The sequence below is a fragment of the Flavobacterium zubiriense genome, assembly GCF_041729725.1.
Classification (GTDB): domain Bacteria; phylum Bacteroidota; class Bacteroidia; order Flavobacteriales; family Flavobacteriaceae; genus Flavobacterium; species Flavobacterium zubiriense.
Genome location: NZ_JBCFQL010000017.1, coordinates 1 through 57,671, shown reverse-complemented (window position 1 = coordinate 57,671; position 57,671 = coordinate 1). Strand labels below are relative to the sequence as shown.

Here is a 57,671-nt window from a genome sequence, read left to right as displayed (position 1 = left end):
TCAATTTCGGCCATTTCTAAACCTTCATTCTCTCCGTAGAATTCATCTATTTCATAGATGTGTTTGCCCACTTTTACCTCAAAACGCGTTTTGTCTATTACGCCTTTTTCGCAAAGCAATAATAAATTTTGGGCTTCTTCAACTGAGATTTCTTTTTCCCATTCAAAACGAGACATACCTGAAGCATTTGAAATGCCTTTTACAGTCAAATACGCTTTGTTTTCTTTTATTCGAATACGAACAGTACGTTCGGGATTTGAACTCAGATAACCTTGAAGAATGCGTTTTTTAGAAAAAGCTTCTTTTTTATAGGCAGCTGAGGTAACTAAAAATTTTCGTTCTATTTCTAACATTTTCTATCGACTTTCTGGTTTTGTTTAAATCAGGCCTATTTTGGATAAAGGTATTATTTTTTTCTATTTTCCAAATTCAATAATAAAAGGAATCTTTTTTCAATGAATTAGCTTACAATAAATAAATTTTATAAAAGTTGTTAGCGTCAAAATATTTTTGTTTTAAAGTTATTTTTTTTATGATTAAGTTGATTGTATTTCATTGCTGGATTTGTATTTTTACACCAATAGAATAGATTCATTATGCCATTTTTCAAAGTAAAAACTAAGCCATCCATAACGGAACTATTAAAAAATTTTTTTAAAGGTAGTTCGTCTTGGCGTGATGAAGAAAATAATTTAGAACCACTTGTCGAGCTAATCCAACTGATTAGACCTTTAAAAATTAAAAATTTACAAACCGTAAATTTGCACGAACTGATTACTTTTTTGAAAGAAAATCAGTCTTGTAGAAAAGATCTTTCGATTTATTTAAAAGAAATTTTAAAAAACAGAAAATTCAATAAAATCTTTTCGGATGCTGCCATTTTGCGTGATGTGGATTTTTTCTTTGAAGTTAAAAAAAGAATTTTAGCAAAAATTTTACCTTATCAACCACAAAAAGAAACTTTAGAATATGTTTTAAATCAGGTTTTTTATTTAGCTACAGACAGTGTTTGGGTTAATAAAATCCCAATGAATCAGTTAGAAGAATTATACGATCTTTTAGAGTTTGAATCAATTTATGAAAGCGTCGAACCTAATTCGAGTTTATCCGAACTATTAATTGCAATGCACTTAATTACACAGCGTATTAGTGGTCGTGCCATGGAAACCGATGTAATCAAGATGGTTCCAGAATTTGATGATTTAGAAAGCCCATTTTCTGCATTTGAGAAGGAATTGTTCTTGATTGAAGATGAGATTAGAAATTCGGAAAAGCATTATATTCTGTCAGATGATTTGTCTTTTTCTCAACTGTTAGTATTACTTAAACATTGTGAAGACTTTGTAGAAAAAGCTTTTCGAAATAGCTCTAAATACGGGATTTCGCTTCGCGTAAATCAGAATTTATTAAAAATTAAGCAGCAATTAGAAAGACTTAGATTTCTTATTTCATTGTTAAAAGTAGAAAATGAAATGGATGAAAAGAATAACGGAATCGTGATGGCTTTACAATTGATACAATTTAACTGTTATAAAAACAATGTTCGACAGTTTATTGCTCAAAGCATTCAGTTGATTTCTTATGAAATTACCCAACATACAGCAAAAACGGGTGAAAAATACATTACTGAAGGGCGAAACGAATATTTTAAAATGTTTTGGAATGCGTTAGGTGGTGGATTTATAGTGGGTATTTTGTGTATCATTAAAATTTTTCTTTCAAAGATTGATACCAGTATTTTTGGACATGCTTTTCTTTACAGCATGAATTATGCTTTTGGATTTATTGCCATATATATTTTGGGTTTTACTTTGGCAACAAAACAACCTGCTATGACTGCTTCGGCTTTGATAAAAGCCATTGAGGAAGGGATTTCAAAACAAGGAAATAATACTCAAAAGTACAATGCATTTGCTATACTTTTTGCAAGAGTTTTTCGTTCTCAGTTTATAGCATTTGTGGGAAATGTAATTATGGCTTTTCCAGTATCCTTATTTGGAATTTGGCTCATCGATTATGTTTTTGATTATAATATTGCGGCTAGTAAATGGGAAAAATTAATTACCGATATCAGTCCTATTCATTCATTAGCGATTTTTCATGCTGCTATTGCGGGCTTTTTTTTGTTTTTGTCGGGAATTATTTCAGGAAGTGTTGCTAATAGAGACAAACACAATCAGGTTTATTATCGTATTGCCGAACATCCTTTGTTAAAGAAGAGTTTTGGAAAAGCAAGAACGTTGAAATTTTCTGCTTTGTATGAAAAGAAATGGGCAGGAATTATTTCTAATTTTTGGTTTGGGGTTTTTATGGGAAGTACAGCTTCTATTGGATTGTTTCTTGGATTGAATCTGGATATACGCCATATTACTTTTGTGAGCGGAAATTTAGCCTTAGGACTATACGGAGCAAATTATCAGGTTAGTGATTCTATGTTGTTTTGGGGTATTTTTGGAATAGGCGTTATAGGATTGGTTAACTTCATGGTTAGTTTTAGTCTTTCTTTGGGACTGGCTTTTCGTTCTCGAGCCATTTCTTTGTTTGAATTGCGTTTTGTAACAGCTGCTATCTGGAATCATTTCAAAGGAAATCCTTTTAGTTTCTTTTTTCCAACAGAAAGAAAATCAAAATCAGAAGTGGTTGAAAATTACCTACACACCGAAAAAGATAAATAAGGTATCAGATACACTTGTTTAAGATGCTAGAATTAAATCCAAATAGAAAAATTATACACGTAGACATGGATGCTTTCTATGCTTCAGTTGAGCAAATGGATAATCCTGAACTTCGCGGAAAACCCATAGCTGTAGGAGGTTCAGAGAGCCGTGGTGTTGTGGCCGCTGCCAGTTATGAGGCTAGAAAATTTGGAGTTCGTTCGGCGATTAGTGGTGTTTTAGCAAAGAAAAATTGTCCCGAATTGATTTTTGTTCGTCCAAGATTCGAGCGTTACAAGGAGATTTCGAGTCAAATTCATAAAATTTTCCGTGATTACACGGATTTGATTGAACCTCTTTCTTTAGACGAAGCTTATCTTGATGTGACTCAAAATAAAAAGGGAAATCCGAGTGCTAGTCTTTTGGCACAAGAAATTAGGAATCGCATTTTTAATGAAGTGGGATTGACGGCTTCGGCGGGAATTTCGATCAATAAATTTGTAGCTAAAATTGCCAGTGATTACAATAAACCCAATGGACAAAAAACAGTTACTCCAGAAGAAGTTATTCCCTTTTTAGAAGTTTTACCCATCCGAAAGTTTTATGGCGTGGGAAAAGTTACCACCGAGAAAATGTATCAATTGGGTATTTTTACCGGATTAGAACTAAAAAGTAAATCTCTGGAATTTTTGGAGAATCATTTTGGTAAATCTGGAAGTTATTATTATTATGTAGTTCGCGGAATTCACAATAGTGAAGTAAAATCGAGTCGTATTGCTAAATCAGTTGCGGCCGAACATACTTTTGAAGTCAATCTTTCTTCGGAAATTTTTATGCTGGAACAACTAGAAATTATTGCTAATAGTTTAGATAGAAGACTCAAAAAGCATAATATTTCAGGCAAAACAATAACTTTGAAAATAAAATACAGCGATTTTACACAGCAAACGCGAAGCAAGACTTTGCCATATTTTATTGCCGATAAAGGATTAATTCTGGAAGCAGTAAAAGAATTATTGTATCAGGAACGAATGAAAGATTCGGTACGTTTACTCGGTATTTCGATGAGTAATTTGAATACCGAAGTGAAGAAAGCGGTTGTTGCAGTTCAGTTAAAATTTGATTTTTAGAAAAAGAAAACCCTTCTTTTTGGGAAGGGTTTATATTTAGTTTTAAACTAGTCTTTACTTGAAAGTTTAGAAAGTAATCGTAAGAATTCGATGTACAACCATACTAAGGTAATCATCAATCCCATGGCGCCAAACCATTCCATGTATTTAGGCATTCTTTGTTGAACTCCTTGTTCTATTCGATCAAAATCTAAGAATAAATTTAATGCTGCAATTACAATTACAAAAACACTAATTCCAATACTCCACATCGAATTTCCATAATGTACTGGCTGGTAACCAGAAAACATAGAAAATAACCAAGAGATAATATAATAAGTAGCAATAGCTAATGTTGCTGCTATAACAACTGATTTGAATTGCTCTGTAACTTTTACGATTTTAAATTTATATAACCCTAAACAAACGGCAAATGTTACAAAAGTAGCACCCACAGCCTGAATAACAATTCCTGGATATCGAACTTCAAAAATGGCTGAAATTCCGCCAATAAACAAACCTTCAAATACTGCATAACCAGGAGCTAAATAGCCTGAATATTGTGGTTTGAAAGCAGAAATCACTACTAATATCAATCCAATTATTGCACCGGCAATAGCAGGAGCTATAGGGTTCATTCCGTTAAAAGCCATCCACCAAGTCACCATAGATGATGCGGTAAGTAGTAGAAACAGTAAGACGGTTTTATTAATTGTGCCCGAAAGCGTCATGTTTTGTTCGAAGCCAATAACAGTTGCTTCATGTATTTGCTCTGCTCTTGAGGTAGGCGAGAAGCTTTTATTGTTTAAAAAAGGGTTTTTAGAACTGAAATTCATAATAAATACATTTTATGTTAGCCAAATATAAAAGATATTTTTTTACAATGCTGTTTAATTCTTCTTAATTTTTCCGACCTCTATTCTATATTAACGCGATGTAAAATTGTAGAAAATCTTTTGTCTAAGTTTAGTGGTTGAAATGGCCTAAAATGATATTTTTTAAAACAAAAAATCCGTCTTGTTATCTTCAAACAAGACGGATTTTTTTAATTTATTGTAACCGCTATTAGCTAATTTCAGAAACTCTCATGGTGTTTACCATTCCTTTTTCTGTTATAGGCATAGAAGCTAAATTAATGATGTAATCACCTGATGCAACATGTCCTTTTTCCTTAGCGATTCTATTGATGTCAGTTACTGTAGTATCAGTACTTTCTTCTTTGTCATAGAAATAAGTTCTAACTCCCCATAGTAAACTTAATTGAGTAAGGATTCTTTTATTTGAAGTAAAAACTAAAATTTCTGCGGTATTTGGTCTCCAAGCTGATAATTGGAATGCAGTATATCCGCTATTAGTCATAGTAGAAATAGCTTTTGCTTCAATAGAATTAGCCATAACTGCTGCTTGACGACAAATAGTTTTAGTGATAAAACGTTTTGTTTTAATTTGTGGTGTGTTTTGTGGTACTTGAATTAATGCAGAATTTTCAACTGCCTCACAAATTTGAGTCATTTTTTGGATTACTTGTACTGGATAATTTCCAGCAGCAGTTTCTCCAGAAAGCATTACCGCATCAGCACCATCCATTACTGAATTTGCTACGTCATTTACTTCAGCACGTGTAGGTGTTAAGCTAGTAATCATCGTTTCCATCATTTGCGTTGCAACAATAACTGGAATACGAGCTATTTTAGCTCTACGGATTAGGTCTTTTTGTACCAATGGTACTTCGTGAGCAGGAAGTTCAACTCCTAAATCTCCACGTGCTACCATTAAAGCATCGCAATAAGCTACAATTTTATCCATGTTCTCTAATGCTTCTGGCATTTCGATTTTGGCAATAATTGGAATTTTATTTTCAGCGTGCTCGGCAATTAAGTCTTGAAGATCTTTTAAATCTTGAGGTGTTTTTACAAAAGAAAGTGCAATCCAGTCTACTTTTTGTCCAATAGCAAAAATAGCATCAGCAATATCTTTTTCAGTCAAAGCTGGAAGCGATATTTTAGTATTTGGTAAGTTAACTCCTTTTTTAGACTTTAACTCTCCACCTTGAATTACTCTTGCAACAACTTCAGTTTTTTTGTCTGTTGAAACGATTTCGAAAATTAATTTTCCGTCATCTAATAAGATTCTTTCACCAGGATTTACATCGTTAGGAAAGTTTTTATATTTCATGAAAACTTTTTCAGCAGTTCCTACAATGTCTTCAGCTGTAGTAAATGTGATGATATCGCCGTCATTTACAACAACGCCTTCATTCATCATTCCAACACGAAGTTTAGGTCCTTGTAAGTCGGCAAGTATTGCAGTTGTGTAACCGAATTCCTCATTAAGTTCTCTGATGATTTTAATTCTGTTTTCTACATCGGCATAATCAGCATGAGAGAAGTTAATTCTAAATACGTTTACACCAGCTTCAACCATGTCCTTTATTATTTCTCTTGTGCTGCAAGCAGGCCCAAGGGTAGCCACAATTTTAGTTTTCTTTTTTGTAGTAATCATTTGTATTAAAAAATTAGATTGTTTTTAGATTTTATTTGTTTTGTTTCAACAGTATATACGGTTGTTATGTTTTCTATAGTATTTAATATCATTTTTATTTGATGGGCATCAATGCTGTCATCGGTATTGTCTATTTTTAAAAAATAATCAGCTTTTTTAAATTCAGGCAATAAATACACTTTTGTAGAAATACCTTCAGTTAAATTTGAAAATAAGTCCTGAACTTGGTTGTTTTTTTTTTGAATAACTTCGTTTTTATTCTGAACTAAGTTCCACGCTACCGTATTTTCTTCGTCATAAAAATAAAACCTCGAAAATTTTGTTTCTCCTTCTTTGATGTTTATTTGAACTTCATCAGCACTCTTTGCTAGATTTATAGGAAGTTTTTGATTGATAAAATATGCCAATCGGTAATCTTCTAAAGAAGTATGAATTGCGATTAGATTGTAATCAATCTCATCAAATTCGTCAAGACTTAATTTATGAATAGCCATCTTCATTAAAAATAAAGATGTAAATATACTATTTCTATCGAAGTTTAAGTGTTGAAAATATAATGATTTAGTTAAATTTAGAACGAAAACGTTGTAGTTTTGAGGAATTTAGTATTATTTTTTGTTCATTTTTTCCTGAAATGCAAAATAGGCACGTTGCGATGCTTTTTCTTCAGCTTTCTTTTTTGAAGTTGCTCGTGCTTTTGCAATTACTTTTTCATCGATGCTTAATTTAACCCCAAACAAGCGTTGTCCGTCTATAGCATTGTCTTCAAAGATGTTATAATGAAAATTCCTTTTCTCTTTTTGACACCATTCGATAATTAAACTTTTGTAGCTTATTACCTTTCCTTCGAGTCTGGAAATATCAACATAAGGAATGATTACTTTTTGCTGAATGAATTTTTCGCAAAAAAGATACCCTTTGTCCAGATAAATTGCTCCAATCAAGGATTCGAAAATATTGCCATGTATGTTTTCGCCAAAATGCTGAACTGGTACTTTGCTTTCTACAAACCGGATTAAATCCAAATCTTTCCCTAACTCATTCAAGTGCTCTCTACTTACAATTTTAGAACGCATTTTAGTAAGATAGCCTTCATCTCCGTATGGCGCTTCGTTAAATAAATGCGCAGCAATAACCGAACTTAACATAGCATCACCTAAAAACTCTAAACGTTCATAACTAATAGGATTTCCAGTAGCATCCATTTTACTTGAGGAGCGATGAGTGAAGGCTTTTTTATAGTGATTCAAGTCGCCAGGAGGAAATCCAAGTATTTTTTGGATAGTATCAAAAAAAATCCCGTCTTCTTGAGAACGACGGGATTTTGTAAATATTTTCGTGAATATACTCATAGTATAAAATTAGAATCCTAATTTTTTTACTAATACACAAGCATTGTGGCCTCCAAAACCAAAAGTATTACTCATAACAACGTTCATCTCTCTTTTTTGAGCTACGTTGAAAGTAAAGTTTAACTTAGGGTCAATTTTTTCATCATCTGTAAAATGATTAATCGTAGGAGGAACGATTCCGTGTTTTATAGAAAGAATAGCAGAAATGGTCTCAATTGCTCCTGCAGCTCCTAATAAGTGACCTGTCATAGATTTTGTTGAATTCAAGTTCATGGTATAAGCGTGTTCCCCAAAAACTTGTTCAATTGCTTTACTCTCAGCCATGTCCCCAAGAGGAGTTGAGGTTCCGTGCATGTTTACACCATCAACATCAGTTGGTTTTAAACCAGCATCTCTTAAACAGTTTAACATCACATTCTTTGCGCCTAATCCTTCAGGGTGTGGAGCTGTAATATGGTGTGCATCTGCGGACATACCTCCCCCGCCAATTTCGCAATAAATAGTTGCTCCACGGGCTATGGCATGTTCGTATTCTTCTAATATTAAAGCACCAGCTCCTTCGCCTAAAACAAAACCGTCACGGTCTTTGTCCATAGGTCTCGAAGCAGTTTTTGGATCGTCATTTCGTGTCGAAAGAGCGTGCATCGCATTAAATCCACCCATTCCAGCAATTGTTACTGCGGCTTCTGAACCTCCAGTTACCATAACATCGGCATGACCTAATCTAATATAATTGAATGCGTCGATAATAGCATTTGTTGATGAAGCACAAGCGGAAACGGTTGTGAAATTTGGTCCTCTAAAACCGTATTTAATAGAAATGTGACCACCAGCTATATCAGCAATCATTTTGGGTATAAAGAAAGGATTGAATTTTGGAGTACCATCGCCAGCTGCATAGTTAAGAACTTCTATTTGAAAAGTTTCTAAACCTCCAATTCCTGAACCCCAGATAACACCAGCTCTATCTTTGTCTAATTTTTCAAAATTAAAACCAGCGTCTTGTACGGCTTCATCTGCTGCAACCAATGCATATTGTGCATAACGGTCCATTTTTCGAGCTTCTTTTCGGTCTATAAAGTCTTCAACATTGAAGTTTTTTATTTCGCAGGCAAAATGGGTTCTAAACTTTGAAGGGTCATAATATGTTATTGGAGCAGCTCCGCTAACTCCATTAATAAGCCCGTTCCAATACTCCTCAATATTGTTTCCAATAGGAGTAAGAGCACCTAGACCTGTTACAACAACTCGTCTTAATACCATATATTCTGTATTTTATTATCTTTTAACAAACAAAACCCACGCTTTCTTTTGTGTTTTAGTACCTAAGAGCCATGGGTGTTCTATTATGTATAATGGATTGAAATTCAATCGTAGTTTTAATTTTAAAAAAATAATAACACCCGATTTTTGGAAATTCCAATTTTCAAAAAACAAACTCCAAAGAATGGAATTTGGAATTTTTAGTTTGTTTTTTTCTAAAATTCGGGTGTGAGTTTATTACTTTTTAGCTTCTTCGATGTAAGAGATAGCTTGACCAACAGTAGCAATGTTTTCAGCTTGATCGTCTGGAATTTGAATGTCAAATTCTTTTTCGAACTCCATAATAAGCTCAACAGTGTCTAGTGAGTCAGCTCCTAAATCATTAGTGAAGCTTGCTTCTGTTACAACTTCGTTTTCGTCAACGCCTAATTTGTCCACGATAATCGCTTTTACTCTTGATGCAATGTCTGACATAATCTTTAATTTTAGAATTTAATTGGTGGCAAAAATAAAAAACTTTATTTTAAAATAACCATTTAGTTAATAAATGTGACATCTAAAATATAAAATAATTTTGAACAAAGACTTCTGAAAGCTATTTAATTTCGTTTTTTATTCTTTTTTTTGTGTGACTTAAACGAGATGAATTATGAAAAAAATTGTTGTTTTTGCCTCTGGATCGGGTACAAATGCTGAGAATATTATAAAATATTTTAAAGGAAGTGCCATTGGAGAGGTTGTTGGTGTTTACACTAATAATGCAAACGCTGGGGTAATTGATAGAGCAAAAAATAATGCCGTACCTGTAACGATTTTTACAAAATTAGAACTTTATGAAAGCGAATTATTACAAAACATAAATGCCATTCAGCCCGATTTAATTGTCTTGGCGGGATTTTTGTTGAAGTTTCCTGATGCTATTATCACTGCGTATCCTGATAAAATTATAAATATACATCCTGCCTTGTTGCCAAAATATGGTGGAAAAGGAATGTACGGTATGCACGTTCACAAAGCTGTTGTTGAAAATAAAGAGAAAGAAACAGGAATAACGATTCATTATGTAAATGAAAATTATGATGAAGGCGCAACTATTTTTCAGAAACAAGTAACGGTATTAGGAACGGATACGCCGGAGGTAGTTGCTGAAAAAATTCACGAGTTGGAACAAAAATATTTTCCTGGAGTTGTTGAGGATTTGTTAAAATCGAAATCATAGATTTGGAATATCAAGTACATATATACACTGATGGAGCTGCAAAGGGAAATCCAGGGCCTGGAGGTTATGGCGTGGTGATGGAACTGGTAGGAACTCCGCATAAAAAAGAATTTTACGAGGGTTTTCGGTATACTACTAATAATAGAATGGAATTGTTGGCGGTAATTGTTGGATTGGAGAAGTTGAAAAATCCAAATATGAAAGTCCTTGTGGTTTCAGATTCTAAATATGTGGTGGATTCAGTAGTTAAGAAATGGGTTTTGGGTTGGGAAAAAAAAGCTTTTGCAGCGAGAAAAAACGCCGATTTATGGAAACGTTTTTTGTTAGTTTATAGAAAACATCAGGTTGAATTTAAATGGATAAAAGGACATAATAATCATCCTCAAAACGAGCGTTGTGATGCTTTAGCGGTTTTTGCGTCGAATCAAAAATCCTTGTCAATTGATGTTTTTTATGAAAAAGAAGAGGGCAGAATTTTGTGATAATTTTGCTTCTTCTAACTTTTGCAACTATGGAACTTATGAACTATCTTTGCACTTTAATTCGAAATTCATCAAATGAATAAATTATTGATTGTTGGAACAGTCGCTTTCGACGCAATTGAAACTCCATTCGGAAAAACCGATAAAATTTTAGGTGGAGCTGGAACTTATATAGGACTTTCAGCCGCTTTTTTTAACTTACAATCGGCTATTGTCTCTGTTGTGGGTGACGATTTTCCTCAAGAATATTTAGATTTATTGACTGAAAGAAATATTGATATTTCTGGACTTGAAATAGTAAAAGGAGGGAAAACCTTCTTTTGGAGTGGTCGTTACCACAACGACTTGAATTCAAGAGATACATTGGATACTCAATTAAATGTTTTGGCAGATTTTCAGCCAAAAGTCCCTGAGAATTATAAAAATGCCGATGTGGTGATGTTAGGAAACTTGCATCCATTAGTACAAAGTGGTGTTTTAGATCAATTAGAAAGCAAACCAAAATTAATAGTTTTAGATACTATGAATTTTTGGATGGATTGTGCTTTACCTGAATTATTGGATGTAATTAAACGTGTAGATGTTATTACGATTAATGATGAAGAAGCCAGACAACTTTCGGGAGAATATTCGCTAGTAAAAGCTGCGGCAAAAATTCAGGAAATGGGCCCTGAATTTGTGGTGATTAAAAAAGGAGAACACGGAGCGTTATTGTTTCACGGTAGTAATGTGTTTTTTGCACCAGCATTGCCATTAGAAGAAGTCTTTGATCCAACAGGTGCTGGAGATACTTTTGCAGGAGGTTTTGCAGGATTTATTACTCAGAGCGAGAATGTTTCTTTTGAAAATATGAAAAACGCCATTATTTATGGTTCTAATTTAGCTTCCTTTTGTGTGGAGAAATTTGGAACTGAGCGAATGGTTAGCTTAGATAAAAAGGAGGTTGTGTCTCGATTAAAACAATTTAAGTCATTGACACAATTTGATATAGAATTATAATGCCTTGAAGCCTCGGAAACGGGGCTTTTTTAATTAGTATTATTCTTATTAGTATAAAAAAACTCACACAACACAAATACTATTACAATGAGCGACGCTTTAAAACATGAATGTGGTATAGCCTTAGTTAGACTACTTAAACCGCTTGAATTTTACAAAGAAAAGTATGGTTCTGCTTTTTACGGGATACAAAAAATGTATCTGATGATGGAGAAACAGCATAACCGCGGTCAAGATGGTGCTGGTTTTGCTAGTATCAAACTAGATGTAGAACCAGGAGAAAGATACATTAGTAGAGTACGTTCTAATCAGTCGCAACCCATTCAAGATGTATTTGCTCAAATTAATGAAAGGATTAATGAAGAGTTGACTGCACATCCTGAATATGCTGATGATGTTGCGGCACAAAAAGCTAATATTCCTTATATAGGAGAATTGTTTTTAGGACACGTGCGTTATGGAACTTTTGGAAAAAATAGTATCGAAAGTGTTCATCCTTTTTTGAGACAAAGTAACTGGATGCATCGTAATCTTATTTTGGCAGGAAACTTTAATATGACAAATGTTAAAGAACTTTTTCAAAACTTGGTGGAGTTAGGACAACATCCAAAAGAAATGGCCGATACGGTTACGGTAATGGAAAAAATAGGTCACTTTTTAGATAAAGAAGTGATGCAATTGTATCAAGATTGTAAAGCAGAAGGCTATTCTAAACAAGAAGCTTCGCCAGTAATTGCCGAAAGATTAGATGTGGCTAAGATTTTAGCTCGTTCGGCAAAAAATCTTGATGGAGGATATGCTATGGCAGGTCTTTTAGGGCATGGTGATGCTTTTGTTTTTAGAGATCCAGCAGGAATTCGTCCAGCATATTATTATCAGGATGACGAAGTTGTGGTTGTGGCTTCTGAAAGACCGGTTATTCAAACGGTTTTTAATGTACCATTTGAAAAAGTTCAAGAAATAGATCCAGGAAATGCTTTGATTATTAAAAAGAATGGAAACGTTTCTATGAAAGAGATTTTGACTCCAACAGTTAAAAAATCATGTTCCTTTGAGCGAATTTATTTCTCTAGAGGTAGTGATGCCGAAATTTATCAAGAAAGAAAAAAACTAGGAAAATTAATTTTGCCAGCAGTTTTAGATTCGATTGATCAAGATACTGATAATACGGTGTTTTCATACATCCCAAACACAGCAGAAACTTCTTTTTATGGATTAGTAGAAGCGGCTCAGGATTTCTTAAATCAAAGAAAGAATAATTATATTCTAGCGAATAGGAATACCTTAACAGCCGAAACTTTACAGGAATTATTAGCTGTAAAAATTAGAACTGAAAAAGTAGCTATTAAGGATGCTAAATTAAGAACATTTATTACTGCCGATGATACTCGTGATGATTTAGTGGCTCACGTTTATGATGTGACTTATGGAGTAATTAAGCCTACTGATAATTTAGTAATTATTGACGATAGTATCGTTAGAGGTACTACTCTTAAAAAGAGTATCATTAAAATGATGGATCGTTTAAATCCAAAACGAATTGTTATTGTTTCTTCGGCGCCACAAATACGTTTTCCTGATTGTTACGGAATTGATATGGCGAAATTAGAAGGTCTGGTTGCTTTTAGAGCAGCATTGGAACTTTTGAAAGAAAGAAACTTATACCATATTGTTGATGAAGTGTATGCTAAATGTAAAGCACAGGAAAGTTTTAAAGATACGGATGTAGTAAATTATGTAACGGCTATTTATGAGCCATTTCAACCACAAGAAGTATCTAATAAAATTGCTGAAATGTTAAGTTCACCTGGAATTAAGGCAGAAGTAAAGATTATTTTTCAAACAGTAGAAGATTTACATATAGCCTGTCCTAAAAACCTTGGGGATTGGTATTTTACTGGCGATTATCCTACTCCAGGAGGTAATAGAGTGGTAAATCGTGCCTTTATGAACTTTTACGAAGGTAAAGACGCAAGAGCTTACTAATTTGATGTTTTAAGTTATTTGTCGTTTTTTTAGGTTGTTTGTCTTGAATATTTGCACATAAGATACAACTACAATAGATTTGTCTCACCATAATATTAGTAGGTTAAGTTTATGGTAGATTTGGGGCAAAAAAGGTGGAAGCAATTCCACCTTTTTTATTGGAATAAACTTAAGAAAGAAAATAGATTATAGAATAAAGAGGAAAGACGGGCGAAGTATATATTTGGCTCGTCTTTTTTTATTAGAATAAAATTTAAAATTAACTTTGATATAAGAACAAAAAAAAATAGACAAACCAACTTTTCAGTCAATTTGTCTATTTTCTGTATTCTTTTATCTAAATAAATACTATTTTTCTAAAGCATATCTTCTAGCTACTTCAGTCCAGTTAATTACACTGAAAAAAGCTTCGATATAATCTGGTCTTCTGTTTTGGTAGTTTAAGTAGTAAGCATGCTCCCAAACATCCATTCCTAAAATTGGAGTTCCGCCACATCCTACACCTGGCATCAATGGATTGTCTTGGTTTGGAGTACCACAAACGTCTAATTTACCTCCTTTTTGAACGCATAACCAAGCCCATCCTGAACCAAATTGAGTCGCTCCAGCTTTAGCAAATTTAGCTTTGAATTCTTCAAATGATCCAAAAGCAGTTTCGATAGCAGTTAATAAATCACCTGTAGGTAATCCGCCAGCGTTTGGTGCCATTACTGTCCAGAAAAGATTGTGGTTGTAAAAACCACCACCATTGTTACGTACAGCTCCATTAGACATATCAAGATTAATCAAGATGTTTTCAATAGTTTTACCTTCCATATCAGTGCCAGCAATAGCAGCATTTAGATTAGTTGTATAGGCATTATGATGTTTTGTGTGGTGAATTTCCATTGTACGAGCATCAATATGTGGTTCTAGTGCGTCATACGCATAAGGTAATTGTGGTAATTCAAAAGCCATGATATTTTTGTTTTAAGATTTATAAATAATTTATCCAAAATTAAACATTTATGTTTGGAATTGGAAATTATGCTTCGTTAAATAAATTTAATAATCTGTTTTTTTGTGATTTTAATCTGTAAATAATTATTTTTTTTGTAAATGTTTAGAAGGTTTGCTTTTTAACAATTGTTTGTTTTTAGTAATTAGTCGGTATTAAGATTGCGCCATTGCCATACAAATAACACTGATTTTAGCCCCAGGAATCTTCAATAGGGCATGACTACAAGCTTCCAGAGTTGCGCCAGTAGTAATAACGTCATCAATAAGAATAAAGTGTTTGTTATGATCTTTTTCTGTATAATGAACATCAAATATAGTTTCAATACCTTCCATTCTGCCCAAAAGATTCTTTTTAGATTGGGTTTTCGAATAGACTTTTCGAAACAAAATCGTCTCGTTATAATCCAGATTCAAATTTTTTGAAAGAGATTGACCAAAAGTGGTTACTTGGTTGTAACCTCTCTCTTTATGCTTTTTGGGATGTAAAGGCACTGGAATTATTTCATCTGCTTTTATAGTCGATATGATTTCTTTTAGATCTTCGGAATACCATTCTCCTAAAAGGGTTCCAATGTTTTCATGCCCTTTGTATTTCAAGTTGTGGATTAGTTTTTGAACAATTCCCTTTTTATGAAAATAGAGAAATCCTGAGGCGTATTCAACAGGAATTCGGCCATAAAATTTCTTATAAGCTTCGTTCTCTTTCAATAAATGATGATTGGTTAGCGGAATATTATGTCGGCAAATGGTACAAATTACCTTTTCATTTATTAATAACATAGTATCGCAACCCGGGCAGCTTTTAGGAAAAAATAGGTCAATAATGCTTTTAAACATAAAATGGAGTTTATTATTTCTAAAATTATAAAAATCAATGCTTCAAACTTTAATTATTTTCTTTTTTTTACATTCACTTTTTATATTTTTGCACCACTATGGCAAAACAAGAAGATATATTTAAGAATGTGGTTTCGCACGCAAAAGAGTACGGATTTATTTTTCCGTCAAGCGAAGTATACGATGGATTAAGTGCAGTGTATGATTATGCGCAAAATGGCGTCGAGTTAAAAAAGAATATCCGAGAGTATTGGTGGAAATCAATGGTTCAGATGAATGAAAATATTGTGGGACTTGATGCTGCAATATTAATGCATCCCACCACTTGGAAAGCTTCAGGACACGTTGATGCTTTTAATGATCCATTAATTGATAATAAAGATTCTAAAAAAAGATATAGAGCTGACGTTTTGATTGAAGATTATGCTGAAAAGCTAAATCAAAAAGCAGTTAAAGAAATCGAAAAAGCAAGAACTCGTTTTGGTGATGCTTTCAACGAAGAGGAATTTGTTACTACAAATGCTCGTGTGATGGAGTATAAGGCGAGAGAAAGAGAAATTCTTGAAAGAATGGCTCGTTCTCTTGGAAACGAAGATCTGGCTGATGTAAAAGCTTTAATCGAAGAATTAGAGATTGCTTGTCCGGATTCTGGTTCACGAAATTGGACCGAAGTAAAACAATTCAATTTAATGTTTGGTACCAAATTAGGTGCTTCTGCTGATTCGGCTATGGATTTGTATTTGCGACCGGAAACGGCTCAAGGTATTTTTGTAAATTTCTTGAATGTTCAAAAATCGGGAAGAATGAAAGTTCCTTTTGGAATTGCACAAACTGGAAAAGCCTTTAGAAATGAAATTGTTGCGAGACAATTCATCTTCCGTATGCGTGAGTTTGAACAAATGGAAATGCAGTTTTTTGTACGTCCAGGCGAAGAAATGAAACACTATGAGTTCTGGAAAGAAGCCCGTTTGAAATGGCATTTGTCTTTAGGATTGGGAAGAGAAAATTACCGTTTTCATGATCATGAAAAATTAGCGCATTATGCAAATGCTGCGGCTGATATCGAATTCAATTTCCCATTTGGATTTAAAGAATTAGAAGGAATTCACTCTAGGACAGATTTCGATTTAAAAGCACACGAACAATTTTCAGGTAGAAAATTACAATATTTTGATGCCGAATTGAATCAAAATTATGTGCCTTATGTGGTAGAAACATCTGTAGGTTTAGACAGAATGTTCTTGGCCGTTTTTGCAACTTCATTACAAGAAGAAACTTTAGAAGATGGATCTTCAAGAACGGTTTTAAAATTACCATCCGTTTTAGCACCAACAAAAGCAGCGGTTTTGCCATTAGTTAAAAAGGACGGATTGCCGGAAATTTCAAAAAAAATCATCGAAGATTTAAAATGGGATTTCAATGTGGCTTATGATGAAAAAGATGCTGTAGGTCGTCGTTATAGAAGGCAAGATGCTTTAGGGACTCCATTTTGTATTACAGTAGACCATCAAACTATCGAAGATGAGACAGTAACTATTCGTCATAGAGATACAATGAAACAAGATCGCGTAAAAATTTCAGAACTGAAAAACATTATTGAAAATGAAGTTTCGATGAAAAACTGGTTAATGAAAATGTAAATTTTTTACAACAAATAGAAAAAGGCTCTCCAAAAAGGAGGGCCTTTTTTTGTTTTTTATAGCACTGTGTAAGAATTAATTGTAAAATAATTAGGCTGAAAAAGACTCTATTTCGCCCTTGGTCGGATTTATTTACTCTTTATCAATTAGTATTAACACTTCATCGATTTCTGGTGTGATCCAACCATAAAAATAAGTTAAATGTTTATTTTTAGAATGTTAAAATGCTGTGTTTTTAGTTAAAAAACAGCATATAATATAGTTTCCCCAAAACTACTATTATCTAATACTTAAATTTTAGCTGAAGTGATTTTCAGCTAACGCTAATGTTGTGCTATCTGATTTAATTAGGGAGTGCCTCAAATGAAATATTCGTACGTTATTATTGATGACAATCAAGAAAATCTCTTGGAGACCAAAGCTATTGCTGATGGTTTTTCAGAACTTTCCTTTTTGGGGTCAGCTAATAATTATGAAGAAGGGTTGAACTTAATATTAGAATACAATCCAAAATTGGTTTTTCTTGAAATTGATCCAGCTAATAAAAAGAGTAATCTGTCTCTATTACTTATCAATGAGTTGTATCGTTATCTTAAAGTAGTTCCAAAAATTATTGTTACAACGAGCAAAAAAGAATTGGCTTTTGATGCTATTCAATATGGAGTAGCCGATTACATACTTAAGCCAGCTTCTCGAATTAACTTGGTCAAATCGATACTCAAGTTAGAAAAGTCAAATAGTATTGAAGGATCCGTTCCATTACTACCGCAAACTAAAACAGAGCCAGCTGTTGTTGCAGTGTCTAAGCAAGATGTTTCAGTTAAAAACGAGCCGCTTATATTATGTATCAAATCGTATGGCGATTATAGGTATATAGACGCAAGAGATATTTGCTACTTGCAAGCTGATAATAATTCGACCGATATTCATCTAAATACAGGAGAAACGGTTACTGCTTTTAAAACCTTAAAACACTTTGAAAGTGTTTTGTCTTTTCCTTTTGTTCGAATTCATAATAGTTATATTGTAAATAGTCAGTCCATTTCCAGGATTCATACAGGAAATGCCGTTTGCTATATCAAGAATTCTACAACCAAAATTCCTTTCTCTAAATCCTATAAGGTCAATATTGACCTTATAATTTCTGAAATTTCCAACGGAAATTACCTAGAAATTTAAAAAAATAGTCATCTACCATGATTTGGGTATCGTTCACTCATAAACGACTGCATTCTACCATAAACACTTAAAAACACGATAGAAATAGGGTTAAGCTGTATAATTTTACTAAAGGAAAAGCAACAAAAGCGATTTCAAAAACAAGTAAAAAAATATTTAAACATAAAAACCCAAATCATGAAAAAATCTATTGTAACTATCGGACTGTTCTCTTTAATGATGATTTTAACTTCTTTCACAAGTTCTGAATCTTCAACTAATAATGGAGGAGGAAAAAGAGATATTAAAACTGACTTTACATCCAATAATGGAGGAGGAAAAAGAGATATTAAAACTGACTTTACATCTAATAATGGAGGAGGAAAAAGAGATATTAAAACTGATTTTACATCTAATTACGGAGGAGGAAAGAGAGATATTAAAACTGATTAATTATTATAATGATAATAAAAAAAAGGCTGTCAATTTTGACAGCCTTTTTTTATTTTGTAAACTTAAATTAGTATTTTTGGAAAAATTGATAAATCCTATTGGAAAAAAAATACTTGAAATGTTTCTTTTGGGTGTCATTATTTCTTTTTTTTGGGTGTCTCCAAAAAAAAGAAAATAATGAAGCTACTAATATAGCTAACGATAGTCTTGCTATCTATTTTACTTTAGCTAATAATTTTGAACTTCCAATAAAAAAAAGACAAGAATATATTGATAAAGCTAATGATATTGTGATTAACCAAGAGGATGATTCTTTAAATCGAGTAAATCTCTTTAAAATATCCAATAGATATTTTAATATTAATAATTGGAAAGATTATAAAAGTACAGTTGATTTAGTTTTAGAAAATTCTATAAAAGCAACAGATACTATTGGTATTGCTAAGGCTTATGGATACTTGGGTGATTATTACAGAGTAAAATTAGTTTCTGATTCTTCTTTTTTATTTTATTATAAGGCAGAAAAAATGTATGGAAGCCTTAATAATGAGTTTGAGTTAGCTAAAACACTTCTTAATAAAGCTGATTTATTATTTAGAATTGGGGATTTAATAGGTAGTGAGAAGGAAATATTTAGAATATTAAGACTTGTAAAAAATGATGATAATAAGATTGTAAATGAAATTTACTATGATGCTTATAATACATTGGGTTTAGTTTATAATGCAATGGATGAATATGAAAATGCTATTTTGTATCATAAAAAAGCATTAAGAATTTTAGATGAAATTCCAATAATAGGAAAAAGTCAAACCATGGCTATTTCTTATTTGAATCTAGGGATGGTATACTCGAAATTAAAAGATCATAAACTGGCAAATGATTATTTTTTAAAAGGCATTGAGCAGCAAAAAATAGACAATCAAGATCCAAAAATTTATGCTTTATTATTAGATAATTTAGGATATTCAAAATTTAAATTACAGGATGATAGTGGACTACCTGATTTATTTTATACATCCTTAAGAATTAGAGATAGTTTAAAGCTGTATTCGGAAATACCTTCAAATAAAATCCATCTTTCGGAATATTATCATTCTAAAAATGAAAAGGTTAAATCACTACAGTTTGCTAAAGAGGCGCTTGATTTGGCTCGAAGGATGAACATAGCTAGAGAAACCCTACTGGCTTTAAAACAAATTACCGTTGTTGACCCTCAAAACGCATCCAGTTATACTAAAGAATACATTCGTATTAATGAGGAGTTGCAGCAATATGAGCGAAAAATTGGAGAGAAATTCTCTCGTATTCAATATGAAACCGATAAAATTAAGGGCGAGAATACTGATTTAGAAACCAAGAATCGTAAACTGGTTTACTTTTTTAGTGGTTTGACTATTTTAGGACTCTTTTTATATATTATCAAATCACAAAAAGCTAAAAACAGAGAATTGTTATACAAACAGCAACAACAAAAAGCGAATGAGGATATTTACAACCTGATGATTTCTCAGCAAAATACAATTGAAGCCAACAGAGTTCAAGAAAAAAAGCGTGTTGCGCAAGAATTGCACGACGGTGTTTTGGGCAGAATGTTTGGCGTGAGAATGAATTTAGAAGGTCTGAATCAGTTTAATGATGATTTGGCAGTTGCTCAACGAAATGATTATTTAGCCGAATTAAAAAATATTGAACAAGATATTCGTGAAATTTCACATGATTTGAATAGGGAAAAATCAGAATTAATTAATAACTTCGTTGCAATTGTAGATAACCTTTTTGAAGAACAAAGAAAAACATTTCCGTCTAAATTGATTTCTAGTATAGATTCAACTATAAAATGGGATTTGGCTGTCAATTCAGTTAAGATTAATCTGTACCGAATTATTCAAGAATCTTTACAGAATATTAATAAATATGCCAATGCAACGACAATAAAAGTAGAACTAAAAAAACAAGAAAATAATATTATATTAACAATTACAGACGATGGTGTTGGTTTTAATGTAAATCTTAAAAAGAAAGGAATTGGTTTGCAAAATATGATTTCACGTACAAAAGAATGTAAAGGAGAATTTAATGTGCAATCTAAGAAAGACAAAGGAACCAAAATCACTGTTAGTATTCCAATAGGATAACCCTAAATACCTATATACTAAATGACAATTGAACCAGCTACAACAAAGCTAAAAAAAAACATCTTAATTGTTGACGATCACCCTTTTATCATTCAAGGATATAAAAACGCTATCACTAGATACAATCCAGAAAAATATGATTTTGTGATTTCAGAAGCCAAAGATTGTGAATCTGCTTATAGTTTAATTACTAATACCAATGATTTAGTTTTTGATATTGCTTTTTTAGACATCAGCATGCCTTCTTTTGAAGAAAAAGAATTGTATTCCGGAGAAGATTTAGCGAAGTTAGTTTTGCAATACATGCCTAATTGTAAAATTATTATGCTAACCATGTTTACTGAGTTTTTGAAGTTAAAAACGCTCATTAATAATGTAAATCCCAGAGGATTAGTTATTAAAAACGATTTAACTTTTGATGAGTTATTGAATACCTTTGATAAGGTAATTAATGATCAAACGTATTACAGTAAATCTATTTTAGAAATGCTTAATTCTCATGATAATTCAATTGAAATCGATTTATTCGACAAACAAATATTATTTCATTTGTCTAAAGGAACAAAAATTCAGGACATACCTCAATTTGTGCCCATATCCTTAAATGCCATTGAATCAAGAAAAAAAAATCTTAAAGAATTACTACAAGTTGTAAACGGCAATGATGTTGATCTTGTCAAAGCAGCTAAAAATAAAGGATTAATTTTTTAAAAAAAATCCGTCTCATTTTAGAACGAGACGGATTTTTGTTTTAATCACTTAAAGCATTCCAGCCACGCGCTTTTAATGGAATTTTAGTGTTGGCACGAGTAACTAGATGAATTCCTTCACTTTCTTCGGTCATGTGTCCAATGATTGAAAAGTTAGGATTTCCTTTTATTTTATCGAAATCATCAATTGGGATAGTGAATAATAATTCATAATCTTCACCGCCGTTGATGGCAACTGTTGTGCTGTCAATATCAAATTCTTCACATACATTGATGAATTGTGGATCAAGAGGCAATTTGTCTTCGTATAAATTACAACCCACTTTAGATTGTTTACACAAATGAATAATTTCTGAGGATAATCCATCTGAAATATCAATCATCGATGTTGGTTTTATCTCTAAGGCGTGCAACAAAGTACGCACGTCTTTTCGAGCTTCCGGTTTTAATTGGCGTTCAATTAAATACGTATATAATTCTAAATCAGGCTGCGAATTTGGATTGACTTGGAAAACCTGTTTTTCTCTTTCTAAAACCTGCAATCCCATATAAGCCGCCCCAATATCGCCGGTAACCACTAATAAATCGGTTGATTTTGCTCCATTTCGATACACAATTTCTTCTTCATCTGCTTCCCCTAAAACGGTAATGCTGATAATTAATCCTTTTTGAGATGAAGTGGTATCACCACCTATAACATCTACTTTATATTCATTGGCAGCTAATGTAATTCCGTGAAATAATTCTTCCATGGCTTCTAATGGAAAACGGTTTGAAACCGCAACCGAAACGGTAATCTGAGTCGCTTTGGCATTCATCGCACAAATGTCTGAAACATTGGAAACAACAGCTTTGTAACCCAAATGTTTTAACGGCATATAGGCTAAATCAAAATGAACACCTTCAACCATAATATCGGTAGAAACAACTACTTTTTTGTCTTTGAAATCCAAAACGGCAGCATCATCTCCAATTCCTTTTAAGGTAGAAGCTTGGCTGATTTCAAAATTTTTAGTCAAATGGTCAATCAAACCAAATTCGCCCAGTTGAGCAATACTTGTACGTTGTGGGTTTTTATCTTCAATCATAGTTTGTAAGTTTCAAAGTAGCAAAGATACAATCCCGAAGCTTCGGGAGCAAAGGTTTTGGTTAATTAAAAAATCTAGAAAATGAATTGTTTAAAATAGTGAATGTTATTCGGTTTTTTTGCATCTTTAGTTTCAATTAAATTTAAAAAAATGAAATCATTTGATATAGTTACCCTAACAGTCAATCCAGCAATTGATAAAAGTACGCATTTGAAAGGCTTGATCCCAGAACAGAAAATTAGATGTGAAGCAGCAAGATATGACGCTGGCGGAGGCGGAATTAATGTCTCCAAAGCTATTTCAAGGTTGGGTGGCACTTCACAAGCGCTATTTACAACTGGGGGTTTTACAGGTAAATTACTTGAAGAATTAATCAATAAAGAAGGAATTGCGTCTAAAACGATTGCAGTTGAGTCTTGGACCAGAGAAAATTTTATTGCAGTGGATGATAATACGAATTCTCAATACCGCTTTGGTTTTCCTGGAGGTACAATTTCGCCTGAAGAAGTACAAAAAATAATGGATTCAGTTTCTTGTTTAGACACCCAGTTTTTAGTCCTAAGCGGAAGTGTAAACGAAGGATTATCGGATGATTTTTATTCAGAAATTGCCAAGAAAACCAATGCTAAAGTAATAGTTGATACCTCTGGCGAAGCCTTAAAAAAAGTTTTAAAAACCGGGGTTTATTTAATCAAACCCAATGTGGGCGAACTAGCCAAATTGATTGGAAGAGAACAATTAGAATTGAATGAAATTGACGATGCCGCAAAACAAATCATTGCCGATGGCGGTGCTGAAATTGTAGTCGTTTCATTAGGGCCACAAGGAGCTGCATTAGTTACAAAAGACGCTTACGAATATGTTCCTGCACCTAATGTTGTCAAAAAAAGCACCGTAGGAGCAGGAGATAGTATGGTAGGCGGAATGGTTTGGGCTTTGTCTCAAAACAAAAGTTTAAAAGAAGTCATCCGTTGGGGCGTAGCCTGTGGTTCGGCAGCGACCATGAATGAAGGGACACAGCTTTTTAAAAAGGAAGATGCTTTGCGTTTGTTTGAGTGGTTGGAGAATAAATGATATTTGATTTTAAGTGAATAATATCATCAATTGCCGTTGACTTTAGTCAACGGTTTTGGATTCAATTGCTAATTGGCTTTAGCCAAATAGATTGTACTATTTGGGCTAAAGCCAGCAAAAACTTTCTCTTTTACCTTTGGCTAAAGCCAAAGGCAATTGATCTCAATACAGTGAAACAGACTTTTATCTTCCATTGACTCCAAATTTTCTAAAGCCTTGAATCATTTCATAAAGACCAAAAGCAACAGCAATCTTGCCAATTAAAAATGGAAATAAACTAATAAAACAATTGAATTTTAAAATACTTTCTCCAGCTTCATAGTATTCATTTTTGAAATCAGTGATTAAAAAGAATCTAAAATAACCATAAACAAAATCTTCCCAGTTACTTAAGGTAAATGATTTATCTAGGTTTTCTAAAATGAAATATGAAGTAAAAAACGCAAAACAAATAATTAAAGTAAACCAAAATGCCCGTGTCCAACTATCAAAGTTTGAAGATAACTTTGTAGTGCCTAAAATAAGTTTATCTGCGATTTGGTTATACTTAAAAAGCTTCATTCTTTATAATGTGCAGCAAGTTCATAAGCTCTAAAACGATTATAATCAATTCGGTTTTCTGCTTTTTGAAGTTCTTGTTTTATAGTTCGAATTGTTCTTCTATCACATTCATTCATTTTATTTATCAATATATCATCGAATAAAGCTCATTTGCTGCAAAAATTTCTCGCCCAGAAATAAACAAAAAAACCTGACAATTTTCATCGTCAGGTTTTCTCTTTATTTTTTGCTCTTGTTTCTTTTCTCTGAAAAAAACTAGTCGTTCAGTTTCAAAACAGCCATAAACGCTTCTTGCGGAATTTCAACATTTCCAACCAGTCTCATACGTTTTTTACCTTTTTTCTGTTTTTCCAATAATTTACGTTTACGGGAAATATCCCCACCATAACATTTGGCGGTAACGTCTTTACGTAAAGCTTTTATGGTTTCACGCGAAATTACTTTCACACCAATAGCTGCTTGAACAGGTATGTCAAATTGCTGACGCGGAATCAATTCTTTCAACTTTTCACACATCTTTTTTCCAATAGAATACGCATTATCTACGTGCATCAATGACGACAAAGCATCCACAATTGTTGCATTCAATAATATATCAACTTTTACCAAGTTGGAAGTTCGCATTCCAATAGGCGTATAATCAAACGAAGCATATCCTTTAGAAACCGTTTTCAATCGGTCATAAAAATCAAACACAATCTCGGCCAAAGGCATATCAAAATTCAGCTCTACACGTTCGGTAGTCAAATAGGTCTGATTGGTTATTTGTCCGCGTTTTTCAATACACAAACTCATAACGTTTCCTACGTAATCCGACTTGGTAATAATCGTTGCTTTAATAAAAGGCTCTTCCACACGGTCTAAACGAGAAGGCTCTGGCAAGTCTGATGGATTGTTTACAATCAAAATAGTGTCAGGTTCTTTTTTAGTAAACGCATGGTACGAAACGTTAGGAACCGTAGTAATTACAGTCATGTTGAACTCACGTTCTAAACGCTCCTGAATAATTTCCATGTGCAGCATTCCTAAGAATCCACAACGGAAACCAAAACCTAAAGCTGCCGAACTTTCTGGCAAAAACACTAAAGAAGCATCGTTCAACTGTAGTTTTTCCATCGAATTTCTCAACTCTTCATAATCTTCAGTATCTACAGGGTAAATTCCTGCAAAAACCATTGGTTTCACATCTTCAAAACCAGTAATAATATTAGTTGTTGGCGTTTTGGCATCCGTCAGCGTGTCGCCCACTTTTACTTCTTTCGCTTCCTTAATTCCCGAAATTAAGTATCCAACATCTCCTGATGAAATTACTTGTTTTGGAACTTGATTCAGTTTTAATGTACCAATTTCATCAGCAAAATATTCATTGCCTGTAGCCATGAATTTGATCTTCTGTCCTTTTTTAATCTCCCCATTTACCACTCTAAAAATAACCTCAATTCCGCGAAATGGATTGTAATGAGAGTCAAAAATCAAAGCCTGCAATGGTTCGTCTTTATTTCCTTTTGGTGGAGGAATTTTTTCAATAATGGCAGCCAAGATATTTTCGACACCAAAACCTGTTTTTCCCGAAGCATGAATTATATCTTCTAATTTACAACCTAGTAGATCAATGATATCATCGCTAACCTCCTCAGGATTTGCACTTGGTAAATCTACTTTATTTAAAACCGGAATAATTTCCAAGTCGTTTTCTAAAGCCAAATATAAGTTGGAAATAGTCTGCGCTTGAATACTTTGTGCAGCATCTACAATTAACAATGCGCCTTCACAAGCGGCGATAGAACGAGAAACTTCATACGAAAAATCTACGTGGCCAGGAGTGTCTATTAAGTTCAGGATGTATTCCTCGCCTTTGTATTTGTATTCCATCTGAATGGCGTGACTTTTTATGGTAATCCCACGTTCGCGTTCCAGATCCATGTTGTCCAGCAGTTGCGCTTTTTCCTCACGAGCCGTAACGGTTTGGGTAGCACCAAGAAGTCTGTCGGCAAGTGTACTTTTTCCGTGGTCAATATGAGCAATAATGCAAAAATTTCTTATGTGTTTCATCTTCGTAAATCCATCAAATTATAGCCAAAATAGATCAGCATTTCAATGTGCAAATATAGTTCAAAGTTTTTAACATTTTTAATTAATATTTAAGTCGTAAATAGAATGATTAAACAAATCATAAATGTTATCAAGTGTGAAAGAGGATGTGTTTTTATTGCTAAATTTGTTACCCCTTAAATCTCAAATATGTGAATTACGACAAACTAAAAGACAAACTAGAAATCCTTGCAGACGCCGCTAAATATGATGTGTCTTGTTCGTCTAGTGGAGGAAATCGTAAAAACAATAATAAAGGTCTTGGAGATTCGTCGGCTTCTGGAATTTGTCATACTTATACTGAAGATGGAGGATGTGTATCTTTGTTAAAAATTTTGCTGACTAATTTCTGTATTTATGATTGTGCGTATTGTGTTACCAGAAAAAGTAATGACATTGAGCGCGCCGCTTTTACTGTCGAAGAAGTGGTAGATTTGACCATCAATTTTTACAGAAGAAATTACATTGAAGGATTGTTTTTAAGTTCCGGAATTTTTAAAAATGCCGATTATACCATGGAACGTTTGGTTCGTGTTGCCAAAAAATTGCGTTTGGAACATAAATTTAATGGATACATTCATCTAAAAAGTATTCCTGGAGCTTCCGATGATTTAATGCGCGAAGCTGGATTATATGCCGATAGATTGAGTATGAATTTAGAAATCCCAACAGAATCAGGTTTGAAATTATTGGCGCCAGACAAAAATCATCAAGATATGATCAAACCAATGCGTTTTGTAAAAAACGAATTGATTCAATACAAAGAAGAAAAGAAAAAATTTAAAAGCACGCCAAAATTTGCTCCAGCGGGTCAAAGTACGCAAGTGATTGTGGGTGCAACACAGGAAAATGATTTCCAAATCATTCAGGTTGCCGATCATTTCTACAATAATTTCAATATGAAACGGGTGTATTATTCGGGTTATGTGCCTATTTCTAATGATACACGATTGCCTGCTATTGGCACTCAGGTTCCGTTGATTCGTGAAAACAGGTTGTATCAAGCCGATTGGTTGATGCGTTTTTATGGCTTTAAAGCCAATGAGATTCTGGAAAAAGCCAATCCGTTTCTGGATTTAGAAGTCGATCCAAAGATGGGATGGGCTCTACGAAACATCACTCAATTTCCGGTAATTATTCAAAATGCACCTTTAGAAATGATTCTTCGGGTTCCGGGAATTGGAGTAAAATCAGCACATAAAATTGTTCATGCAAGACGATTTCAAAATTTGACGATGGAACATCTTAAGAAAATTGGAGTTTCTGTAAATCGAGCCAAATATTTTATTTCGGTTAGTAATGAAAACGCGCATTTGAAATTCCTGAATGCGTTGAATCTAAAGGAAATTATTCTGACGGATATGAAATCCAAATTCGAAAAACCCTTTGATAACCAATTATCGCTACTCAATGACGCTACTTTCTTACGATAGTACTTTTGAAGGTTTTTTGACGGCGGTTTTTGAAATCTATGAATTCAAATATCTGAATCCGAAAATTATCAAGCAAGACGATTTACAGCAAAATCTCTTTGCCGATGCTATTGAAATTATTACCGATAATTCAAAATCAGATCGAGTCATAAAAAAACTCAATACACAATTAGAAAGTGATGGTGTGAGATGTTTGATTTATGCATTTTTGTCTGAAAAACCAGGAATTGAAGATGTGCTTTTTAATGTGATTAATTATTCGGTAGAAAAACCTAAACTCAATATTCTGAAAGATTTTGCTAACGATAATGTGTTGCAAATTGTTCAGCTTACCAAAAGTGTTGGTCGCGAAAAACACCGAATGGAAGCGTTTGTTCGATTCGAACAGTTGAAAGATGGTATTTATTTTGCCAAAATTGATCCGGATTTTGATGTTCTGACCCTGATAATCCGACATTTTAAAAACCGTTATCAGGATCAAAAATGGCTCATTTATGATTTGCGAAGAAAATATGGAGTTTATTATGATTTGAAAGATATCGAAATTGTTTCGATGGATTTGGATATAAAATCATTAGAAGATAAAAACAATCCCGTGTTTTCAGAAACAGAACTTAATTACCAAAAACTTTGGTGGGAATATTTTGATCATACTAATATTAAGGAACGAAAAAACACCAAGCTTCACGTGCAACACGTTCCAAAACGTTATTGGAAATACCTTACCGAAAAGAAAATGTTTTAGACTTGAGAACATTTCCGTAATTTTGCAGCAAATTTCAGAAGATGATCAAGATAGGCAACATAGAATTACCCGATTTCCCATTATTACTCGCTCCTATGGAGGACGTAAGTGATCCGCCATTTCGTCGTTTGTGTAAAATGCATGGAGCGGATATGATGTATTCGGAATTTATTTCTTCTGAAGGATTAATTCGTGACGCTATTAAAAGCAGAATGAAATTGGATATTTTTGATTACGAAAGACCTGTGGGAATTCAGATTTTTGGCGGAGATGAAGAAGCTATGGCACTTTCGTCAAAAATTGTGACTACTGTAAATCCGGATTTAATTGATATCAACTTTGGTTGTCCGGTTAAAAAAGTAGTTTGCAAAGGTGCTGGCGCTGGAGTTTTGAAAGATGTTGATTTGATGATTCGCCTAACCAAGGCAGTGATTGATAGTACTAATCTTCCGGTAACGGTAAAAACTCGTTTGGGTTGGGATGATAATTCTATCAATATTGATGAGGTTGCCGAAAGGTTGCAGGATATTGGCGTACAAGCGTTGAGTATTCATGCACGCACTCGCGCTCAAATGTACAAAGGGCATTCGGACTGGTCGCACATTGCTCGAGTGAAAAACAATCCAAGAATTACGATGCCAATTTTCGGAAACGGAGATATTGATTCTCCAGAAAAAGCATTACAGTATAAAAATGAGTACGGCATTGACGGAATCATGATTGGTCGTGCTGCCATTGGTTATCCTTGGATTTTTAACGAAATCAAGCATTATTTCAACACAGGAGAACACTTGGCAAAGCCTACCGTGTCCGATAGAGTAGAAGCGGTACGCAATCACCTAACCTGGGCTATGGACTGGAAAGGAGAACGATTAGGAATTGTTGAAACCAGACCACATTACACCAATTATTTTAAAGGAATTCATTCTTTTAAAGCCTACAAACAAAAATTAGTCACTTTAGATCGTCCCGAAGAATTATTTGCAGTTTTGAATGAAATTCAGGATGCATATTCGGGTTATGAGGTGGTGTAAGGATTTTAGAATCTAAATTAGTGTTTTCTAAATTTTCGTTATATTTGTTATAAATAGGATTCATTATGAGTGTTCAAACAGAAAAATCTCTTTTAATTGATTTACTTCAAAATATCAATGACGCTTCTATTATTCAGAAAGTGAAGAATTTTGTTTTGCACGAAATTGAACCTGCACCTTTATCAGATAATCAAAAAAAAGAACTGGATAGAAGGATAACAGAGCATCGAGAAAATCCTAAATCTGGAGTAGATGCATTTGAGTTTTTAGATTCTTTAAAATCTAAATATGAGTTGTAATAAACTCATATTAAAAACAAATGCAGCAGTTGAAATTGAAGATGTAATTTCTTTTTATGCTTCGAAAAATAGTATTCTAGCCAAACGAATAGAAAAAGAAATACGATTAGCTTTTAAAACTATTGTCAAAAATCCCGAAAGTTTTCAGTGTTGCTATTCAGAAATCAGAATATTTTGGTTGAATAAATTCCCGTATGGTTTGTATTATATTTGGGAAAAATGGCGAAGTGTTTATTTTAGCATTTTGGCATTCTAAAGGAGATATTCCTAATAAGCTTCCAAAGATTTTATAAATTATTCCAACAATTTTTTACTCACACGACTACTTGCAATAAGAGAAGCGATAAATCCAAGAGAAACAATTGTTACCATTACAATTAGTACATTTTCTATCGAAAAAACAACAGGATAAGCTAAGGTTGGAGTAATCATTATAAGTTGGAAATGCTGTTGTACAAGTACAATGATAATCCCTAAAACAAGTCCAATAATTCCACCTATAAGACTTAATAAAGTACCTTGTAGTAAAAATATTTTTCGCAAGTTTTTAATTTCAACTCCTAGGTTAAAAAGGGTTTTTAAGTTTCCTTTTTTGTCCAGAATCATCATAATTAATGCGCCAATAAGATTGAATAATGCTACTACTATTACAAGAGTAAAAATGAGATAAACAGCAATATTCTCAGTATTCAACATCTTGTAAAGCGATTCGTTGAGTTGTGCTCTGTTTTTAATAGTTGCTTTTCCTTTAAATATGTCGTTTAGCTTTTGGATAATTGCATTTTCATCAGCATCGGGTTTTTCTTTGAGCTCAATTGCCGAGATTTGATTGCTTTTGTATTCCAATAATTCCTGAGCTAGACCTAAGTCGGCAAAAACATATTTGGAATCTAAATCTTCGTTGATGGCATAAATCCCAATCGGGAAAATCTCCGATTTATTAAAAGCTTGTTCGGCATTTTCAATAGTTCCTTTCCCTGCTTTGGGAACTAAAACTTCTAAATGTTTGTTGAAATCCAGTAAACCTAAGGAGAGTTTTTGAACAAAACCAAAACCCACAACCACTTGAAGCGTATTTTCTTCAAGCCATTGCCCGTTGTAAATAATCTTATCTACATTATTGACTTTGCTGTAGTTTTTATCAACGCCTTTTAAATAAGTTACTTCTTGTTTGTTATCAAAAGTAAATAAAACGCGTTCTTCAATAATTTTAGAATAAGAAACTAAACCATCAATTTTCTTGATTTCGGACTCTTGTGCTGGAGTAATAAAAAAAGATTTACCTAGAGTGCTTGATATTTTTAAATCGGGATCAATATCATTACTAAACGAAAGGCTAAAAACTTTCAGTCCGCTAAAAACCGATAACACCACAAACAAAGCCATGGCACCAACAATGATTCCCATGCTCGCGATGCGATTAATAATGTTAATGGCATTGTTTTTACTATTGCTACGAATGTAACGTTTGGCTATGTATAGCGGAAAATTCAAACTTTATTGAAATTTACGTTTCTCTAATAAATCCCTGTTTTCAATTGGATTTTCTTGATTTTTCAAAGCGTTGTCAATTTTTTCAATATAATCTAAAGAGTCATCAATAAAGAAAACTAAATTAGGAACTCTTCTTAATTGTTTGCTCACTCTTTGTGCTAAATCATGCTTAATCAACTGCGTATTCGATTTAATTCCGTCTAAAGTTTCCTGTGCTTTTTCTTGAGGAAAAACGCTCAAATATACTGTAGCCACAGATAAATCAGAAGTTACCGATACTTTGGATACCGAAATAACCAAATTACTAACTCCATTTTTTCGCACTTCACCTTGCAGAATATCCACCAAATCTTTTTGGATAACTCCGCCTATTTTTTTCTGTCTGTTTGTTTCCATGCTGCAAAAATACTACTTTTAAAGATTAAATAAGCAATTTTATAATTTCTGATTTTTAGGAGCTATTTCCCGCTATTTGTTTCAATCTTTTCTTGTCTCAAAAAAGGAGACAAGAAAAGGATTTCCACTGCTATCGGGGCTAGGGTAAAGTTCAAAGCTAGTAATTTAGTTCTAAATTCAAAAATGGTCAATCAGCAATAAAATATCCAAATGCAAAGACACTCTTTTTCAATCTACGACGCATCAGCCGGTTCTGGTAAAACTTATACTTTGGTCAAAGAATACCTAAAAATTATTCTTACTTCGCCAAAAAATGATGCCTATCGTAACATTTTGGCCATCACCTTTACCAATAAGGCGGTACACGAAATGAAAAGCCGAATTGTAGGCAGTTTGTCTGAATTTGCCAAAGACGAACCTTCCAAAAAAGCACTGGATTTAATGCAGGATTTGGTAAAAGATACTGCCGATTGGGAAGTGAAATTATCGCCTAAATTCATCAAAATCAAATCGCAGCAAATTATCAAGCATATTATTCATAATTATGCCGCTTTCGATATTTCGACCATCGATAAATTTACACACAAAGTCATTCGCGCTTTTGCCCACGACTTAAATTTACCCATGACTTTTGAAGTGACTTTGGATACCGAAAATTTGTTGACAGAAGCCATTGATGCCATTATTGCTCAGGCCGGAGAAGACGAAACCCTGACCAAATTGCTCATCGATTTTACGATGGAAAAAACCGATGATGATAAATCCTGGGATATTTCCAGAGAGATTATGGAAACGGGAAAATTGGTTTTGAATGAAAACAATCGGAATGAAATTGTGCAGTTTCATGATAAATCTATTGCCGAGTTTGTCGAAATTAAAAAGAAATTAATTGTCGCTTGTAAAGATTTAGAGAAAGAAAATGCCAGTTTTGCCGAAGCTGCTTTGCGGTTAATTGAAAACAACGGAATTGACTTGAAGTCGTTTCCATATGGAACCTTTCCAAAACATTTAGACTTTATAGCTAATAAGGATACGAGACAAAACAATCATAAATTTGAGACTTTTGAATCAATAAAAATTAAAAAAAGTTCAAAAGATCAATATGTAATTGAACAGATTATTCCTGAATTACTCTCAACTCTCTCAGTAATATATATTAATAATGAAAAAGTAAATTTCTACAGAGCTTTTCTTAAAAACATCACGCCACTTTCGTTGTTGAATACGGTTAGTAATGAATTGGCAAAAATTCAAGAAGAACAAAATGTACTTTCGATATCCGAATTTAATGCCATAATTCATCGCGAAATTCAAAATCAGCCCGCTCCTTTTATATATGAACGATTAGGCGAACGTTACCGCCATTTTTTTATTGATGAATTTCAGGATACTTCTGAGATGCAATGGCAAAATTTAATTCCGCTTATTGATAACGCACTTTCGGGTCAGGACGAATATGGAAACAAAGGGACACTAATGATTGTGGGAGATCCAAAACAATCTATTTATCGTTGGCGTGGAGGAAAAGCAGAGCAGTTTATTGAATTAAGTAAAGACAATAATCCGTTTAACAATCCAGATAAAAAATTAGAACATTTAGATAAGAACTACCGTTCGTATTCTCAAATTATCGAATTTAACAATGATTTTTTCAAGTTATTATCATCTGAATTTGAACAAGAAGATTACAAAGATTTATACGAAAATCACAGTTACCAACATACCAATGACAAAACAGGAGGTTATGTAAACATTTCGTTTATTCCAAAAATTGAAACCGTTGAAACCGATGAAGAGGCCTTAGATAAAACAGAATTGTATGTTTTGGCGACTTTAAATACAATCCAGAAAGTTTTACAAGAAGGTTTTGAATACAAAGATATTGTGATTCTGACTCGTAAACGAGATCAGGGAATTGCAATTGCGAATTATTTAACGGAACAGGGAATTCCGCTGTTGTCTTCGGAAACACTGATGATTCAAAATGCCACCGAAGTTCGATTGATCATTCATCTTTTAAAGTATTTAAAAAACAACGCCGATTTAGAAGCGAAAGCGTATTTCTTGCATTATTTAGCCGAGAATATTCAGGAACGAATGGAGGTTCATGATTTTATTGCCGAAGGAATGGAACAAAAACTAGAAGCTGATTTTGAAAATTGGTTGATGCGTTTTGATGTTTCACTTTCGTTTCAAAACATTCGAAAAAAATCCTTGTATGAAGCGGTGGAGATTATTGTTTCTAAATTCCTCTCCCCGGCCCTCTCCAAAGGAGAGGGTAATGCGTATGTTCAATATTTTTTAGATATTGTTTTAGAACGGGATGTACGTAATCAAGCAGGAACAGCTGATTTTCTGGATTTCTGGGAGAAAAGCGGAGGAAAGTATAGCATTCCGTCTCCGGAAGGGAATAATGCCGTTCGAATTATGACAATCCATAAATCAAAAGGATTGGAATTTCCGGTGGTAATTATGCCTTTTGCCGAGGAAGATTATAGTAAAAAACCAAAAGATAAATTGTGGCTCGATGCCGAAGGTTTGGATATGCCTAAGGCTTTGATTGATAATAGTAGTGCTGTGGAAGGTTTTGGAGAAGAAGCTAAATTAGTATACGATCAGAAAAAACAAGAAGAACTGTTGGATAATATTAATGTGTTGTATGTAGCGTTAACTCGTGCAGAAGAACAATTGTATGTGATTTCCAATATGAATTTGACAAGTAAAGGTGAAGTTAAAAAGAATGACATGTCGGCCTTTTTTGTGAATTATGTAATGAGTAAAGGTGTTTTTAATGAGGATACGCTGGAATATAGTTTTGGAAATAAAATAAAAATATCTTCAGAAACAAAACATATTGATATGTCAAAAGCAATTGAAAATGTTGCTGAAACTTTAAACCCTAAAAACATAAAAATCGCTCAGCGAGAAGCATTGATGTGGGGAACACACCAACAAGAATCCATCGAATATGGAAATGTAATACATGAAATTCTGTCTTTTGTAAAAACAAAAATGGATGTAGGTTTAGCGGTAGAAAAAGCGATTGAAAATGGTTTGATTAATTTGGCTCAGAAAGAATTAGTGTTGGAAACAATTATTAATATTGTTAATCATGAAGAATTAGCCTTGTTTTTTGCTGAAGGAAATGAGGTTTTAAATGAACAAACGATTATTCAGAAAGCAGGCAAAACAATAAAACCAGATAGAATGGTAATCACCAAAAATAAGGATGTATTTTTATTGGATTATAAAACTGGAGTTCATAATGTAAAATATCAGAAACAATTAGAAGATTATGAAGCTGCAATTGAGTTAATGGGGTTCAAAGTTCAAAAGAAATCACTGGTATATATAGGTCAAGAAATCCAAATTATAGAGTTTTAATCATGGAGGGTAAATAATGTAGCATTATTGATTTGAACTTAATTTTATAATTTTGTTTTTTGTTTAATTCGAAATGACAACTTATATTTAATACATAGCGTCAAGTAAAATTATTCAAATTGAAATAGTAGGCAAATTATACGAACTAATAACACGGGGTTTGGGTTTGTTGTTCAGTCTAGTAGTCTTAATATATGAATGTTGATGAAGCTATTTTAAGAAAAATTGATCGTAGTGAACGAACCTATTAAAGATATTTATACCCAAAAGTAGTGTGTTTAAAAAAATCATACAATGCACGTATTAATTTAATATATAATACCATTTTCCTTTTTTTAACTCTTTAAGAATCTTAAAATTATATTTTTAATACAATAAATTTTATGTTTTGTTTTTTTTAATTATTTCTGTTTTTTTCCTCTAACACTTAGTTTACATGAGGCGCGCCTTTGTTTGATAAGATTAATAGTAATAAATGTGGAAATATTATAACATCTTTTTTAACTTTTTGTTTTGTAGTTAAAGAATTACGCGTTACTTTTGTGCATAATTAACTAAATTGTAATTAAAAAAATTAAGTATGAAACATCTTAACAAACTTTTTGTTGCTGTAATGATGGTGATGGGTATAAGTTCTCACGCACAGGATAGTAACAACCCATGGGCTATAGCTTTTGGAGTAAATGCTGTAGACTTTAGAACAAGTGCAGGTGGACCAGGCGGATGGTTAGACGATCATTTTTCTCAACCATTTAATGTAAAAGAGAACTGGAATATTCTTCCTTCTGTTTCCTATTTGAGCGTATCTCGATATGTAGGAAGTAATTTTTCTGTTGGACTTCAAGGTTCAGTGAACAAGATTGACAAAATAGTAATGTGGGATGGTAATCCATCACAAGATCATTATGTAATTAATCCAGGAGATTTAATGTACTACGGAATTGATGGAAATGTGAAATATAGTTTCATGAATTTGATTAAATCTAAAGTAATTGATCCAAGCTTACACTTAGGTGGAGGATATACTTTCTTAGGAGATAGTAGTTTTGGTACAGTTAACGCTGGTGCTGGTTTAACTTTTTGGTTTACAGAAAATGTTGGTTTAGCACTTGCTACTACATATAAAAAAGCATTCGGAACTAGTGATCCTTTAGTTCGTTCTCATGCTCAACATACAGCTGGTATTGTTTTCAAATTTGGTGGAAAAGATACAGATGGTGATGGAGTATACGACAAAGATGATGCTTGTCCAGAAGTTGCTGGTTTAAAACAATTCAATGGTTGTCCTGATACTGATGGAGACGGAATTATTGACTCAGAAGATGCTTGTCCTGAAGTTGCTGGTTTAGCTTCTTTAAAAGGTTGTCCAGATGCTGACGGTGACGGAGTTACTGATGCAGAAGATGCTTGTCCTAATGAGGCTGGTTTAGCTTCTTTAAAAGGATGTCCTGATGCTGATAAAGATGGTGTAGCTGATAAAGATGACAAATGTCCTACAGTTGCAGGTCCTAAAGAAAATGCAGGTTGTCCTTGGCCAGATTCTGATAAAGATGGCGTAGCTGATAAAGATGATGCTTGTCCAGAAGTTGCTGGTCCAGCTAGCAACAAAGGTTGTCCAGAAGTAACAGAAGAAGCTATGGATGCTCTTAAATCTCAAGCTAGATTTATCTACTTTAACTCAGGAAAATCTACATTCAAAACAGCTGACGTTCCTAAGAGATTAGATGCTATGGCTGCATTGCTTAAAAACTATGCTAACTCTGAGTTCCTAATTGAAGGTCACACAGATAGCGACGGTTCAGATGCATTCAACCAAAAACTTTCTGAAGCTAGAGCTGCTGCAGTTAAAAACGCATTATTAGATAGAGGAATCTCTTCAAGTAAATTAAAATCAGTAGGATACGGAGAATCTATGCCAGTTTCTACTAATAAAACTGCTGCTGGTAAAGCATTAAACAGAAGAACTGAAGTGAAATTAATCAAATAATTTCTTTTCAAAATATTATAGAAAACGCCTCGATTTATCGGGGCGTTTTTTTTATTTTTATGTTATGATAAATAGCAGCTTTATAGATAAAATAGCCCAAGTTTTAATCGAAAATTACTCTGGTAAACTCGTAGATACCATTGTAGTTTTGCCTAATAAAAGAGCGAAAGTTTTTTTGATTGAAGCCCTTAGAGAACAAGTGCCAAATACAATTCTCGCTCCAGATATTATTAGTATAGAAGATTTTGTTCAGGATATTGCTGGCGTTCGAACGGTTGATCCTATCGAATTGTTGTTTGAATTTCATGAGGTTTATTTATCCATAACAGATAAAGTTAATCAGCAATCTTTTGAGTTGTTTGCTAATTGGGCCAAAACGTTGTTGCAAGATTTTAATGAGATTGACCGATATTTATTAGACCCAACTCACGTTTTATCTTACCTAAAAGATATTGAGGACATCAAAAAATGGGGAATTGAAGTAGAGAATAAAACGCCATTACTTGAAAAATATATTGATTTTTGGAAATTACTTCCGCTTTATTATCAATCTTTATATGCACATTTACTCCAAAAAGGAATTGGATATCAAGGATTAATTTATCGTGAAGCAGTAGAGAATCTCAATCATTTTTCGAATTCAATTTCCAATAAGCAATATGTTTTTGCAGGATTTAATGCATTGAATGCTTCCGAAGAAAAAATTATTCAACATTTGATCTCGAATGGGCAAGCCAAAATTTATTGGGATGCCGACAAAACTTTTCTTAATGATCCTTATCATGATGCAGGATTGTTTTTGCGCCGATTTAAAGATAATTGGAAACACTATAAATCAAATCCTTTTGAATGGATTGTAGATGATTTTTCGCAGTCAAAAAACATTCAAATTATTGGCACACCAAAAAGCATTGGTCAAGCCAAAATTTCAGGAAGTATTATTGAAAAAATTATAGCCGAAAACCCAACCACAACTCTCGATAAAGTGGCGGTGGTTCTTGGAGATGAAAATTTATTAGTTCCGCTTTTATATTCTTTGCCTTCAACAGTGGGGGCTTTGAATATTACAATGGGTTATTCGAGTAAAAATAATCCTGCCCAAATTTTAATTGCCAAATTATTCAAAATGCACACTAACGCTTTGTCTAGAAAATCGAGTAGTTATGTGTTTTATTACAAAGATGTCTTGGATATATTGACTCATCCATTGGTGGAACCTTATGCTCAAACCTCCGCCTTGGTTAATATAATAAACAAGAATAATTATACTTTTATTAGCCATCATAAATTGATGGAATTGAATGTTAATCCGACCGATTTATTTTTATTGCTTTTCGAAAAATGGGAGCAAGGTTCGATAGCTGTCTTACAAACAGTTTCAAGATTGTTGTTGACTATAAAGGAAAATTTAAGCAATGATAACGAAGAAGAAAAGATCACTAAAGCTTTTGTTTTTGCCATTTTTAAAGTAATCAATAAACTAATCAATTATTATTCGCAGCACACACACATTGATAAAATTGAAACCTTACATGCTATTTATAAGCAAGTAATTGATTTGGCTGAGGTTTCATTTGAAGGAGAACCACTGAATGGTTTACAAATTATGGGAGTTTTAGAAAGCCGCGTTTTGGATTTTGATACGGTAATTGTTACCTCAATGAACGAAGGGAAATTTCCAGCAGGGAAATCGCAAAATTCTTTTATTCCTTATGATGTGAAACGAGAATTGGGTTTGCCAACATTTAAAGAAAAAGATGCTATTTATACGTATCACTTCTATCATTTATTGCAGCGGGCTAAGAATATTTATTTGTTGTATAATACCGAAAGTGAAGGACTTGATGCGGGTGAAAAAAGCCGATTTATTACCCAGCTTGAAGTAGAAAAACAACGCAATCATAATTTGTCGCACGAAATTTACAATGCCGTTTTGCCAGAAACTGCATATAAATCAATGGTGATCAAAAAATCGCCTGCGGTAATGGAGCGTTTGAAAAAAATTGCTGAAGAAGGATTTTCTCCTTCGGCTTTGACAAGTTATATTCGAAATCCAATCCAGTTTTATTTCCAAAAAATATTGCGAATAAGAGAAGTAGAAGAAGTAGAAGAGAACATCGCCTTGAATACTTTGGGAACGATAATTCACGAAACTTTAAAAGCTTTATACGAACCATTTATTGGAAAATTTATTTCAGAATCAGATATTAACAATTGTTTTAAATTGATTGATGCTGAGGTTTTAAAACAATTTAAAATTGTTTATAAAGAAGGCGAAATCAAAAAAGGACGCAATCTTTTGGCTTTTGAAGTGGCCAAAAGAAATGTATTTAATTTCCTGAAAGTAGAATTGGAAAGCATCAAAGCAGGAGATGCGATTAAAATTATCGCTTTGGAGCAAACTTTTGGAAGAATACTGCATCATCCTGATTTACCTTTTCCAGTATTGATAAAAGGAAATGTCGATCGAATTGAAGAACGCAATGGCATTATTCGAATTATTGACTACAAAACAGGAAAAGTAGAAAAAGCAAGTGTAAGTCTGAAGTCGTGGAACGGATTGACTCAGGAACTTAAAAACGACAAAATCATTCAGGTTTTGGCTTATGCGTTTATGTATGAACTGGAAACCAATGGAAAACCAATAGAAGCAGGAATCATTTCGTTTAAAAATCTAAAATCAGGGTTTTTGCCTTTTCAATTTAAAGAAGACAAAGACGTGCAGCAAATTATTAACCCCGAAATAATGACGAATTACCTGGAGCAAATGGTGTTGTTGTTGAAAGAGATATTGGATGATGCGATCCCTTTTGAGGAAAAGATTTGATTTTTTAAACATATAAGACGTATAATTTTTCCTCAAATTGAAGGGAGAAAAAGTTCAGATAAGTTATTTTATAAATGAAAATGATGGTTAAATCTGTGAAAATTGGCGTAATTTGTGGTGGAAAAAAAATTAAACCTTCTTAAAAAAATCCAATAAAATAGAAGTTAGTTCAATTCGGTTTTCAATAGAACTCATGTGTCCGTCAGGGAAAGTGACTAATTGAACAGCAGTTTCTTCAATTTGTTCTTTGGTTTCTTCATAAGGCAAAACCGGGTCTTTTTCTCCCAGAATCAGCATTTTTGGGTATTGCGTTAAATGCAATAACACTTCTCTGTCCATTCTTATTTTCATTCCTTCCAGCGAAGCAACGATGCCTTGAAGCGGTGTTTTTAAAGCTTCTTTTTTTACGAATTCGATATCGTCTTTTAATCGTTCGCGGTTTTCTTCGCTAAATAAATTAGCGATTGAAAGTGAAATAAAATTCGAAAAAGATTGTTTGACGGCTTTAATAGCGCGATCGCGATTGGCTTTTCTTTCGTCGCTGTCGGCTCTGGAAGTGGAATTCAATAACACCAATCCTTTGATGTAATCCGGATACATTTCGGCGAAAGCCAAAGCCACATAACCGCCCATGGAATGTCCAACAAAAATGGCTTTTCGAATACGCAATTCCGCTAAAACGGCGTGAACTACATCGGCATTGTCTTCCATTGAATGTACATAACCCATACATTCTGTTTCGCCATGCCCCAATAAATCAATGGTAATAATGCGGTTTTTTTTAGAAAATTCAGGAACAAAAGCCTGCCACATGGTTTGGTTTTCCAAAAAACCGTGTAATAATACAATAGCCGTTCCTTTGCCAGAATCGGTATAAGAAATACGAGTGTTTTTAAAATAAATTTGTTTCAATGGGGAAAGTATTTATGCAAAAATAGTGCTTTATCCAAAGCATTACAAAGTTATGTTTTTATTTGAATGTTGAAACTAAGGCTTTTGTTGTTCAATGGATAAGTCATTTTATTTCAAAAATAATATAACGCTAATAAGGAAAGTTGTTATTTTAAATAAGTCTTAATTAGGTGGGGTTTTAATTAAATTTTTTTAAATTTGCAGTCTATTATTTTATCAATATGAATCCAGTGAGTAATTTGACAAATACCGTTTTATTCGAAACTGAAAAAGGCTATAGTTACCAATGTGATGTAACTAATTGTATCATTATCAATTTTGTAGATACCGTTTCGACTTATAAAATTCAAGATTTTTTGATTTTTCAAAGAAAAGTAAATAGTGTCGATATTTTGAATATGCTTTATGATCTATCCGATCAATCGGACGCTCAATTGATTGAAACTACCAAAAGAAACTTCTCTCGTAAGCTTAACATTTGCGAAATAGTGCAATTAAGAGAATTACTAAACGGAACAAAATTCACCCTGAGTTTACATTCCATGCTTTGTGACGTATTAACGATAAACTTAGTCTAGATTTACTTAGAATAAATACAAATTCCTCAGTAATATAGCCTGATTGCTTTAAATTTTATAATTTAGCAGTATAAAATTAAATGGTCATGAAAGATTTACTAAGAACCAATACTTCATTAACTGAAGGGATTGAACAGATATTAAACTTACAAGCTAAAATTGAAAGCGAAGCTTCTAACAAGTATTTAGCAATGGCAGCTTGGCTGGATAGAAACGGTTATGAAAATACAGCTGGATATTTATACAAACAAGCCGAAGAAGAGCGTGAGCATTTCTTAAAAGTGTTTCGATACATCACTGATATGGGCGGCATTGCAGTAACCCCTTCGGTTCCAGAAGTGCAACAAGAGTTTGCTTCTTTAAGAGAAGTTTTCGAAATCGCTTTACAAAATGAAATTGCAGTTACTAAGGCAATCAATAAAGTTATTGCCAAATGTAGAGCCGAAAATGATTATGCTACAGAAGATTTTATGATGTGGTATGTTGCTGAGCAAAGAGAAGAAGAAAAAAATGCTCGTAGAGCTTTAGAGCTTTTCGAATTAATCAATGAAAACGAAGCTACTGGAAAGTTCGAATTAGATGTGCAAATTGCAAAAATTGGAGCATAAAAAACCAAATAATAAATAAAAAAATCCCTTAACGATACCATTGTTAAGGGATTTTTTGTTTGATGCTAAAAATTGGTTTTTTCGCAACAAAAAATATGTTTTTGAGTTGTTTTTGGGTTTAATTCTCGTTATTTATTGTTGATTTATGTTTTGTTTCTTAGTTTTATTAAAAATGTATAATTCTAAATAAACAAACATGAATAGAGAAGTTTGCACAGCAATGGTTATCGAAGCCAAACAAGAAAAACAAATCACCTACCAGCATATCGCTCAGGCGATCAATCGAAATATAGTTTGGACTACTTCGGCAATTTTAGGACAAAATACTTTTGACGCAACTGAGGCTAAAATAATCTGCGAAATCCTCGATTTAGATGCAACAGTTGAAAAAGCCCTGCAAATTTTTCCTGAAAAAGGAGTAACGGCTATTATGCCTCCAACAGATCCTTTAATTTACCGACTTTACGAAATTGTTTTGGTCTATGGCGAAACCATAAAACAAGTCATTCATGAAAAAGCAGGCGATGGTATAATGAGTGCAATAGATTTTACGATGGACATAGAAAAAGAAGAAAATCCAAAAGGCGATCGTATTAAAATTACCCTTGATGGCAAGTTTTTACCGTACAAAAAATGGTAGTATTTTTTTAGAAATAACCCGTTGGGTGAAATTATCAAAAACGTCAATGGTAGTGTTTTTTGCGTAATGAAATGAAGCGAAAAATGTATCGAGAACCGTTTTCTATTCAATATTTTCTTCTTCTCGATACAAATTTTCCGAAAAAGCTGTCGCGTTTTCTGAAAATTCACTCGAACTGACGAAAATTTAATATCCAAAAACAATTTCACCCAACGAGTTAGAAATAATAAAAACAAAACGGCTCACTTTCGTAAACCGTCTATTTTCTCTATTCTATTTTCTATTCTCTAAATCAGGCATTCATAATCGTTTCAATTTCCTCAATTTCAATTGGAATATTTTTCATCAAATTAAAAGGCTCGCCTGTAGGATGGATGACCACATTATCTTCCAGACGAATTCCGAAACCTTCTTCGGGAATGTAAATTCCGGGTTCTACGGTAAAAACCATGTTGGCTTGCATGGGTTCGGTTAAAAGTCCGTAATCGTGGGTGTCTAATCCCATGTGGTGCGAAGTGCCGTGCATGAAGTATTTTTTGTAAGCTGGCCAATCCGGATTTTCATTTTGCACATCGGCTTTGTCCAAAAGTCCTAAACCAAGCAATTCAGCAGTCATTATTTTCCCCACTTCATTGTGGTATTGTTTCCAAAGTGTTCCGGGAGTCAGCATTTTTGTAGCTTCATTTTTTACTCTTAAAACGGCATTGTAAACTGCTTTTTGTCTTTCGGAATAACGACCTGAAACAGGAATGGTTCGGGTTAAATCGCTGGAATAATTAGCATATTCGGCGGCAACGTCTAGCAAAATCAAATCGCCCGCTTTGCATTCTTTGTTGTTTTCGATATAATGCAACACATTCGCATTATTTCCCGAGGCAATAATCGGTGTATAAGCAAAACCTTTGGAACGATTGCGAATGAATTCGTGAATGAATTCGGCTTCGATTTCGTATTCCATTACATTGGGTTTTACAAACTCCAGAATACGTCGAAAGCCTTTTTCGGTAATGTTGCAAGCCTGCTGAATCAAATCGATTTCTTCACTTTCTTTTACCGAACGCAGCCGTTGCAAAATAGGATTGCTTTTGGCAACAGCGTGAGCGGGATATTTCTCTTTCCACCATTTTACAAAACGCGCTTCTCGGGTTTCAGTTGCAACTGTAGCGCGATAATGCTCGTTCGTATTGATATAAATAGTCTCTGAATACGACATTAATTCGGCCAAAACTTTTTCGAAATCTTGCAACCAATGTACAGTTTTGATTCCCGAAACAGCAAAAGCATCTTCTTTAGTTAATTTAGCACCTTCCCAAATAGCGATTAATTCGCTGGTTTCTTTCAGGAATAGCATTTCTTTTTGGTGTTCGTAAGGGGCATCTGGAAAAATAAGTAAAATACTTTCTTCCTGATCGATTCCGCTTAAATAAAAAATATCGCGGTGTTGTGCAAACGGCAAAGTGCTGTCGGCGCTTACGGGATAAATATCATTCGAATTAAAAACCGCTACACTTTTAGGCTTCATTTGAGCGGTAAATTTGCTGCGATTTTTTATAAATAATTGGCGGTCAATTTGATGGTATTTCATTTGAAAAAGTTTTGAAATACAAATCTAAACAATCCAGTTTAAAAAGACTATAGCGTAGTTTATGATGAGGTAAATAATACCGCAAATTCGTAAATTTATAGCTATTAATACGGCTAAAATATATTAGCCGCAAAGACCGCAAAAATTTTCCGTAAAGAATAGAAAGACATTTTTTAAAAATAATTTGCGAATTTGCGGTTGTGGTTTTTAATCAATCCATTTGTAGTAACGTGCACCAATAAGATTTGGAATTTCTTTTTCAATTCGGTCTAAAATCCATTCGTTTTTTGGTGTTTGTATGCTTTGTTTTTGTTCTTTTTTATGCAGTTTCTCATAAGTGTCAAAGTCAATCTCAAAGCTTTTAGCTAAGGTTTCAAAAAGAGCAACATCTGAAATTGCTGATTTCCATTCTTCCTGAATGGTTCCTTCAAATACTTTTGATTTGGAACCACTTCCGTAAGCCATAAACCCAAAAGTGTTACCAGCAATTTCTTTTTTCGAATCGTAAAAATGCGCCAGAGTTGACAAAAATCCCATGAACATAGAACCGGTGTATAAGTTTCCAATCAGAGAAGAAGCCAATTCGGCAGGCATTAATTTTTCATCAACAAAGTCTTTGTATTCCTGAGTTTTGCTGGTTTCCTTTAACTTATTTTGGTATTCTGCAGGAGTTTCTTCCCCAGAAATAATCGAATTTTCGGCATCTAGCGCATATATTTCAGATAACATTCTGCGTCCTTGAAATGAATAAGGCAGGTGCATGATGATACTGTTCCAGGAATTATATAATGTAGCCGAAGTTTCTTTAAGTTTCTTGAACGAGAAATACGCATTACGTGTTCTGTCCATGTAGCATTGGTTCGAATATTGTCCGTCAAAAACAGGTTGGTCTTTGTGAATTTCAATTTCGGTTTCTAAATGATCAAACCAGGCTTCGTTGTTTTTGTTTCCGGTTATGGTTTCTTTTGAAAGGGTTCTGTGTGGTTTGAAAAAATCAAAAACACCTTTTGTATTAGTTGCCCAATTATTTTCGAAAGCAATAATTCTAGGGTTTGTGGTGATTAACATGGCTGTTGCTCCCGCGCCTTGGGTGTATTCGCCAGTGGAATTCAAATCGTATTTTGCAATATCAGTAGTTACAACAATTGCTTTTTTATCAGGATTTAATCGGATGAAATCAAGGCAATTTTGCATCGCATCGACACCGCCAATACAGGCAAAAGTAAAATCGACAACATCGCATTCGGCTAAAGTGTTTTCGCCAAATTTTTGCTCCATTAAATCCACTAGAAATGAACCAATAGGTTTTGCGTTATCAATACCACTTTCGGTTCCCACATAAATGCGAGCAATTTCAGTTAAGTTAAGTTCGTTGTTTTGAATCAGTTTAGTTAAAGCATTTGCTGCAAAAACAACACTGTCCTGATGCGCATCTGGCAAAGTCATTTGGATTAATCCTAAACCTTTTTCTAATTTTTCTGGCTCTATATTTCTGGCTTCAGCCAATGTTTTTATGGGTAAATGTAATTTAGCTACGTCAAATGATAGTGCGTCAATTCCTGTTTTCATTTTCATTTTTTTAGAATTTACAAAGATAAATGCCCCTTTTGAATTGCTGTTTTTTTAACTACACAAAATAGTGTGTTTTTGTGTTTTTTGCTGATTTAAAAGCATTTTATTCTAAAAATTATTAAATGTATATTTTTTAGGCTTTTGAATGATTATTGTTGATTTGTTTATTTACTGAATTTTGCTGTTTCTTTTAGTTTAATTTTTGTTAATGTACTGATAGTTAGTTTTTTAAATTGTTTTTGCTGTAGCTTTTCGGATGTTTTGCATTAAAACTTTATAATGTTTCTAAATAAGAACGAAAAGGTTGTAGTTCGTTACTAATTACTTTATTTTTGTGTACTTTTTAAATTATATTCTAAAATATTATGGCAAAATCTGGATTATTGAAATCGTCAATAGCAAAAAAAGTAGCTATGGCACTTTCAGGACTTTTTTTGATGTTGTTTCTAGCACAGCATTTTTTTATTAATATGACTTCAGTGTTTAGTGCTGATGTTTTTAATTCAATTTCTCATTTCATGGGGACCAATCCTTTGATTCAGTTTGTATTGCAACCGATACTTATCTTGGGAGTTGTTTTTCATTTTATCATGGGGTTTGTTTTGGATATTCAAAACAAAAAAGCAAGACCAATAGCGTATGCAACTTACAATGGCGCTGCTAATGCAAGTTGGGCTTCTCGTAACATGATTATCTCAGGTTCAGTTATTTTAGCTTTCTTAGCTTTACACTTTTATGATTTCTGGTTTCCAGAGATAGTTTATAAGTATGTAGAGTTTAGACCAGCAGATGAGACAAGATATGCTCATGAATTAGCTGAGAAATTTGTAAGTCCGGTACGTACTGGCTTGTATTCTTTGTCTTTTGTGTTGTTATCATTACACTTACAACATGGATTTAGTTCTTCTTTTCAATCAGTAGGGGCAAATAACAAATACACTAAAGGGATGAAAAATTTTGGATTATGGTTTTCTGTAATCGTTCCTTTAGGATTCGTATTTATAGCTTTATTTCATCATTTCAATCATTAATATTCAATTATAATGGCATTAGATTCAAAAATTCCACATGGTCCAATTGCGGACAAATGGACAAATTATAAAGATCATATTAATTTAGTAAACCCTGCTAACAAACGTAATTTAGATATTATTGTTGTTGGAACAGGATTAGCTGGAGGTTCGGCAGCTGCTACTTTAGCTGAATTAGGATACAACGTAAAAGCATTTTGTTTTCAGGATTCACCTCGTCGTGCGCACTCAATTGCAGCACAAGGAGGAATCAATGCAGCAAAAAATTATAAAGGAGACGGTGACTCCGTTTACAGATTGTTTTATGATACTGTAAAAGGTGGAGATTACCGCGCTCGTGAGGCAAACGTACACCGTTTAGCTGAAGTTTCTACTAATATTATTGACCAATGTGTGGCTCAAGGGGTGCCATTGGCTCGAGAATATGGTGGATTATTGGACAACCGTTCTTTTGGAGGAACTTTGGTTTCCAGAACATTTTATGCACAAGGGCAAACTGGGCAGCAATTACTGTTAGGAGCTTATTCGGCAATGAACCGCCAAATTGGTCGTGGAAAAATTAAAATGTACAACCGTCATGAAATGCTAGAATTAGTAAAAATTGATGGTAAGGCAAGAGGTATTATCGCTCGTAACCTGATTACAGGTGAAATTGAAAGACATTCGGCTCATGCAGTTGTTATTGCATCTGGAGGTTACGGAAACGTTTTCTTCTTATCAACTAATGCAATGGGATCGAATGCTACTGCAGCTTGGAAAATCCATAAAAAAGGAGCTTTCTTCGCAAACCCTTGTTATACGCAAATTCACCCAACATGTATCCCAGTTTCTGGAGATCATCAGTCAAAATTAACTTTGATGTCTGAGTCGCTTCGTAATGACGGACGTATCTGGGTTCCTGCAAAATTAGAAGACGCAAAAGCTATTCGTGAAGGGAAGAAAAAAGCAACTGATTTAGCGGAAGCAGATAGAGATTATTTCTTAGAAAGAAGATATCCAGCCTTTGGTAACTTAGTACCACGTGACGTAGCTTCTCGTGCTGCAAAAGAAAGATGTGATGCTGGTTTTGGTGTTAACAAAACAGGTGAAGCAGTTTACCTGGATTTTGCTGCGGCAATTCAACGTTATGGAAAAGAAGCTGCTTATGTAAAAGGTTTAGATGCTAATGATACTAAATTAGTAACTAAATTAGGTACTGAAATTGTAAAAAGTAAATACGGGAACTTGTTCCAAATGTATTATAAAATTGTAGATGAGGATCCTTATACTTCACCAATGATGATTTACCCAGCGGTTCACTACACCATGGGTGGAACTTGGGTTGATTATAACTTGATGACTACAATCCCTGGTTGTTTCTCTATTGGAGAATCTAACTTCTCTGATCACGGAGCAAACAGATTGGGAGCTTCTGCTTTAATGCAAGGTTTGGCTGATGGCTATTTCGTATTGCCTTACACTATTGGAGATTATTTAGCTCCGGATATCAAAATGGGAGAAATTTCTACTGATAGACCTGAGTTTGAAGAAGCTGAAAAAAGTGTAAAAGAATTGATTGCTAAATTTATGAATAATAAAGGAACGCATTCAGTAGACCACTTCCACAAAAAATTAGGAAAAATTATGTGGAATAAAGTAGGGATGGCTCGTAACGAAAAAGGATTGAACGAAGCTATTGAAGAAATTGCTGCTTTGCGCGAAGAGTTTTATAAAGATGTAAGAGTACCTGGAACTGACAAAGGATTTAACCAAGAATTAGAAAAAGCAATTCGTGTTGCCGATTTCTTAGAATTAGGAGAATTGTTTGCTAAAGATGCTTTACACCGTAATGAATCTTGTGGAGGTCACTTCCGTGAGGAGTACCAAACAGAAGAAGGAGAAGCACTTCGTGATGACGAGAACTTTGCATACGTTGCAGCTTGGGAATACAAAGGAAAACCAAGTGATGCAGTGTTGCACAAAGAACCACTGAATTACGAAAACATTAAACTAGTTCAAAGAAGTTATAAATAGTAATTAGTCCAAAGTCCCTAGTCCAAAGTTACAGGCTTTAGACATTCGACTTTATGACTTTCAAACTAAAACAGTATGAAACTTACATTAAAAATATGGCGTCAAAAAAACGCCCAAGATAAAGGAGCAATGGTCGATTATAAAATCGACGGAATTGAACCTGATATGTCATTCCTTGAAATGCTTGACGTATTCAACGAACAACAAATCAATGCAGGTGAAGAGCCAGTAGCTTTTGACCACGATTGTCGCGAAGGAATTTGCGGAATGTGTTCTTTATTCATCAATGGAGAAGCTCATGGTCCGGATAGAGGAGTTACTACTTGTCAATTGCACATGCGTATGTTCAAGGATGGAGATACTATTACTATCGAGCCATTCCGTGCAGCTGCTTTCCCGGTTGTAAAAGACTTAGTAGTTGACAGAAGCTCTTTTGACAGAATCCAGCATGCAGGAGGATTTATCTCGGTAAATACATCAGGAAACACTATCGATGCCAATACAATTCCAGTTAACAAACAAGATGCTGATGCTGCTTTTGATGCTGCAACTTGTATTGGATGTGGAGCTTGTGTAGCTACTTGTAAAAACTCTTCAGCAATGTTATTTGTTGCTGCAAAAGTTTCTCAATTTGCTTTATTACCACAAGGTCAGGTAGAAGCAGTTGATCGTGTATTGAACATGGTAAGCCAAATGGACGACGAAGGTTTTGGTAACTGTACGAACACTGGAGCTTGTGAAGTAGAATGTCCAAAAGGAATTTCTCTAGAAAACATTGCTCGTATGAACAGAGAATATCTTTCAGCTAGTTTGAAAGGATAATAAAATAGTCCAAAAGTCTTTAGTCGAAAGTCTTAAAGTGAAATTATAGTTCAAAAAACGCATTCATTGATTTGGATGCGTTTTTTTATTTTGGGGTGTCTTTCGTGTCGTCCCAAAAGACGAGACATCGGTCGGGCTATTCGTTACAATCTTTTATTTCACTACATTACATAAAAGGATTTTCACTACTATCCCTCACCCGAAATCTCTGCATAAATGAAAATGACGTAAAGATGACATAATAGTATTTCATTAATTATACTAGATTTCGCTTATTTTTGGAGGAATATTCAATTGATTTATGGAAAACCAAAATTTAGCTCAAGGAGTAAAAGAATTAAGAAAAAGAAAAGCTTTATCACAAGATGAGTTAGCCAAAAATGCTGGTTTGTCATTACGAACCGTTCAAAGAGTTGAAAACGGCGAAACAATACCTACAGGTGAAACACTAAAAAGAATAGCAGCTGTTTTAGAAGTTGCTCCAGATGAATTGTTAGGTTTTACATCTGAAAAAGAAACACCTAAAATAGTTCTAAAAACAAAACACGAATACGTACATTTTTTTAATGACAAACTGGTTTTTAGTAAAACTCCCGAAATTAATTTAGTTGATGATTATAGAAAATCGGTAACTTATGTTTTTAGAACATTAATGGTGTTTTTAATTGGTATCCCTCTATTTACAGCTATTGGAATTTATTTCTATTCTGTTGGAAATATAGCTTTGGCATTTTTTTGTGGAACTTTTGTTTTTCTTTATTTGGTTTCAGCAGTAAATACTATGTTGTTTGGTTCAGGATCTCCTGTTGTAAATATTGATGCTATTATTAATATAAAAATCGAAAAAAAATTATCTTATAATATTGTAAATATTTCAATCCTAGAGTCGGGAAGGATAAAGCAAAGAGGATTGGTTTTAGAAAAAGAGCAAATGCAAACTGTTATTGATACTTTATTAGTAGAGAAATTATTGGATAAAAAAGATATTAAAATTAATACAAAAAGCGAAAGGATAAAATTTGCTCTGTTTTTTGTATATATAATGGGTACTTGTTTATTTCTGTCTTATTACCCTAAACTTAATTATTTGACAACTTATTTTCAATCAGGGATATTGTTTATAGTATGTTTAAATGTGATACTTAAAATGTTGCAGAACTCGGTGTTTTTAAATTCTGATATAAGATCAAAAGGATTTTTGAAAAATGATAAAAGTGGACTAAATAATCAATTAGTAAAATAAAATTTACATATGATTTTGACAAAATAAACTCTGTGCCTCTCTGTGGAAACTTTGTGTATCTTTGTGAAACAACCTTTTTTGTTATGAAAATCGCACTTATTCAATCCTCTTTATTTTGGGAGAACCCAAAAGCGAATAGAAACTATTTCGAAGAAAAAATCAATGCTATTACTAAAAAAATAGATTTAGTTATTCTTCCTGAAATGTTTTCTACTGGTTTCACTATGAATCCTGGCGCTGTTGCTGAAACCATGCAAGGCGAAACAGTATTGTGGATGCAATCTTTGGCGAAAGCCCAAAAAACGGCTATTACAGGAAGCGTGGTTATTGAAGAATCAGGAAATTTTTATAATAGAATGCTGTTTGTTTTTCCTTCGGGAGAAATTCAGTTTTATGATAAAAAGCATTTGTTTACAATGGCTGGCGAAGACAAGGTATACACAGCTGGTAATAAAAAACTAATTATAGATTATTTAGGCTGGAAAATTTGCCCTATGGTTTGTTATGATTTGCGTTTTCCAGTTTTTTCCAGAAATACTGAAAATTATGATTTGTTACTGTATGTGGCGAGTTGGCCAGAAAAGCGAATCAATGCCTGGGACGCACTACTGAAAGCCCGTGCTATCGAAAACATGAGTTATGTGGTTGGAGTGAATAGAATAGGAGTTGATGGGAATGAACATCAATATTCTGGACACAGTCAGGTAATAGACTGTTTAGGCGATTATATATTGGTTCCTAATGAATCTGAAGATGTGTTTTTAATCGATTTAGATCGAGAAAAAATGCTTGATACAAGAAATAAAATGGGTTTTCTAAACGATAAAGATTCGTTTAAGTTGCTTTAATGTTATCGTGTATTCTTCTTGTTCTTGTCGTCTTTTTTGATGGGAGGCGTGTAGGGAATGCTTAAGTCAAAAGATTGTTCCACATCCCAGTTAGCTCTAACATCGATTTCTCCAGAAAAATAAATGACTTCTTCAGCATATTTATTTTCTAAAAAATTTCCGGGATCAAATCTCTTATTTTTGTTGGTATCGTAAATAGCACGGAGTGAAAACTGAGCTGGATCCAGAAGATTGAAACTAATCACAGTATCGGATTCGATATATTCGCTAACAACTACATCTCCAGTTGATTTTAGCAATTCGACAATAACTGGATATGATTTTACATTTTCTAATTTTACTTTTAAATTCCCGTAGTTTTCTAGTTCCTTGGTGCTTATTTGGTAATTTAGTGTGTCATTTGTTTGGTCGTAAAAATCTGTCATTGCACCTGGAAGGATATTAATCGTGTATTTTTCAGCAACTTCTTTTTTGAAATCAAAAAATAATTTTTGAGTAAACACATCATACTTGGTAGTGAATTTTACATCGGTAGAATCAGCATCGATTAATTTGATTTTTGACTCGTCAAATTTAACCAATGGTGTTGAGGATTCTAAACCAAACAGATCTTTAAAGCTAATAGGGCTTATCGCATTGATTGTCAAACTGTCCTTTTTTGGGCTTCTTGTTTTTAAAGCAAATATTTTATTGTAATTATTTTGAGTAACTTCTACGTTTAAAGAATCGGTTTTTATGGGTTTGTACCAAATTTGGAGCGAATCTTTTTTAGGCATTTTAGTCACAATGTTAGGTAGTATATCGTTGTTGTGTTTAAGTGTGATTTTAGGTATAGAATTCGTGTCTGCTATTGTTCCTTCGTAGCCCATCAATAATCTGTTTGCTGTTTCTTGAGTTGGCTTAAACGCTTTAAAAGGAATGTTTTCCTGGAATAATTCTATTTCGTATAAAGTGTCGTTTGGTACAGTAATAAAATCTTTGATAAAACCAATTTTTTCCGTTTTTGGATCAAACTTATTGTTGCTGTTAAGATCTTTTATAGCAATTAATTTATATTTTCCTGCTTTAAGATTTTCCAGACGAAAGGTTTTTAAACTGTCTAAAGTATTGGTTATATATCTTGGAGGATCATTGTAAATAATAGAATCATTATATGCATCATTCACTTCATAAAGCATTACCGAAATAAAGGATTCTGGTTCTTTTTCGTAAGCATATTTTACTTTTCCACCAATGGCTAAAGAGTCAATGTAATCTCCAGTTGAAAACACGTATTTAAACTGATTTAATGGATTTCCTTCATTATTATCCGTTATACTTTGTCCAAAATTAAAACTGTAGGTTGTGTTGGGTTCCAAAGTATCTTTGATTCTTATAGTAATGATTTTGCTGGCAGTTGTAGGTAAAATTAACGGGTCATTTTTCATTGGCGGCGAAATCACTAATTGTTTTCTAATGTTTTTTAGAATTACAATTTCGTCAAATTCTAATTTGATTTGTTTGTCTTTGAAATTAGTGTTGAAATTCTCAGGGAAACTTGTTCTTAAACTTGGAGCAATGGTGTCTTTTAGTCCGCCAGTAATACTTCCTCTTTTGGCACAACTAAAAATTAAAACTGCGAATAAAAATAAAATGTATTTTGAGGTGTTTTTCAACATGATTATAATGAAAATTTAATTGTACAAAATAACGATTATATTTTCGCTAAGCGAAATTTTTTAGCGAATTATTGGGAATCCAATTTGAATTTACTCTAGTTAGTTTGATTGAATTTCTTACATTTGTTAGGCTTATTTTAATTCCTCTTTTTTGAAAAAATATTTTCTTTATCTGATGTTGTTTTTGTTTACTGTTTCGTGTAGTCGAAAAGAGCATCCTGTTGTTTCTTTCTATTATTGGAAAACTAATTTTTCTTTGTCGAAATTAGAAAAAGAAACAGTAGAAGATAATGCGGTTCAAAAAATTTACATACGGTATTTTGATATTGATTTGCATCCAAAAACAGAGGAAGCTTTTCCGGTAAGTCCGATTCATTTTCTCGAAAAACCAAATATAAAGGAAATTGTTCCAGTAGTTTTTATCAAAAATAAAGTGATGTTAAAGTCTAATTTAGATATTGAGAAATTAGCTAAACAAACTTTCGATTTTGTAAATCTAATAAATACTAAAAACGGATTTTCGTGCAATGAAATTCAAATAGATTGCGATTGGACGTTGAATAGCAAGGATAATTATTTGCAATTTATGGAAGCTTTCAAGCGAATGTCGAATAAAAAATTATCGGCTACCATTCGTTTGCACCAAATTAAATATTTCGAAAAAACTGCTATTCCGAATGTAGATTCGGGAGTTTTGATGTATTATAATATGGGAAATATTGCTGTAAATGCTCCAAATTCAATATACGACAGAAGCATTGCCGAACGTTATATTAAAAGTTTGAAAAAATATCCGTTGGCTCTAAATTTTGCTTTGCCTATTTATTCCTGGGGAATTCATATTCGAAATAATAAAGTAATAGGATTGCGAAGTAAAATGAGTGTTTTAGATTTACAAAAAGATAAAAAATTTACGTTAGAAGACGAAACAAATTTTGTTGTCACTACTTCTAATTATCGAAATGGAACTTTTTATAAAAAAGGAGATGAATTAAAAATTGAAGCCATTTCGAAGAAGGATTTAAAGGAAATGGCGGAAGATTTAAGCGAAAATTCAGCAGTACAACCTAAAGAAATTATTTTTTACGACTTAGACGAATTCAATATAAAAAATTATGAAAAAACTATTTTTGAACAAGTTGTTTCTTGTTTTTAGTACTGTATTATTGTTTACTTACAGTGTGATTTATGCTTGTGGTGGTGGTGACTGGTTTGAAGATTGGTATTACAATTCTAATTTTACACCAGAGATTTTTGTGGACAAATCCTATTCGCCGTTGTTTTTGTCGGGAGAAGTTTTTTATAAAATTGGTTTTGATGACGAACATAACTCGCGTTTTAACGATCAAATTGTATCTGACTGGCAATTGTATTTAAAAGACAAAATGAATCCTGACGAGGTTAAGTCTTTTTTATTGGATAATAATAGAAAGATTAAGGTTGAGGAATTGTATTTCTTTTTTAAGACCAAGAATAAAAATGAATCTTCTATAGGTTTTGCTTCAAAAATAGATTTGAAAGATGCAAAGACTAAAGAGTTTATCAACTTTTTGTATTTGGCTCAGCATGTTGAAGATGTTTCTGTTGTAGAAAATAGTTGGAGTTATGATCCAGTTGTTTACAAGAGTTTTGCGAACTTGGAAATAATTGATGAACTTGAAAATAAATACAATAAAACAAAAGATGTGTTTCTAAAAAACAGGTATTGGTTTCAAACCATCAAAGCCTATTTTTATAGTGACGATAAGCAAAAAGCCATCGATTTTTTTAATAAGACTGCGGCTGCAGTTCCTAAAAACACTTTGTATTATAGAGCAGTTAGTTATTTGGCGGGGATTCATCATAAGCAAAAAAATTATTCCACTTCTAATTATTTGTACAGCCAGGTTTTTGATAAATGTCCGGAAATGCGTGTTGTGGCAGCATATAGTTTTCGCCCGCAGGATGAGGCCGATTGGAATCAATCTTTAGCATTGGCAAAAACCAATCCCGAAAAAGCGGCACTTTGGGCTATTCATGGCTATTATAAAGATGAAGAAACGGCAATTGCTAAAATTTTCGAATTAGATCCGTCAAGCGAACATCTAAATTATTTATTGACTCGATTAATTAATAATCAGGAAAATAAAATGCAACCGAATTACAAGGAGAAATCTGTTGCCGAAAATAAAAAACTGCAAAAATCAAAATTGGATCACACTACTTTTGATTTAGTTTCGAAAATTGCTGCTTCAAATAGCACGAACGAACCGTATTTGTGGAGTGTAGCTCTGGGATATTTACAAACTTTGAATGGAAATTATACTAAAGCAGATGAAATTTATGCTGCTGTTGAAACCCAATTACCAAAAACAGAATTAGCTTCCAGTCAGTTGCGATTGTTGCGATTTGTAAATAATTTGAATAAAATAACACAGATTAATTCTGCTTCCGAAAAAACTATTTTAAAAGATTTGAATTGGTTATACCACGAACTGCCAAATAAAAATCTAGAAGATTTTCGTTACCAAAATGCGTCTAGTTGGAGTAAGACGTATTTGTCTTCTTTGTATGAAACACAAAAAAATGAGGTTATGGCTGAGTTGTTTTCGCTATCCAATTACGATTATACAGGAAAGCAAAATTCTTTTTATGATAAGGAACAAAACTTGCAAGCAATGAAAGGTTTTCTGTTAAAGTCGAATAAGACAGAGATGGAAAAAATTGCCGAAAGTATTTATGGGCTAAAACTAAGAGACATTAGTGCTTTTCAAGCAGTAAAAGCAACTTTTGCTAATAAAATCCCTGAAGCGATTGCTTTTATGAAAGAAACAGATAGCATACAGCATTATATTTTATTAGGAAATTCGTTTAATGGAAACATAAAAGATTGCCACGACTGTGAGCATGCGGCTTATCAAAAAAGAAAGTTTACTCAAATACAATTTTTAACTTTAATAAAAGAAATGCAGGATAAAGTAGCTAAAAATGAAGATGTTTATAATAATAGTTTGTTGCTAGGTAACGCTTTTTATAACATTTCTCATTTTGGTAATGCGCGAACGTTTTATGAAATCAGTATTGTAGGTTATGGTTCTAGTCCGACCTATTTTAGAGAATCGATTAAAAAAATGATTGTGGATTGTTCAGTTTCGAAAATGTATTATCAAAAGGCTTTAGCTGCTGCAACCAACAAAGAGCAAAAAGCAAAATGTATTTATTTATTAGCAAAATGCGAGCGAAATGATTTTTACAATGATAGGTATTATTTTCAAAATAAAGATTACTGGAGTTATTATGGAGATAAAGTGAATTTTTTAGCCTGGAATGGATTTAAGCTTTTGCAAAATGAATATTCAGATACTAAATATTATCAGGATGTGATTAGAGAATGTGGTTATTTTAATACCTATGTTAATCAATAATATTTTAGTCAAATGAAAAAAATAGATCATATAGGTATTGCTGTAAAAGACATGATTGTTTCGAATGCATTGTTCGAGAAATTATTAGGCGTTGCTCCCTATAAACAAGAAGAAGTAGAAAGCGAAGGGGTTTTAACTTCATTTTTTAAAAGTGATACTAATAAAATAGAGCTTTTGGCGGCAACCTCTGAAGATAGTGTTATTGCTCAATTTATAGCTAAAAAAGGAGAAGGGATCCATCATATTGCTTTTGAAGTGGATAATATTGAAGAGGAGATGCAAAGACTAAAAAAAGAAGGGTTTACTATTTTGAATGAAATTCCTAAAAAAGGAGCAGATAATAAATTGGTAGTTTTTTTACATCCAAAAACTACTAATGGTGTTTTGATAGAATTGTGCCAAAATATTAAATGATTATTATTAGAATGGTACAATTCTAATAATCAGTACGTTTCTGCTGAGACTTTTTCTAATATTAAAGTAGTATAAAAAACTAAGTCAAAAATATTTGGAGCAACCAAAAAATAGTAGTAATATTGCAACCTCTTAACTGGTCCTATAGCTCAGCTGGTTAGAGCACCTGACTCATAATCAGGTGGTCCCTGGTTCGAGCCCAGGTGGGACCACTTTTAAAATCAAGCCTTTACAGCAATGTAGAGGCTTTTTTGTTTTCATAGGTTAAACATAGGTCAAACATTAATTTTTATTTTAATTTTGACTTATGGCTCAACAAATAAATTCTACTTTAGACTATCCGCTTTTCTTTGTGGGAAAATTTATAAAATCTGACTTGTTTACAGATTTTATAAATTTACATTATATGAATGAATCTGCGGAGATTAA

49 protein-coding genes and 1 tRNA gene (1 of these 50 running past the window's edge) are annotated in these 57,671 nt (G+C 33.2%); 32 read left to right on the top strand and 18 right to left on the bottom strand.

Annotation, left to right across the window (positions count from 1 at the left end):
- Positions 1-353: the 5' portion of a CYTH domain-containing protein gene (locus tag AAGV28_RS14540; protein WP_373407480.1), read on the bottom strand. The gene continues 115 nt to the left of window position 1, outside the view; only the first 353 of its 468 coding nucleotides appear in the window; its start codon is at positions 351-353; its stop codon lies beyond the left edge, outside the window.
- A gap of 243 nt (positions 354-596) precedes the next feature.
- Here AAGV28_RS14540 and AAGV28_RS14535 point away from each other — a divergent pair, with 243 nt between their 5' ends.
- Both AAGV28_RS14535 and dinB read left to right on the top strand, forming a co-directional pair.
- Positions 597-2,675 (top strand): recombinase, encoded by a 2,079-nt coding sequence (locus AAGV28_RS14535; RefSeq protein WP_373407479.1) that lies wholly within the window; start codon positions 597-599, stop codon positions 2,673-2,675.
- Between the two features lie 23 nt (positions 2,676-2,698).
- The gene (gene dinB / locus AAGV28_RS14530; RefSeq protein WP_373407478.1) at positions 2,699-3,784 is read left to right on the top strand and encodes a DNA polymerase IV; all 1,086 of its coding nucleotides are present in this window, start codon (positions 2,699-2,701) and stop codon (positions 3,782-3,784) included.
- A gap of 47 nt (positions 3,785-3,831) precedes the next feature.
- Here the strand turns inward: dinB and AAGV28_RS14525 are convergent, their stop codons facing one another.
- The 6 genes from AAGV28_RS14525 to AAGV28_RS14500 form a co-directional block, all read right to left on the bottom strand.
- Positions 3,832-4,599, bottom strand: coding sequence for a Bax inhibitor-1/YccA family protein (locus AAGV28_RS14525; RefSeq protein WP_373407477.1), 768 nt, complete (start codon positions 4,597-4,599; stop codon positions 3,832-3,834).
- 229 nt (positions 4,600-4,828) lie between these two features.
- Complete coding sequence (pyk, locus tag AAGV28_RS14520; RefSeq protein ID WP_373407508.1) at positions 4,829-6,262, bottom strand: pyruvate kinase; 1,434 nt, start codon at positions 6,260-6,262, stop codon at positions 4,829-4,831.
- Between the two features lie 8 nt (positions 6,263-6,270).
- Positions 6,271-6,759 carry an IPExxxVDY family protein gene (locus AAGV28_RS14515; protein ID WP_373407476.1) on the bottom strand — a complete coding sequence of 163 codons (489 nt, stop codon included), beginning with the start codon at positions 6,757-6,759 and terminating at the stop codon, positions 6,271-6,273.
- 114 nt (positions 6,760-6,873) lie between these two features.
- Positions 6,874-7,617 carry a ribonuclease III family protein gene (locus AAGV28_RS14510; protein ID WP_373407475.1) on the bottom strand — a complete coding sequence of 248 codons (744 nt, stop codon included), beginning with the start codon at positions 7,615-7,617 and terminating at the stop codon, positions 6,874-6,876.
- A 9-nt stretch (positions 7,618-7,626) separates the two neighbouring features.
- The gene (gene fabF, locus AAGV28_RS14505; RefSeq protein ID WP_373407474.1) at positions 7,627-8,880 is read right to left on the bottom strand and encodes a beta-ketoacyl-ACP synthase II; all 1,254 of its coding nucleotides are present in this window, start codon (positions 8,878-8,880) and stop codon (positions 7,627-7,629) included.
- Between the two features lie 237 nt (positions 8,881-9,117).
- A complete protein-coding gene (locus tag AAGV28_RS14500) occupies positions 9,118-9,354 on the bottom strand; it encodes an acyl carrier protein (protein WP_007137004.1) in 237 nt (78 codons plus the stop codon).
- A 175-nt stretch (positions 9,355-9,529) separates the two neighbouring features.
- Here AAGV28_RS14500 and purN point away from each other — a divergent pair, with 175 nt between their 5' ends.
- The 4 genes from purN to AAGV28_RS14480 all read left to right on the top strand — a co-directional run bounded on the left by purN (position 9,530) and on the right by AAGV28_RS14480 (position 13,566).
- Positions 9,530-10,099 (top strand): phosphoribosylglycinamide formyltransferase, encoded by a 570-nt coding sequence (purN, locus tag AAGV28_RS14495; RefSeq protein ID WP_373407473.1) that lies wholly within the window; start codon positions 9,530-9,532, stop codon positions 10,097-10,099.
- Between the two features lie 2 nt (positions 10,100-10,101).
- Positions 10,102-10,581 carry a ribonuclease HI gene (rnhA, locus tag AAGV28_RS14490; protein ID WP_373407472.1) on the top strand — a complete coding sequence of 160 codons (480 nt, stop codon included), beginning with the start codon at positions 10,102-10,104 and terminating at the stop codon, positions 10,579-10,581.
- Between the two features lie 75 nt (positions 10,582-10,656).
- Positions 10,657-11,580 (top strand): PfkB family carbohydrate kinase, encoded by a 924-nt coding sequence (locus tag AAGV28_RS14485; RefSeq protein WP_373407471.1) that lies wholly within the window; start codon positions 10,657-10,659, stop codon positions 11,578-11,580.
- Positions 11,581-11,667: 87 nt separating this feature from the next.
- Complete coding sequence (locus AAGV28_RS14480) at positions 11,668-13,566, top strand: amidophosphoribosyltransferase (protein ID WP_373407470.1); 1,899 nt, start codon at positions 11,668-11,670, stop codon at positions 13,564-13,566.
- Positions 13,567-13,914: 348 nt separating this feature from the next.
- On the opposite strand, the gene AAGV28_RS14475 is transcribed toward AAGV28_RS14480, so the two are convergent.
- Positions 13,915-14,523, bottom strand: coding sequence for a superoxide dismutase (locus tag AAGV28_RS14475; RefSeq protein ID WP_373407469.1), 609 nt, complete (start codon positions 14,521-14,523; stop codon positions 13,915-13,917).
- A gap of 195 nt (positions 14,524-14,718) precedes the next feature.
- Positions 14,719-15,402, bottom strand: a complete 684-nt coding sequence (locus tag AAGV28_RS14470; RefSeq protein WP_373407468.1) for a ComF family protein — start codon at positions 15,400-15,402, stop codon at positions 14,719-14,721.
- 98 nt (positions 15,403-15,500) lie between these two features.
- On the opposite strand from AAGV28_RS14470, the gene AAGV28_RS14465 reads away from it, so the two are divergent.
- The 5 genes from AAGV28_RS14465 (at position 15,501) to AAGV28_RS14445 (ending at position 21,502) form a co-directional block, all read left to right on the top strand.
- Entirely contained in the window at positions 15,501-17,042 is a 1,542-nt protein-coding gene (locus AAGV28_RS14465; RefSeq protein WP_373407467.1) for a glycine--tRNA ligase, read from the top strand.
- A gap of 363 nt (positions 17,043-17,405) precedes the next feature.
- Positions 17,406-18,221, top strand: a complete 816-nt coding sequence (locus AAGV28_RS14460) for a LytR/AlgR family response regulator transcription factor (protein ID WP_373407466.1) — start codon at positions 17,406-17,408, stop codon at positions 18,219-18,221.
- A gap of 177 nt (positions 18,222-18,398) precedes the next feature.
- On the top strand, positions 18,399-18,653 hold the full coding sequence (locus AAGV28_RS14455; protein WP_373407465.1) for a hypothetical protein: 255 nt from the start codon (positions 18,399-18,401) through the stop codon (positions 18,651-18,653).
- A gap of 131 nt (positions 18,654-18,784) precedes the next feature.
- A complete protein-coding gene (locus AAGV28_RS14450) occupies positions 18,785-20,791 on the top strand; it encodes a tetratricopeptide repeat-containing sensor histidine kinase (RefSeq protein WP_373407464.1) in 2,007 nt (668 codons plus the stop codon).
- 21 nt (positions 20,792-20,812) lie between these two features.
- A complete protein-coding gene (locus AAGV28_RS14445) occupies positions 20,813-21,502 on the top strand; it encodes a response regulator (protein WP_373407463.1) in 690 nt (229 codons plus the stop codon).
- A 40-nt stretch (positions 21,503-21,542) separates the two neighbouring features.
- Here the strand turns inward: AAGV28_RS14445 and thiL are convergent, their stop codons facing one another.
- A complete protein-coding gene (thiL, locus tag AAGV28_RS14440) occupies positions 21,543-22,589 on the bottom strand; it encodes a thiamine-phosphate kinase (RefSeq protein WP_373407462.1) in 1,047 nt (348 codons plus the stop codon).
- A 150-nt stretch (positions 22,590-22,739) separates the two neighbouring features.
- Between thiL and AAGV28_RS14435 the strand changes: the two genes are divergently transcribed.
- Positions 22,740-23,663 carry a 1-phosphofructokinase family hexose kinase gene (locus tag AAGV28_RS14435; RefSeq protein WP_373407461.1) on the top strand — a complete coding sequence of 308 codons (924 nt, stop codon included), beginning with the start codon at positions 22,740-22,742 and terminating at the stop codon, positions 23,661-23,663.
- A gap of 183 nt (positions 23,664-23,846) precedes the next feature.
- On the opposite strand, the gene AAGV28_RS14430 is transcribed toward AAGV28_RS14435, so the two are convergent.
- Positions 23,847-24,224, bottom strand: coding sequence for a hypothetical protein (locus AAGV28_RS14430; protein WP_373407460.1), 378 nt, complete (start codon positions 24,222-24,224; stop codon positions 23,847-23,849).
- Positions 24,225-24,479: 255 nt separating this feature from the next.
- Positions 24,480-26,276, bottom strand: a complete 1,797-nt coding sequence (lepA, locus tag AAGV28_RS14425) for a translation elongation factor 4 (RefSeq protein WP_373407459.1) — start codon at positions 26,274-26,276, stop codon at positions 24,480-24,482.
- 191 nt (positions 26,277-26,467) lie between these two features.
- Here lepA and AAGV28_RS14420 point away from each other — a divergent pair, with 191 nt between their 5' ends.
- From AAGV28_RS14420 to AAGV28_RS14400, 5 genes are all read left to right on the top strand, one after another.
- Positions 26,468-27,748 carry a putative DNA modification/repair radical SAM protein gene (locus AAGV28_RS14420; RefSeq protein ID WP_373407458.1) on the top strand — a complete coding sequence of 427 codons (1,281 nt, stop codon included), beginning with the start codon at positions 26,468-26,470 and terminating at the stop codon, positions 27,746-27,748.
- On the top strand, positions 27,726-28,493 hold the full coding sequence (locus AAGV28_RS14415) for a TIGR03915 family putative DNA repair protein (RefSeq protein ID WP_373407457.1): 768 nt from the start codon (positions 27,726-27,728) through the stop codon (positions 28,491-28,493). The genes AAGV28_RS14420 and AAGV28_RS14415 overlap by 23 nt, the downstream gene beginning before the upstream one ends.
- A 41-nt stretch (positions 28,494-28,534) precedes the next feature.
- Complete coding sequence (gene dusB / locus AAGV28_RS14410; RefSeq protein ID WP_373407456.1) at positions 28,535-29,527, top strand: tRNA dihydrouridine synthase DusB; 993 nt, start codon at positions 28,535-28,537, stop codon at positions 29,525-29,527.
- A gap of 65 nt (positions 29,528-29,592) precedes the next feature.
- Positions 29,593-29,826 carry an addiction module protein gene (locus AAGV28_RS14405; RefSeq protein WP_373407455.1) on the top strand — a complete coding sequence of 78 codons (234 nt, stop codon included), beginning with the start codon at positions 29,593-29,595 and terminating at the stop codon, positions 29,824-29,826.
- Entirely contained in the window at positions 29,816-30,082 is a 267-nt protein-coding gene (locus tag AAGV28_RS14400; RefSeq protein ID WP_373407454.1) for a hypothetical protein, read from the top strand. The genes AAGV28_RS14405 and AAGV28_RS14400 overlap by 11 nt, the downstream gene beginning before the upstream one ends.
- 38 nt (positions 30,083-30,120) lie before the next feature.
- Here the strand turns inward: AAGV28_RS14400 and AAGV28_RS14395 are convergent, their stop codons facing one another.
- Complete coding sequence (locus AAGV28_RS14395) at positions 30,121-31,320, bottom strand: ABC transporter permease (RefSeq protein ID WP_373407453.1); 1,200 nt, start codon at positions 31,318-31,320, stop codon at positions 30,121-30,123.
- Positions 31,321-31,323: 3 nt separating this feature from the next.
- A complete protein-coding gene (gene rbfA / locus AAGV28_RS14390) occupies positions 31,324-31,716 on the bottom strand; it encodes a 30S ribosome-binding factor RbfA (RefSeq protein ID WP_373407452.1) in 393 nt (130 codons plus the stop codon).
- Positions 31,717-31,926: 210 nt separating this feature from the next.
- Here rbfA and AAGV28_RS14385 point away from each other — a divergent pair, with 210 nt between their 5' ends.
- The 3 genes from AAGV28_RS14385 (at position 31,927) to AAGV28_RS14375 (ending at position 39,914) form a co-directional block, all read left to right on the top strand.
- Complete coding sequence (locus tag AAGV28_RS14385; RefSeq protein WP_373407451.1) at positions 31,927-35,100, top strand: UvrD-helicase domain-containing protein; 3,174 nt, start codon at positions 31,927-31,929, stop codon at positions 35,098-35,100.
- A gap of 580 nt (positions 35,101-35,680) precedes the next feature.
- On the top strand, positions 35,681-37,087 hold the full coding sequence (locus AAGV28_RS14380) for an OmpA family protein (protein ID WP_373407450.1): 1,407 nt from the start codon (positions 35,681-35,683) through the stop codon (positions 37,085-37,087).
- 64 nt (positions 37,088-37,151) lie between these two features.
- A complete protein-coding gene (locus tag AAGV28_RS14375; RefSeq protein ID WP_373407449.1) occupies positions 37,152-39,914 on the top strand; it encodes a PD-(D/E)XK nuclease family protein in 2,763 nt (920 codons plus the stop codon).
- A gap of 129 nt (positions 39,915-40,043) precedes the next feature.
- On the opposite strand, the gene AAGV28_RS14370 is transcribed toward AAGV28_RS14375, so the two are convergent.
- Entirely contained in the window at positions 40,044-40,826 is a 783-nt protein-coding gene (locus AAGV28_RS14370; protein ID WP_373407448.1) for an alpha/beta fold hydrolase, read from the bottom strand.
- Between the two features lie 230 nt (positions 40,827-41,056).
- Between AAGV28_RS14370 and AAGV28_RS14365 the strand changes: the two genes are divergently transcribed.
- The 3 genes from AAGV28_RS14365 (at position 41,057) to cynS (ending at position 42,652) form a co-directional block, all read left to right on the top strand.
- Entirely contained in the window at positions 41,057-41,404 is a 348-nt protein-coding gene (locus AAGV28_RS14365) for a hypothetical protein (RefSeq protein ID WP_373407447.1), read from the top strand.
- Positions 41,405-41,490: 86 nt separating this feature from the next.
- Positions 41,491-42,012: a ferritin gene (locus tag AAGV28_RS14360; RefSeq protein ID WP_373407446.1), complete on the top strand. Its 522-nt coding sequence runs from the start codon at positions 41,491-41,493 to the stop codon at positions 42,010-42,012.
- Between the two features lie 196 nt (positions 42,013-42,208).
- Positions 42,209-42,652, top strand: coding sequence for a cyanase (cynS, locus tag AAGV28_RS14355; protein ID WP_373407445.1), 444 nt, complete (start codon positions 42,209-42,211; stop codon positions 42,650-42,652).
- A 292-nt stretch (positions 42,653-42,944) separates the two neighbouring features.
- On the opposite strand, the gene AAGV28_RS14350 is transcribed toward cynS, so the two are convergent.
- Both AAGV28_RS14350 and AAGV28_RS14345 read right to left on the bottom strand, forming a co-directional pair.
- A complete protein-coding gene (locus AAGV28_RS14350; RefSeq protein WP_373407444.1) occupies positions 42,945-44,237 on the bottom strand; it encodes an aminopeptidase P family protein in 1,293 nt (430 codons plus the stop codon).
- A 207-nt stretch (positions 44,238-44,444) separates the two neighbouring features.
- Entirely contained in the window at positions 44,445-45,806 is a 1,362-nt protein-coding gene (locus AAGV28_RS14345; RefSeq protein ID WP_373407443.1) for a hydroxymethylglutaryl-CoA synthase family protein, read from the bottom strand.
- Positions 45,807-46,174: 368 nt separating this feature from the next.
- Between AAGV28_RS14345 and AAGV28_RS14340 the strand changes: the two genes are divergently transcribed.
- The 5 genes from AAGV28_RS14340 to AAGV28_RS14320 all read left to right on the top strand — a co-directional run bounded on the left by AAGV28_RS14340 (position 46,175) and on the right by AAGV28_RS14320 (position 51,766).
- Complete coding sequence (locus AAGV28_RS14340; RefSeq protein WP_373407442.1) at positions 46,175-46,840, top strand: succinate dehydrogenase cytochrome b subunit; 666 nt, start codon at positions 46,175-46,177, stop codon at positions 46,838-46,840.
- 12 nt (positions 46,841-46,852) lie between these two features.
- Complete coding sequence (locus AAGV28_RS14335; RefSeq protein WP_373407441.1) at positions 46,853-48,853, top strand: fumarate reductase/succinate dehydrogenase flavoprotein subunit; 2,001 nt, start codon at positions 46,853-46,855, stop codon at positions 48,851-48,853.
- A 75-nt stretch (positions 48,854-48,928) separates the two neighbouring features.
- Positions 48,929-49,675, top strand: coding sequence for a succinate dehydrogenase/fumarate reductase iron-sulfur subunit (locus tag AAGV28_RS14330; protein ID WP_373407440.1), 747 nt, complete (start codon positions 48,929-48,931; stop codon positions 49,673-49,675).
- Positions 49,676-49,976: 301 nt separating this feature from the next.
- The gene (locus tag AAGV28_RS14325) at positions 49,977-50,918 is read left to right on the top strand and encodes a helix-turn-helix domain-containing protein (protein WP_373407439.1); all 942 of its coding nucleotides are present in this window, start codon (positions 49,977-49,979) and stop codon (positions 50,916-50,918) included.
- Positions 50,919-51,001: 83 nt separating this feature from the next.
- A complete protein-coding gene (locus AAGV28_RS14320) occupies positions 51,002-51,766 on the top strand; it encodes an amidohydrolase (protein WP_373407438.1) in 765 nt (254 codons plus the stop codon).
- Positions 51,767-51,768: 2 nt separating this feature from the next.
- Here the strand turns inward: AAGV28_RS14320 and AAGV28_RS14315 are convergent, their stop codons facing one another.
- Positions 51,769-53,424, bottom strand: coding sequence for an Ig-like domain-containing domain (locus AAGV28_RS14315; protein WP_373407437.1), 1,656 nt, complete (start codon positions 53,422-53,424; stop codon positions 51,769-51,771).
- Between the two features lie 151 nt (positions 53,425-53,575).
- Between AAGV28_RS14315 and AAGV28_RS14310 the strand changes: the two genes are divergently transcribed.
- The 4 genes from AAGV28_RS14310 (at position 53,576) to AAGV28_RS14295 (ending at position 57,454) form a co-directional block, all read left to right on the top strand.
- Positions 53,576-54,580: a hypothetical protein gene (locus tag AAGV28_RS14310; protein ID WP_373407436.1), complete on the top strand. Its 1,005-nt coding sequence runs from the start codon at positions 53,576-53,578 to the stop codon at positions 54,578-54,580.
- Entirely contained in the window at positions 54,540-56,828 is a 2,289-nt protein-coding gene (locus tag AAGV28_RS14305; RefSeq protein WP_373407435.1) for a hypothetical protein, read from the top strand. Before AAGV28_RS14310 ends, AAGV28_RS14305 begins: the two co-directional genes overlap by 41 nt.
- A 12-nt stretch (positions 56,829-56,840) precedes the next feature.
- Positions 56,841-57,242, top strand: a complete 402-nt coding sequence (mce, locus tag AAGV28_RS14300) for a methylmalonyl-CoA epimerase (RefSeq protein ID WP_373407434.1) — start codon at positions 56,841-56,843, stop codon at positions 57,240-57,242.
- Between the two features lie 138 nt (positions 57,243-57,380).
- Positions 57,381-57,454, top strand: a tRNA-Ile gene (locus AAGV28_RS14295).
- Positions 57,455-57,671 lie beyond the last annotated feature (217 nt).

Coding starts and splice junctions, on each gene's coding strand:
- AAGV28_RS14535 (WP_373407479.1), top strand. CDS start 597: ATGCCATTTTTCAAAGTAAAAACTAAGCCATCCATAACGGAACTATTA.
- dinB (WP_373407478.1), top strand. CDS start 2,699: ATGCTAGAATTAAATCCAAATAGAAAAATTATACACGTAGACATGGAT.
- AAGV28_RS14525 (WP_373407477.1), bottom strand. CDS start 4,599: ATGAATTTCAGTTCTAAAAACCCTTTTTTAAACAATAAAAGCTTCTCG.
- AAGV28_RS14515 (WP_373407476.1), bottom strand. CDS start 6,759: ATGGCTATTCATAAATTAAGTCTTGACGAATTTGATGAGATTGATTAC.
- AAGV28_RS14510 (WP_373407475.1), bottom strand. CDS start 7,617: ATGAGTATATTCACGAAAATATTTACAAAATCCCGTCGTTCTCAAGAA.
- fabF (WP_373407474.1), bottom strand. CDS start 8,880: ATGGTATTAAGACGAGTTGTTGTAACAGGTCTAGGTGCTCTTACTCCT.
- AAGV28_RS14500 (WP_007137004.1), bottom strand. CDS start 9,354: ATGTCAGACATTGCATCAAGAGTAAAAGCGATTATCGTGGACAAATTA.
- purN (WP_373407473.1), top strand. CDS start 9,530: ATGAAAAAAATTGTTGTTTTTGCCTCTGGATCGGGTACAAATGCTGAG.
- AAGV28_RS14485 (WP_373407471.1), top strand. CDS start 10,657: ATGAATAAATTATTGATTGTTGGAACAGTCGCTTTCGACGCAATTGAA.
- AAGV28_RS14480 (WP_373407470.1), top strand. CDS start 11,668: ATGAGCGACGCTTTAAAACATGAATGTGGTATAGCCTTAGTTAGACTA.
- AAGV28_RS14475 (WP_373407469.1), bottom strand. CDS start 14,523: ATGGCTTTTGAATTACCACAATTACCTTATGCGTATGACGCACTAGAA.
- AAGV28_RS14470 (WP_373407468.1), bottom strand. CDS start 15,402: ATGTTTAAAAGCATTATTGACCTATTTTTTCCTAAAAGCTGCCCGGGT.
- AAGV28_RS14465 (WP_373407467.1), top strand. CDS start 15,501: ATGGCAAAACAAGAAGATATATTTAAGAATGTGGTTTCGCACGCAAAA.
- AAGV28_RS14460 (WP_373407466.1), top strand. CDS start 17,406: ATGAAATATTCGTACGTTATTATTGATGACAATCAAGAAAATCTCTTG.
- AAGV28_RS14455 (WP_373407465.1), top strand. CDS start 18,399: ATGAAAAAATCTATTGTAACTATCGGACTGTTCTCTTTAATGATGATT.
- AAGV28_RS14445 (WP_373407463.1), top strand. CDS start 20,813: ATGACAATTGAACCAGCTACAACAAAGCTAAAAAAAAACATCTTAATT.
- thiL (WP_373407462.1), bottom strand. CDS start 22,589: ATGATTGAAGATAAAAACCCACAACGTACAAGTATTGCTCAACTGGGC.
- AAGV28_RS14435 (WP_373407461.1), top strand. CDS start 22,740: ATGAAATCATTTGATATAGTTACCCTAACAGTCAATCCAGCAATTGAT.
- AAGV28_RS14430 (WP_373407460.1), bottom strand. CDS start 24,224: ATGAAGCTTTTTAAGTATAACCAAATCGCAGATAAACTTATTTTAGGC.
- lepA (WP_373407459.1), bottom strand. CDS start 26,276: ATGAAACACATAAGAAATTTTTGCATTATTGCTCATATTGACCACGGA.
- AAGV28_RS14415 (WP_373407457.1), top strand. CDS start 27,726: ATGACGCTACTTTCTTACGATAGTACTTTTGAAGGTTTTTTGACGGCG.
- dusB (WP_373407456.1), top strand. CDS start 28,535: ATGATCAAGATAGGCAACATAGAATTACCCGATTTCCCATTATTACTC.
- AAGV28_RS14405 (WP_373407455.1), top strand. CDS start 29,593: ATGAGTGTTCAAACAGAAAAATCTCTTTTAATTGATTTACTTCAAAAT.
- AAGV28_RS14400 (WP_373407454.1), top strand. CDS start 29,816: ATGAGTTGTAATAAACTCATATTAAAAACAAATGCAGCAGTTGAAATT.
- rbfA (WP_373407452.1), bottom strand. CDS start 31,716: ATGGAAACAAACAGACAGAAAAAAATAGGCGGAGTTATCCAAAAAGAT.
- AAGV28_RS14385 (WP_373407451.1), top strand. CDS start 31,927: ATGCAAAGACACTCTTTTTCAATCTACGACGCATCAGCCGGTTCTGGT.
- AAGV28_RS14380 (WP_373407450.1), top strand. CDS start 35,681: ATGAAACATCTTAACAAACTTTTTGTTGCTGTAATGATGGTGATGGGT.
- AAGV28_RS14375 (WP_373407449.1), top strand. CDS start 37,152: ATGATAAATAGCAGCTTTATAGATAAAATAGCCCAAGTTTTAATCGAA.
- AAGV28_RS14360 (WP_373407446.1), top strand. CDS start 41,491: ATGAAAGATTTACTAAGAACCAATACTTCATTAACTGAAGGGATTGAA.
- cynS (WP_373407445.1), top strand. CDS start 42,209: ATGAATAGAGAAGTTTGCACAGCAATGGTTATCGAAGCCAAACAAGAA.
- AAGV28_RS14350 (WP_373407444.1), bottom strand. CDS start 44,237: ATGAAATACCATCAAATTGACCGCCAATTATTTATAAAAAATCGCAGC.
- AAGV28_RS14345 (WP_373407443.1), bottom strand. CDS start 45,806: ATGAAAACAGGAATTGACGCACTATCATTTGACGTAGCTAAATTACAT.
- AAGV28_RS14340 (WP_373407442.1), top strand. CDS start 46,175: ATGGCAAAATCTGGATTATTGAAATCGTCAATAGCAAAAAAAGTAGCT.
- AAGV28_RS14335 (WP_373407441.1), top strand. CDS start 46,853: ATGGCATTAGATTCAAAAATTCCACATGGTCCAATTGCGGACAAATGG.
- AAGV28_RS14330 (WP_373407440.1), top strand. CDS start 48,929: ATGAAACTTACATTAAAAATATGGCGTCAAAAAAACGCCCAAGATAAA.
- AAGV28_RS14325 (WP_373407439.1), top strand. CDS start 49,977: ATGGAAAACCAAAATTTAGCTCAAGGAGTAAAAGAATTAAGAAAAAGA.
- AAGV28_RS14320 (WP_373407438.1), top strand. CDS start 51,002: ATGAAAATCGCACTTATTCAATCCTCTTTATTTTGGGAGAACCCAAAA.
- AAGV28_RS14315 (WP_373407437.1), bottom strand. CDS start 53,424: ATGTTGAAAAACACCTCAAAATACATTTTATTTTTATTCGCAGTTTTA.
- AAGV28_RS14305 (WP_373407435.1), top strand. CDS start 54,540: ATGAAAAAACTATTTTTGAACAAGTTGTTTCTTGTTTTTAGTACTGTA.
- mce (WP_373407434.1), top strand. CDS start 56,841: ATGAAAAAAATAGATCATATAGGTATTGCTGTAAAAGACATGATTGTT.